Origin of the sequence: Hyphomonas sp. (genome assembly GCF_046313735.1) — a bacterium.
Classification (GTDB): Bacteria; Pseudomonadota; Alphaproteobacteria; order Caulobacterales; family Hyphomonadaceae; genus Hyphomonas.
In genome coordinates this window covers 1-56,608 of the sequence record NZ_JBKBXW010000010.1, presented here as the reverse complement: position 1 = coordinate 56,608, position 56,608 = coordinate 1, and the positions used below count along the sequence as shown (strand labels likewise).

The 56,608-nt window shown below is 65.5% G+C and carries 50 protein-coding genes and 1 tRNA gene (1 of these 51 cut by a window edge); 24 read left to right on the top strand and 27 right to left on the bottom strand.

The window, feature by feature from the left end; all coding sequences use genetic code 11:
* Both ACK4SV_RS06800 and ACK4SV_RS06795 read left to right on the top strand, forming a co-directional pair.
* Window positions 1-1,258 carry the 3' portion of an L-serine ammonia-lyase gene (locus ACK4SV_RS06800; protein ID WP_409917059.1) on the top strand. 119 nt of this gene lie to the left of the window's left edge, so only the last 1,258 of its 1,377 coding nucleotides appear in the window; its start codon lies beyond the left edge, outside the window; the stop codon is at window positions 1,256-1,258.
* Between the two features lie 94 nt (window positions 1,259-1,352).
* A complete protein-coding gene (locus ACK4SV_RS06795; RefSeq protein WP_409917058.1) occupies window positions 1,353-1,700 on the top strand; it encodes a helix-turn-helix domain-containing protein in 348 nt (115 codons plus the stop codon).
* Between the two features lie 4 nt (window positions 1,701-1,704).
* On the opposite strand, the gene ACK4SV_RS06790 is transcribed toward ACK4SV_RS06795, so the two are convergent.
* The 16 genes from ACK4SV_RS06790 to ACK4SV_RS06715 all read right to left on the bottom strand — a co-directional run bounded on the left by ACK4SV_RS06790 (window position 1,705) and on the right by ACK4SV_RS06715 (window position 18,607).
* Complete coding sequence (locus ACK4SV_RS06790) at window positions 1,705-2,190, bottom strand: hypothetical protein (RefSeq protein ID WP_409917057.1); 486 nt, start codon at window positions 2,188-2,190, stop codon at window positions 1,705-1,707.
* Window positions 2,187-2,945, bottom strand: coding sequence for a type II secretion system protein N (gene gspN, locus ACK4SV_RS06785; protein ID WP_409917056.1), 759 nt, complete (start codon window positions 2,943-2,945; stop codon window positions 2,187-2,189). Before gspN ends, ACK4SV_RS06790 begins: the two co-directional genes overlap by 4 nt.
* The gene (gene gspM, locus ACK4SV_RS06780) at window positions 2,942-3,424 is read right to left on the bottom strand and encodes a type II secretion system protein GspM (RefSeq protein ID WP_409917055.1); all 483 of its coding nucleotides are present in this window, start codon (window positions 3,422-3,424) and stop codon (window positions 2,942-2,944) included. The genes gspN and gspM overlap by 4 nt, the downstream gene beginning before the upstream one ends.
* The gene (gspL, locus tag ACK4SV_RS06775) at window positions 3,421-4,527 is read right to left on the bottom strand and encodes a type II secretion system protein GspL (protein ID WP_409917054.1); all 1,107 of its coding nucleotides are present in this window, start codon (window positions 4,525-4,527) and stop codon (window positions 3,421-3,423) included. Before gspL ends, gspM begins: the two co-directional genes overlap by 4 nt.
* Window positions 4,527-5,510: a type II secretion system minor pseudopilin GspK gene (gene gspK, locus ACK4SV_RS06770; RefSeq protein WP_409917053.1), complete on the bottom strand. Its 984-nt coding sequence runs from the start codon at window positions 5,508-5,510 to the stop codon at window positions 4,527-4,529. Before gspK ends, gspL begins: the two co-directional genes overlap by 1 nt.
* On the bottom strand, window positions 5,507-6,130 hold the full coding sequence (gene gspJ, locus ACK4SV_RS06765) for a type II secretion system minor pseudopilin GspJ (protein WP_409917052.1): 624 nt from the start codon (window positions 6,128-6,130) through the stop codon (window positions 5,507-5,509). The genes gspK and gspJ overlap by 4 nt, the downstream gene beginning before the upstream one ends.
* Window positions 6,127-6,498, bottom strand: a complete 372-nt coding sequence (gene gspI, locus ACK4SV_RS06760; RefSeq protein ID WP_409917051.1) for a type II secretion system minor pseudopilin GspI — start codon at window positions 6,496-6,498, stop codon at window positions 6,127-6,129. The genes gspJ and gspI overlap by 4 nt, the downstream gene beginning before the upstream one ends.
* Complete coding sequence (locus ACK4SV_RS06755) at window positions 6,495-7,013, bottom strand: prepilin-type N-terminal cleavage/methylation domain-containing protein (RefSeq protein WP_409917050.1); 519 nt, start codon at window positions 7,011-7,013, stop codon at window positions 6,495-6,497. Before ACK4SV_RS06755 ends, gspI begins: the two co-directional genes overlap by 4 nt.
* Before the next feature lie 6 nt (window positions 7,014-7,019).
* A complete protein-coding gene (gspG, locus tag ACK4SV_RS06750; protein WP_409917049.1) occupies window positions 7,020-7,481 on the bottom strand; it encodes a type II secretion system major pseudopilin GspG in 462 nt (153 codons plus the stop codon).
* Window positions 7,482-7,492: 11 nt separating this feature from the next.
* Window positions 7,493-8,731, bottom strand: coding sequence for a type II secretion system F family protein (locus ACK4SV_RS06745; protein WP_409917048.1), 1,239 nt, complete (start codon window positions 8,729-8,731; stop codon window positions 7,493-7,495).
* Complete coding sequence (locus ACK4SV_RS06740; RefSeq protein ID WP_409917047.1) at window positions 8,691-10,181, bottom strand: GspE/PulE family protein; 1,491 nt, start codon at window positions 10,179-10,181, stop codon at window positions 8,691-8,693. The genes ACK4SV_RS06745 and ACK4SV_RS06740 overlap by 41 nt, the downstream gene beginning before the upstream one ends.
* 7 nt (window positions 10,182-10,188) lie before the next feature.
* On the bottom strand, window positions 10,189-12,153 hold the full coding sequence (gene gspD / locus ACK4SV_RS06735; protein WP_409917046.1) for a type II secretion system secretin GspD: 1,965 nt from the start codon (window positions 12,151-12,153) through the stop codon (window positions 10,189-10,191).
* Complete coding sequence (locus tag ACK4SV_RS06730; RefSeq protein WP_409917045.1) at window positions 12,150-13,031, bottom strand: type II secretion system protein N; 882 nt, start codon at window positions 13,029-13,031, stop codon at window positions 12,150-12,152. Before ACK4SV_RS06730 ends, gspD begins: the two co-directional genes overlap by 4 nt.
* Window positions 13,032-13,264: 233 nt before the next feature.
* Window positions 13,265-15,907: a TonB-dependent receptor domain-containing protein gene (locus ACK4SV_RS06725; RefSeq protein ID WP_409917044.1), complete on the bottom strand. Its 2,643-nt coding sequence runs from the start codon at window positions 15,905-15,907 to the stop codon at window positions 13,265-13,267.
* A gap of 90 nt (window positions 15,908-15,997) precedes the next feature.
* A complete protein-coding gene (locus tag ACK4SV_RS06720) occupies window positions 15,998-17,572 on the bottom strand; it encodes a hypothetical protein (protein WP_409917043.1) in 1,575 nt (524 codons plus the stop codon).
* Between the two features lie 186 nt (window positions 17,573-17,758).
* Entirely contained in the window at window positions 17,759-18,607 is an 849-nt protein-coding gene (locus ACK4SV_RS06715) for a prolyl hydroxylase family protein (protein ID WP_409917042.1), read from the bottom strand.
* 203 nt (window positions 18,608-18,810) lie between these two features.
* Between ACK4SV_RS06715 and ACK4SV_RS06710 the strand changes: the two genes are divergently transcribed.
* A complete protein-coding gene (locus ACK4SV_RS06710; protein ID WP_409917041.1) occupies window positions 18,811-19,530 on the top strand; it encodes a CAP domain-containing protein in 720 nt (239 codons plus the stop codon).
* Window positions 19,531-19,612: 82 nt separating this feature from the next.
* Here the strand turns inward: ACK4SV_RS06710 and ACK4SV_RS06705 are convergent, their stop codons facing one another.
* The 3 genes from ACK4SV_RS06705 to ACK4SV_RS06695 form a co-directional block, all read right to left on the bottom strand.
* Window positions 19,613-19,996, bottom strand: a complete 384-nt coding sequence (locus ACK4SV_RS06705; RefSeq protein WP_409917040.1) for a helix-turn-helix domain-containing protein — start codon at window positions 19,994-19,996, stop codon at window positions 19,613-19,615.
* Between the two features lie 159 nt (window positions 19,997-20,155).
* Window positions 20,156-24,268, bottom strand: a complete 4,113-nt coding sequence (locus ACK4SV_RS06700) for a translocation/assembly module TamB domain-containing protein (protein ID WP_409917039.1) — start codon at window positions 24,266-24,268, stop codon at window positions 20,156-20,158.
* Entirely contained in the window at window positions 24,268-26,085 is a 1,818-nt protein-coding gene (locus ACK4SV_RS06695) for an autotransporter assembly complex protein TamA (RefSeq protein WP_409917038.1), read from the bottom strand. The genes ACK4SV_RS06700 and ACK4SV_RS06695 overlap by 1 nt, the downstream gene beginning before the upstream one ends.
* A gap of 173 nt (window positions 26,086-26,258) precedes the next feature.
* On the opposite strand from ACK4SV_RS06695, the gene ACK4SV_RS06690 reads away from it, so the two are divergent.
* Together ACK4SV_RS06690 and queF are read left to right on the top strand one after the other, a co-directional pair.
* Window positions 26,259-27,281, top strand: a complete 1,023-nt coding sequence (locus ACK4SV_RS06690) for a calcium/sodium antiporter (protein ID WP_409917037.1) — start codon at window positions 26,259-26,261, stop codon at window positions 27,279-27,281.
* Entirely contained in the window at window positions 27,271-27,738 is a 468-nt protein-coding gene (queF, locus tag ACK4SV_RS06685; RefSeq protein ID WP_409917036.1) for a preQ(1) synthase, read from the top strand. The genes ACK4SV_RS06690 and queF overlap by 11 nt, the downstream gene beginning before the upstream one ends.
* Here the strand turns inward: queF and ACK4SV_RS06680 are convergent, their stop codons facing one another.
* The gene (locus tag ACK4SV_RS06680) at window positions 27,739-28,368 is read right to left on the bottom strand and encodes a nitroreductase (RefSeq protein ID WP_409917035.1); all 630 of its coding nucleotides are present in this window, start codon (window positions 28,366-28,368) and stop codon (window positions 27,739-27,741) included.
* A gap of 133 nt (window positions 28,369-28,501) precedes the next feature.
* On the opposite strand from ACK4SV_RS06680, the gene ACK4SV_RS06675 reads away from it, so the two are divergent.
* The 5 genes from ACK4SV_RS06675 to ACK4SV_RS06655 all read left to right on the top strand — a co-directional run bounded on the left by ACK4SV_RS06675 (window position 28,502) and on the right by ACK4SV_RS06655 (window position 34,744).
* Window positions 28,502-29,224, top strand: a complete 723-nt coding sequence (locus ACK4SV_RS06675) for a TetR/AcrR family transcriptional regulator (RefSeq protein WP_409917034.1) — start codon at window positions 28,502-28,504, stop codon at window positions 29,222-29,224.
* Window positions 29,221-30,405: an efflux RND transporter periplasmic adaptor subunit gene (locus tag ACK4SV_RS06670; RefSeq protein ID WP_409917033.1), complete on the top strand. Its 1,185-nt coding sequence runs from the start codon at window positions 29,221-29,223 to the stop codon at window positions 30,403-30,405. The genes ACK4SV_RS06675 and ACK4SV_RS06670 overlap by 4 nt, the downstream gene beginning before the upstream one ends.
* 21 nt (window positions 30,406-30,426) lie before the next feature.
* Window positions 30,427-33,558 carry an efflux RND transporter permease subunit gene (locus ACK4SV_RS06665; protein WP_409917032.1) on the top strand — a complete coding sequence of 1,044 codons (3,132 nt, stop codon included), beginning with the start codon at window positions 30,427-30,429 and terminating at the stop codon, window positions 33,556-33,558.
* A 71-nt stretch (window positions 33,559-33,629) separates the two neighbouring features.
* The gene (gene cysE / locus ACK4SV_RS06660; protein WP_409917031.1) at window positions 33,630-34,442 is read left to right on the top strand and encodes a serine O-acetyltransferase; all 813 of its coding nucleotides are present in this window, start codon (window positions 33,630-33,632) and stop codon (window positions 34,440-34,442) included.
* Window positions 34,443-34,531: 89 nt separating this feature from the next.
* Window positions 34,532-34,744 (top strand): DUF3126 family protein, encoded by a 213-nt coding sequence (locus ACK4SV_RS06655; protein WP_409917030.1) that lies wholly within the window; start codon window positions 34,532-34,534, stop codon window positions 34,742-34,744.
* A 9-nt stretch (window positions 34,745-34,753) separates the two neighbouring features.
* Here the strand turns inward: ACK4SV_RS06655 and ACK4SV_RS06650 are convergent, their stop codons facing one another.
* Genes ACK4SV_RS06650 through ACK4SV_RS06640 form a run of 3 tightly spaced genes read right to left on the bottom strand, consistent with a single transcriptional unit; the run spans window position 34,754 to window position 37,606 of the window.
* On the bottom strand, window positions 34,754-35,692 hold the full coding sequence (locus tag ACK4SV_RS06650; protein ID WP_409917029.1) for an L-threonylcarbamoyladenylate synthase: 939 nt from the start codon (window positions 35,690-35,692) through the stop codon (window positions 34,754-34,756).
* Between the two features lie 33 nt (window positions 35,693-35,725).
* A complete protein-coding gene (locus ACK4SV_RS06645) occupies window positions 35,726-36,910 on the bottom strand; it encodes a cytochrome b/b6 domain-containing protein (protein ID WP_409917028.1) in 1,185 nt (394 codons plus the stop codon).
* A gap of 6 nt (window positions 36,911-36,916) precedes the next feature.
* Window positions 36,917-37,606, bottom strand: coding sequence for a YceI family protein (locus ACK4SV_RS06640; protein WP_409917027.1), 690 nt, complete (start codon window positions 37,604-37,606; stop codon window positions 36,917-36,919).
* 116 nt (window positions 37,607-37,722) lie between these two features.
* On the opposite strand from ACK4SV_RS06640, the gene ACK4SV_RS06635 reads away from it, so the two are divergent.
* From ACK4SV_RS06635 to ACK4SV_RS06580, 12 genes are all read left to right on the top strand, one after another.
* Window positions 37,723-39,489 (top strand): acyl-CoA dehydrogenase, encoded by a 1,767-nt coding sequence (locus ACK4SV_RS06635; protein WP_409917026.1) that lies wholly within the window; start codon window positions 37,723-37,725, stop codon window positions 39,487-39,489.
* Window positions 39,490-39,508: 19 nt separating this feature from the next.
* Complete coding sequence (locus ACK4SV_RS06630) at window positions 39,509-40,579, top strand: pseudouridine synthase (RefSeq protein ID WP_409917025.1); 1,071 nt, start codon at window positions 39,509-39,511, stop codon at window positions 40,577-40,579.
* A 12-nt stretch (window positions 40,580-40,591) separates the two neighbouring features.
* The gene (locus tag ACK4SV_RS06625; protein ID WP_409917024.1) at window positions 40,592-41,698 is read left to right on the top strand and encodes an MBL fold metallo-hydrolase; all 1,107 of its coding nucleotides are present in this window, start codon (window positions 40,592-40,594) and stop codon (window positions 41,696-41,698) included.
* A gap of 110 nt (window positions 41,699-41,808) precedes the next feature.
* Window positions 41,809-42,663, top strand: coding sequence for a signal peptidase I (gene lepB, locus ACK4SV_RS06620; protein WP_409917023.1), 855 nt, complete (start codon window positions 41,809-41,811; stop codon window positions 42,661-42,663).
* Between the two features lie 103 nt (window positions 42,664-42,766).
* The gene (locus ACK4SV_RS06615; protein WP_409917022.1) at window positions 42,767-43,369 is read left to right on the top strand and encodes a histidine phosphatase family protein; all 603 of its coding nucleotides are present in this window, start codon (window positions 42,767-42,769) and stop codon (window positions 43,367-43,369) included.
* 95 nt (window positions 43,370-43,464) lie between these two features.
* A complete protein-coding gene (locus ACK4SV_RS06610) occupies window positions 43,465-43,710 on the top strand; it encodes an exodeoxyribonuclease VII small subunit (RefSeq protein ID WP_409917021.1) in 246 nt (81 codons plus the stop codon).
* A 12-nt stretch (window positions 43,711-43,722) separates the two neighbouring features.
* Entirely contained in the window at window positions 43,723-44,619 is an 897-nt protein-coding gene (locus ACK4SV_RS06605; protein ID WP_409917020.1) for a polyprenyl synthetase family protein, read from the top strand.
* 36 nt (window positions 44,620-44,655) lie between these two features.
* Window positions 44,656-46,578: a 1-deoxy-D-xylulose-5-phosphate synthase gene (gene dxs, locus ACK4SV_RS06600; RefSeq protein ID WP_409917019.1), complete on the top strand. Its 1,923-nt coding sequence runs from the start codon at window positions 44,656-44,658 to the stop codon at window positions 46,576-46,578.
* Between the two features lie 128 nt (window positions 46,579-46,706).
* Window positions 46,707-47,351, top strand: a complete 645-nt coding sequence (locus ACK4SV_RS06595; RefSeq protein ID WP_409917018.1) for a hypothetical protein — start codon at window positions 46,707-46,709, stop codon at window positions 47,349-47,351.
* 174 nt (window positions 47,352-47,525) lie between these two features.
* Entirely contained in the window at window positions 47,526-49,277 is a 1,752-nt protein-coding gene (locus tag ACK4SV_RS06590) for a class I adenylate-forming enzyme family protein (RefSeq protein WP_409917017.1), read from the top strand.
* Window positions 49,278-49,281: 4 nt separating this feature from the next.
* Window positions 49,282-50,304 (top strand): aldo/keto reductase, encoded by a 1,023-nt coding sequence (locus tag ACK4SV_RS06585; RefSeq protein WP_409917016.1) that lies wholly within the window; start codon window positions 49,282-49,284, stop codon window positions 50,302-50,304.
* The gene (locus ACK4SV_RS06580) at window positions 50,294-50,968 is read left to right on the top strand and encodes a DUF938 domain-containing protein (protein WP_409917015.1); all 675 of its coding nucleotides are present in this window, start codon (window positions 50,294-50,296) and stop codon (window positions 50,966-50,968) included. The genes ACK4SV_RS06585 and ACK4SV_RS06580 overlap by 11 nt, the downstream gene beginning before the upstream one ends.
* A 64-nt stretch (window positions 50,969-51,032) precedes the next feature.
* Here the strand turns inward: ACK4SV_RS06580 and metG are convergent, their stop codons facing one another.
* Complete coding sequence (metG, locus tag ACK4SV_RS06575) at window positions 51,033-52,760, bottom strand: methionine--tRNA ligase (RefSeq protein WP_409917014.1); 1,728 nt, start codon at window positions 52,758-52,760, stop codon at window positions 51,033-51,035.
* Between the two features lie 64 nt (window positions 52,761-52,824).
* Window positions 52,825-54,027 carry a DUF418 domain-containing protein gene (locus ACK4SV_RS06570; RefSeq protein ID WP_409917013.1) on the bottom strand — a complete coding sequence of 401 codons (1,203 nt, stop codon included), beginning with the start codon at window positions 54,025-54,027 and terminating at the stop codon, window positions 52,825-52,827.
* A gap of 127 nt (window positions 54,028-54,154) precedes the next feature.
* On the opposite strand from ACK4SV_RS06570, the gene ACK4SV_RS06565 reads away from it, so the two are divergent.
* Window positions 54,155-54,230: transfer RNA gene (locus tag ACK4SV_RS06565), tRNA-Thr, on the top strand.
* Window positions 54,231-54,309: 79 nt separating this feature from the next.
* Here ACK4SV_RS06565 and ACK4SV_RS06560 read toward each other — a convergent pair.
* On the bottom strand, window positions 54,310-55,065 hold the full coding sequence (locus ACK4SV_RS06560) for a hypothetical protein (protein ID WP_409917012.1): 756 nt from the start codon (window positions 55,063-55,065) through the stop codon (window positions 54,310-54,312).
* 6 nt (window positions 55,066-55,071) lie between these two features.
* The gene (locus tag ACK4SV_RS06555) at window positions 55,072-55,734 is read right to left on the bottom strand and encodes a hypothetical protein (RefSeq protein WP_409917011.1); all 663 of its coding nucleotides are present in this window, start codon (window positions 55,732-55,734) and stop codon (window positions 55,072-55,074) included.
* 139 nt (window positions 55,735-55,873) lie between these two features.
* On the opposite strand from ACK4SV_RS06555, the gene ACK4SV_RS06550 reads away from it, so the two are divergent.
* Entirely contained in the window at window positions 55,874-56,602 is a 729-nt protein-coding gene (locus ACK4SV_RS06550) for an endonuclease/exonuclease/phosphatase family protein (RefSeq protein ID WP_409917010.1), read from the top strand.
* The last annotated feature ends 6 nt before the right edge of the window (window positions 56,603-56,608 follow it).

Sequence of the window (56,608 nt, the reverse complement as noted above, 5' to 3'; positions counted from 1 at the left end):
CGCGGTTCAGCGGATAGAGGTTGAGCTTCAGGGCTCGCTCGCCCTGACCGGTGAAGGACATGCCACACCCAAGGCGGTGATCCTCGGCCTGCTGGGACTTGAGCCCGAGACACTCGATCCGGAGGCAGCCGACCGGGCGGTCGCCGAGGTACGGGCGAGCAAACACCTGCCGCTGAAGGATGGCCGTAGCCTCGCTTTTGATCCGCAGTCGGATATCCGCTTCGCCTACGAAATCCTGCCCGACCTGCACCCGAACGGAATGCGCCTGCGCGCCTTCAGCGAGGGCGGCGAGGTGATCGCGGACGAGACATGGTATTCCACGGGCGGCGGCTTCATTGCCTCCCGGCGCCAGCTCGAAAAGCCTGTCACCGGAGACATCGTGCCTGCGGGCCGCGCGGTCCCGCATCCGTTCACGTCGGCCGCCGAGCTGCTCGCCACCTGCGAAGCGCAGGGCATCAGCATCGACGCAGTGATCCTCGCAAACGAAGACGCCATGCGCCCCCGCGCAGAGACAGAAGCCTCTCTGGACCGGATCGCAGGCGTCATGATGGCCTGTATCGACCGGGGACTTGCCCGGACCGGCACCTTGCCGGGCGATCTTAAAGTGCGCCGCCGCGCGCCGGAAATCTGGCAGCGTCTGCAGACCGCGCCGCCCTCGAATGAGCGCGAGCAGCTGTTCGACTGGCTGAACGTCTACGCCATGGCGGTGAATGAGGAGAACGCCGCCGGCGGTCAGGTGGTCACCGCCCCGACAAATGGGGCGGCGGGCATCATCCCGGCTGTGATCCGCCATTACTGCGCAGATACCGCCGACGCCCCAGCGCGTATCCGGCGATTTCTGCTGACCGCCGGCGGCATAGGGCTGCTCTACAAGCAGCGCGCCTCCATTTCCGGGGCGGAGATGGGCTGCCAGGGTGAGGTTGGCGTTGCCTGCTCGATGGCCGCAGGTGGCCTCGCGGCGATCTGGGGCGGCACGCCGCAGCAGGTCGCCAATGCAGCGGAGATCGGCATGGAACACAATCTCGGCCTGACGTGCGATCCCGTGGGCGGTCTTGTCCAGATCCCCTGCATCGAGCGCAATGCCATCGGCGCGGTGAAAGCCGCCAATGCCGCGCGCCTTGCGCTCCATTCGCTGGAGCAGACCAAGGTATCTCTCGACCAGGTAATCGAGACAATGCGCCAGACCGGTCTCGACATGTCCACCAAGTATAAGGAGACCAGCCAGGGCGGGCTCGCGGTCAATGTGATCGAGTGCTGAGCGCGGCTGACACGAAATCTTATCAATTCCGACACGCAAGTGTAGCGGAACGCTTCTAGCCCTGCGTCGCAACTGACACGGGGCTGTCACCAAGATGCATGATCCGAAGCTCGTCTACTCCCTGGAAATCCGGGTGATCGATCTGGAACAGAAGGTCGAGGCGCTCGAAAGCACACTCCGCGAGATTACCTCGGGCCGTGTGAAGGCGACCGATCCCGCCATCGTGCCCCTGCCTCCGGCCCTCCTGAAGCGGATCAGCGAAGGCGAGCATCCTGTGCGCGTCGTGCGCCAGTTCCGCCTGATGACGCAGCGCGAGCTGGGCGAACTCTGCGGCATCCGCCCGAACCACATCTCCGCGATCGAGCGGGGCATGTCCTATGGCCTCAAGACTGCCCGGCGCCTTGCCGAGGCGCTTGCCGTGCCGGTCGACCTGCTGACCTGATCCGTCAGCGGCCCATACAGGCACTGATCCCGCTGACGGGCAGGACTGTTTCCCAGCCATCACGGCCCCGGATGACCACACGGCCGCCCTCGACCCGCTGGCCCTGTTCGAGGGTCTCACCCGGCCGGAAGGTCAGGCTCACCTCCAGCGCAGCGTCCGGCGAAACATAGTCGCTGGCGGTCAGGAACTGGCCGAAAATGTCACCATGCGCATCGACCTGGGTGAGGGTGACGGCCCGGCTCTCATGCCAGAGTTCCGCGCGCCCAGACGCAGCCCGGGTGAAGAACACGAATTTCTGCGGCGGGGTCATGCTCCACAGGAAGAGCCCGCACTCGCCCGGCGCCAGCCTCTGCGCGGGCAGGCCAGCTTCCGGCACATCCTGCAACGGGCTCGCGGCGCGGGCCGCCACAGCCGCAGGCGACTGAGCCGGCGATGACGTACAGGCGGCGACAGCACTGACGGCAAGAATGACTGCAAGAACACGGATCATGGCTGAACCTCGGAAGGAGCGGCTGGGTAGCGGTACACAAAGGCACTGCCATCGGGAACGAAACCCGCAATCGGCAGCGCATACTGGAAATCCTGCGGGATAAAGCCTGAGATGCGTGCCTCCATCGAGCCCGTCCGGCGCAGGCTGAACCTTGCGAGTGTATCGACCCGTGTGCCGGAGGCGCTCTGGGCTTCAAACGGAATACCAAGGTCCGGCCCGAGGCAACCGATCGTGCCCGTCATTTCCGGCCAGCCGGGACCCAGCAGCGCCTGATTGAGGGTCAGGGCATTGCTCGTGCTGCGGCCTTCGGCATGGTGGCACTCGCCATTGCGGAAGCGGATCAGCGGACCGTCAATCCGCGCCTCGCCGCCTGATTGCCGGATCCACAGCGCAAGGCCGTCAATAGCCGCAAAGTCGAACCGGATGGCATAGTCCCGCACCTCGATTGTCCCGCCGGGGAAGACGGCCGCCCGCCCGGTGCCGGAGCCGGCAGGACCTGACCAGCTGAAATCATACTCTGCGCCGAACCGAAGGAGCGTCGCCGGACGCAGCTTCAGCGTGCCATCGCCCAGGAGCTCGGTTCCCGCGCGCAGGCCCCGGATCTGCCCGCCGGCCAGCGTCCCGTCGGCAGCCATCCAGCTCAGGCCCCGCTCTTCTGCGCCCGCAATCTTCAGGATCGTCGCGAGCGGCATGAAATAGACGAGGCCGATCAGAAGCCCCGCCAGCAGGAACAGCACGACCAGAAGAGCTCTCAAGGCGTGGCTCCTGTCACAAACTCGATCACGGCGTTGACGCGGCCATCTTCCGCCGCCGTCAGGCTGGCAGAGGACACCGTGATCCCCTCCGCTGTTTCCAGTCCAAGGGTCCAGGCAAAGACTGCCGATGGGTCGGCGCCGGGCAGGTCAAGCTGCAGCCGCCCGGGGGCGGGCTGGCGCGTGTCTGCCACGATCAGTCCGGCATCCGAGGCACGCGATATCGCGATGCGGCGCAGCGTTTCGGCATCCCGCGCCGGCCGCATGGGCCGGGGGCCGCCGGTTTCCGCAGCCATCGCAGCGATCCGGTCAAGGCGCGCAAGCGTCTGCACGGCGCGCTCCTGTTCCAGTGTGGCCTCTGCCTTGCGCGCCGCCGCCGGCACCAGCAGGAACTGCCACCAGAGAGCGCCTGTCAGCAGCAGGGCTGCCAGAGCAATCAACAGCTTCTCCCGTCCGCTGCGCGTGTCCCACCAGGCAGTCATGTCGGGGTCCCCAGCTTGACCCGCACCAGCAATCCCGCGCTTGAAGCGGGGTCAATCTCGGCGCTGACACGATAGGCCGTCTGTCCAAGAGGCCCGGTCAGCAAGCCGATATCATCATACCGTTCAATCAGGATGTCTGCCTGCAGCTCTCCGGTCGCCTGATCAAATCTCAGCGCCTCCAGCCGCGAACCGGACGTGGCTGCCAGCGCATTGAACAGGGCCGATGCGGCTCCATGGAAATCGGATGTATGCGCTTCACCCGGCGAAGCCAGCAGCTGGCGCGTCGTCTGATCGAGGTCGGCGGGCAGGGGCGCGCCCGGGAAAAGCTCGGTGTATCGGCGCGCTGCATCCTGGCGCAGCGCTTCTGCTGCGGCGCTGCGCTGCGCGGCGTCGGCATATTGCGTGACAGTCCAGAGCACAATCGCGGCGAGGCCCAGCCCGGCAGCCAGGCCCCAGGCACGCAGTCCGGTTTCCGCGTCTCGCTTCACCGCATAGGGGCCCGTCCGGAGGTCCACGAGGTTTGCCTGCCGCGCCCGCCCCGCCAGCCAGAGGAGGCGGCTGGCAGCCCGTTCACCCGGTTCGCCGGCCTCGCCCGGCACGGCGCTGCGAAGAACTTCGGGCAGGCGGTGATCCACCGCCACGATCCGGTCTCCCTGCCGGGTGAGGATGTGTTCGGGAAAGGCAACACTGCTGAGGCCGGCATCCAATAACGCCTGCTCCGGCACCAGCCGCGCCTCCTTGTAGCCGGCATCCCCGAGTTGTGCGACCCAGGCGGCCATCAGGGTGCGGTCCACGGCATAGATGTCGCGCTGCTGGCTGTCCTTCCGCCTTGGGCCGAGCGCGAGGTGCACATCCTCGACCGGCTGGGCGAGCTCATCTTCAATGGCATAGGGCGCCGCGAGCAGCGCTTCGCTGTCACTTCGCGCCGGCAGCGGCGGGCAGAAATGCGCGACGCGGCTCGCCGGGGCAATCGCAGTGACGGCGGCGCGCTTTTCGGTCCGCACGGGCGAGGGCACCGGCTCCAGCAGTCCCGCGCGTTCCCGCAGCACTTCCAGCGGCCCGCCCGGTTCGTCCGGGAGCGCGACAAAGACCTCGTTTGCCATCAGTCTTCTCCCAGACGCCGCCAGATCGTGCGCGGTGCCTGCCCCTCGCTCGCCGAGATGATAAAGTCAAACGGCCAGGTGCCGCCATCGGTCGAGATCAGTCCGCTGGCTGCAAAGACGGTGGTTGAGACCGAGATCGCCGAGCTGGCCTTTGCCCCCGCCGGTAGTGTCCGGATATCGGGAAGTGCCTCAAAATCCTCGACGCTGCGCCAGCCGCCAGTGGGGCGTTGCTCGAGCAGCCGCTCCGCCGTCTGCAGGCGCAGATCCGGCGCATAGAGCGCGCGCAGCAGTGGCGCCTGTTCGGGCTTCAGCGTGTTGAGGTTGAGCGCCGCCTGCGCCGGGCCGGGCAGGGCGCAGACCAGCGGGGCAAGCGCCTCGCGAAGCGCCGGTGTGTAGCCGAGGATGGCGGCCAGCTCTCTCGGGCTTTCGAGCGGCCCGTTCGCTGTCCGGTAGGGCGGATCGAGGGACAGGTAATACTCATCCTCCGCCCCGCGCGCCCGGGGCGTGGAATCCGCATCGATCCAGTCCGCCAGCGTGTCGGCAAGGGCCGAGGCATCGCCCTCCGGTACGCCGATGCCGTCGAGAAGACGGATCATGCCAGTACGCGCCGTCAGCACACCGGCATCACTGGCAGAGGCGAAACTGTTCAGGTTTAAGCAGTTCGCGGCGTCTTCCACGGACAGGCTGATGACGCCGCCCCGGGCCGCGAAAGCGACCGGTTCGCCGAGGCCCGGCGTCAGCACGTTCACCTGACCGGCTGTCGTGCGCATCAGGTCGGCTATGGCGCTGCGGGCGAGCGCTTCGGCGGATAGCGCGGCCCAGCCGGCATCCGCACGCCTTGCGGCCGCGCGGGAGGTGTCTGTCTGCCGCGCGATGGCAGCCGATGCGACAACCGCCGCTGCAGACAGGGCCGCAACGACCAGGAGGACGGACAGCAGGGCTGCGCCTTTTTCATCTGAGCGCTGGCGGCGAGCAGCCTTCATTGGCGCAGCCCCAGGCGGAAGCGCGCCGTCAACTCATCCTCACGGTTGAAGCGGAAGGTCAGTTCCAGCTTGTCGGGCAGGGCGTCCGCGCCGCTGCCGGCATCCGCCATCCAGTCCCCCCGCCAGCTACTGACGCGCCCATACCGGACACTCAGGCCTTCCAGCCCCTCCAGCAACCTCTGCTCCACAACCGGCGTCGCCGGCCCGGGGTCTGGCGACCGCCAGGACCGGCGGATCAGGGCGCCCTGCTCAAACGCATATTCGACCCGTTGCAGGTCGCTGCGGCCGGCGGCGCCGCCCGGATCGGCCCAGCCATTGCGCACGAAACTGAAGAGCCGTCCGCTGGCGGCAGAAGCCCGTCCGTCAAAGGGTGTCAGGGTCTCGGTGCCCATCCCTGTGCGCGCCGTGCGGCCCGTGAACGCTTCCAGATCATGGCGGATCGCCGCCAGCGCCGCCTCGATCTCCCTCGCATCGGCGCCGCGCGCTTCGACCATCTGCGCGCCGCGCAGCGCCTGGATCAGCATTCCCGAGCCGGCGGTGGCGATCACCGCAATCAGGAACAACGAAATCAGCGTTTCCAGCAGGGTCATGCCGGCTTCGGGGCCTGCGGCGCGTTTCATGGCGCACCCTCCGCCACATGCAGGAAGCTGACATGGCCCGCCACGCGGTCACTGCCGGCGGGGCGCACCCGGATATCGACCTGGATAAGGCCATCCCGGCCTGCCGGCACGACGATACGCTCCCAAACATACGTCTGCTGGCGCTGGGTTTCCTCGCCGCTGGACGTCCCGGGGCGCTGCTTTGCAGGGTCCGTCAGCGTGTCCACAGCAATGTTTTCCGCCACTTGCCGCGCCAGGACCCGGTCTCCGAGGTCCCGGCTGATCCGCACCGAATTCGTATTGAGCGAGATCAGCCCGACCGCCGCCGTGCTGAACACGGCAAGCGCAACCAGCGCCTCCAGCAGCGTGAATCCCGCTTCCTGCCTCATCGCCGGGGTCCGTCCACGTGGATGCCCTCAGCCGTCACAGTCAGCGTATGACGGGTGCTGCCCGCGGACAAGGAGAGTTGCGCCTCCCGCGTATGGCCCAGGGGATCGAAGATGATCTGCGGCACGTCCGGGTCCGCCGCCTCGAGGCTGCGCCTTGCCGGCCGTGCCTCGGTCCAGGCGAGCGTCAGCCCGCCGGGAAAGCTGCGCGCCTGACGCGGCACGGCCTGCCAATCCCCGGCCTGCCAGATGACGGGTTCATAGCGATCCGCCGACAGACGAAGGCCGGCCGGCGTCCCGCTGATGCGTGCCCGCTCAGCGGTCACCTCGGCGGTCTGTATGAGGCGCTGGAATTCCACGCGCGCCGGATCGGCTGGCCGCGCCGTCAGCACGATCAGGCTGGAGGCGACCCCGACAATGGCCAGCGCCACGAGCATCTCGATCAGAGAAAACCCGGCCGAGGCCCGCCTGTCCGGGCCTTGCCGATGGCTGAGGCGAGGCGGGCTGGACGCGGCCATGCAGGGTCAGTCCCAGTTGCCGATGTCAGCATCCGGCCCTTCGCCCCCCGGCTTGCCATCCGCACCCATCGAGAACAGGTCATACCGGCCACCCGACCGGGTGCCCGGAATGACATACTGATAGGGATTGCCCCAGGGATCATTCTGCACGCGCCGGATATAGCCGCCCGGGCGATACAGCGTCAGGTCAACCCCCGGCGGCGGGGAGGAGAGCGCGGCAAGGCCCTGTTCCTGTGTCGGATAGGTGTAGAGGTCGAGGCTGTATTGTTCGAGCGCGTTCTCGAGATTGGCGATGTCGGCGCGCGCCTTGGTGATCCGCGACCGGTCGCCGACCGGCGCAACGTTGATGATGATCAGCGTCGCCAGGAGGCCCATGATGAACACAACCACCATCAGCTCGACCAGCGAGAAGCCCGCTTCGCCCTTGCGGCTGCGGGCGCGTTCTTCTTGAGGGGAAATTGCGTGCATGGTTGCCTCCTTCAGCCGAGGGCGAGGGTGTTGAGCTGCATGATCGGCAGCATGATGGACAGGACGATTGTGCCGACGATGCCGCCGAGCAGGATGATGATGACCGGCTCGAGCAGGCCGAGCGCGACATTGGTCGAGGTTTCGAATTCGGATTCGAGGAAGTCTGCCGCCCGGTTCATCATGGCCGGCACATCGCGCGCAGCCTCGCCGCTGGCGACCATATGCGTCATCAGGGGCGGGAACACGCCGGTTGCTTTCATGGCGCCGGACAGGGTGCCCCCGCGTTGCACCGATTCCATGATCGAACCGGCCGCATCGCGGAAGACGAGATTGCCCATCGCGTTGCGGGCCCCGGCGAGGCTTTCAAGGACCGTTGCTCCGGAGGCGGACAGTGTTGCATGGATGCGCGCAAAGCGCGCCGCCGAAATCTTCCGGCTGAGTTCGCCAATGTAAGGCAGGCGCAGCATCAGCGCGTCCCATTTCCGGCGCAGCGCCTCGGCCTTAAGGGCGCGGTGGAGGATGAGGCCGCTTAGGGCGGCCGCACCCAGGAACCAGAGGCCCCAGTCGCGGAAGAAGTTCGACAGCGCGATCACCCCCTGCGTCAGCGGCGGCAGTTCCGAAGCGCCCAGCATGGCAAACTGCTCGACCAGTTTCGGCACGACCCAGACCATCAGGGCACTGACCATCAGCAGCGCCGTGACGCCCAGGATCGCCGGATAGATCATCGCCGAGCGCACCATCGTCTTCAGCCGGTAGCTGCGCTCCAGATGGCCCGCGAGCTGGTCCAGCACCGCGCCGATGCGCCCCGATGCCTCGCCCGCGGCGACCACGGAACGGTAAAGCGGCGGGAAGGCTTTTGGCGCGCCGCGCAGCGCTTCGGCAAAACTCGTGCCCTCCATGACGCGCGAGCGTACACCGAGCAGCAATGCACGCTGGCCGGACTTGCCGCCATCCCCGGCCGCCGCCGTCAGCGCCTGTTCCACAGTCATGCCGGAGAGGAGCAGCACCGAGAGCTGCCGCGTCAGCAGCGTGCGTTCCTTTTCCTTGAGCTTGACGGCCTTGCCGAAGCCGCCGGCGGCCTCACCGCGTGTCTCGGACAGCGAGACCGGCGTCAGCTGGCGTGCACGAAGCTCCCGCCGCGCGGCGCGGGCCGTATCTGCGGAGATGACGCCGCTCGTGCGCCGTCCGTCCGCTGTCAGGGCCTTGTATTCAAACGCTGCCACCGAACCAAGCCTCCCGGCGGCAGACATAGAGCAGTTCCTCGGCGCTCGACTCTCCGCTCAGCACATGCCGCAATCCGTTCTGGAACAGCATATCATAGCGGGCAAAGGCCACGCGCTCAATTTCTTCCTCGGTTGCGCCCTCATGGATCATCCGGCGGATGCCGCCGTCCACAACGAGCAGTTCATAGACGCCGAGACGGCCATCATAGCCGGTATGGTTACAGGACGGGCAGCCCTTCGCCTGGTAGAGTAGCGGCGCGCTGTCCGGCGCGAGGCCGAGGCGCTCCAGCAGGGCAGGCGTAGGCGTGTAGGCCTCCTTGCAGTGCGGGCAGAGCTGGCGCAGCAGCCGCTGGGCGAGGATTGCGCGCAGCGTCGAGGCGAGCAGGAAACTCTCCACCCCCATATCGCGCAGGCGCGTGATGGCACCCGCCGAGCTGTTGGTGTGGATCGTCGACAGGGCGAGGCGGCCCGTCAGCGCGAATTCGAGCGCCACCTCGGCCGTCTCCACATCGCGGATCTCGCCGACCATGACGATATTGGGGTCATTCCGCAGGATCGAGCGCAGCGTGGCTGCAAAGGTCAGGCCGACCTTGTGATCCATCGGCGTCTGGCTGATGCCGTCGAGGCCGTATTCGACGGGGTCTTCCAGCGTCATGATATTGACGCGGCCCGTATTCAGAACGGCCAGCGCCGAATAGAGCGTCGTCGTCTTGCCGGAGCCCGTCGGGCCGGTCACAAGGATCACGCCGTTCGGCTCGCTCAGCGCGCTGCGGAACCGGCCGAGCGTATCCGTGTCCATGCCGAGGCTTTCGAGCCCCAAAAGCGCCTGGCGCGTATCGAGCAGGCGCAGCGCCACCCGCTCGCCATACCGCGTCGGCAGCGTCGCGACCCGCACATCCAGCGCCCGCCCGCCCAGCGACAGCGAAATACGCCCATCCTGCGGCATCCGCTTCTCGGCAATGTCCAGGCGGCTCATCACCTTGATGCGCGAGACGAGCGGCGCGGCCACCCGGCGCGAGGCGGAGAGCACTTCCTGCAGCTCCCCGTCAATCCGGTAACGGACGGTCAGCTTGTCCTCGAACGGATCAATATGGATGTCGGAGGCGCGGCGGCGGATCGCGTCCTGCAGCAGGCCGTTGATCAGGGTAATGATCGGTGCATCGCCATCGCCCGCCAGCAGGTCTTCCGTCTGCGGAAGGCCGTCGAACAGGGTTTCGAGGTCATCGGCGCGGCCGGCTGCGGCCTCGGCTGCGCGCCCGTCAATGCCCGACTGGCCGAAACTTTCAGACAGCTGGCGTTCAAACTTCCCGCTGGTCATCGCTTCGAGTTCTGCCGGTATGCCGGTCACCCGTGCCGCTTCCAGAACGGCCAGTGGATCTGCGCCTTCGCGCACAGCAAAGGTCAGGGCGGCGCGCCCCGGAATGACGGCCACGCCCTTGTCCCGTGCAAAGGCATAGGTGACCTGGGAGCGGGACATGAGCCGGTTATCTCTGCGGGGGAGCCGGCGGCATGGCCGGGCCGGTCGTGCCGAGGACTTCGCGAACATACCGGTCAATCGAGGCATCGCCGGGAACGCCGCGCATCAGTTCCTCACCCTGCACATAGAGATATTTCTGCGCAGTGGCGGCCTGAGCATCTTCCCGGCTGCGCACGATTGTCGGGCGCAGGAACACCATCAGGTTCGTCCGTGTAGAGCCTTTTCCCTCTGAACGGAAAAGCCGGCCGACACCCGGAATATCCCCGAGGATCGGAACTTTCGAGGTCCGGGTCGTATCCGTCTGTTCGATCAGGCCGCCGAGGACAATGATCTCACCATCATCGGCCAGCACGCTGGCCTTGATCTCCCGCTTGTCGAGGATCAGGTCCGGCGTCACGGTCCCGATGGAGCCGAACACGCTGGAGACCTCCTGACGGATATCGAGGCGTACGGTGTTGTTCTCGCCGATCCGCGGTGTGACCTCCAACTGGATACCGACATCCTGCCGCTCGACCGTGCGGAAGGGATTGGAGTTTGCATCGCCCAGCACCTGGCCGGTCGTGACAGGTATTTCCTGGCCCACGATCAGCGCGGAAGTCGAATTGTTCAGCGTCATGCCGAACGGCGTCGATAGGATGCGCGAGGCCGTGTCGTTCTGGACCGCATTCAGGATTGCGCCGAACAGCGTGTCCCCGGATGTACCGCCCACGCCCAGCGTCAGGCCGGAGGAGTTCGTCAGTGAGCTGACGGCAGCATCCCTGAACGGGTTGACGGAAGACGGGTTGGAAAAGCCGTCCGTGACCAGCGCTCCGGCGAGCGCCAGGAGGTTCGGCGCGGCCCGCGAGAAGTTCGTCGAAGCGAAGGGGATGGCATTGTTGCCGGTGCCCGACAGCAGGAATTGCAGGCCCAGTTCCCGCGCCGCGTCATCCGACATCTCGACGATGATTGCCTCGACCATCACCTGCGGGCGGCGCACATCCAGCGCCGTGACGACCTTTTCCATCGCAAGGATGGTCTCAGGGCTCGCGCTGATGATCAGCGAGTTGGTGGCATCATGATGCGCAATCGTCTGGGAGAGCGCGGACGTATCCGAAGCCGCGCGCTGCGCGGCCATGCTGGCGCCGACGCGCTCGAGGATCGGCACGACTTCAGCGGCATTGGCATAATTCAGGGTAATGACCTTCACATGGTCACGCTGCGGGTTCGTCTGGTCGAGATCCTGCGCGACCCGCTTTGCCCGCGCGACCGTGGCAGCATCGCCCCGGAGGATCACCGAATTGCTAGTCATCGACGCGACCGCCGAGAACCGCCCTTGCGCAGATTGCGACGCCTGCGCCTCCGCGCCGTTGAGGCGCGTCAGAACCGTTTCCATCTCTGTCGCCGGAATATTCCGTAGCGCGACGGTTTCAACGACCGTCTGGTCACGGTCGAGCGTCTCGATTACCCTCCGCACCCGGTCGATGTTCGAAGCATAGTCGACGATGACAAGTGTGTTCGTGCTCGAATTGGCCACGACCTGCCCCTGATGGTCGAGGATCGGCTTGACCATCTGGGCGACTTCCATCGCATTCGCCCGTTCGAGCTTGATGATTTCGGTCAGGAAGGCATTGGCGCCGCTGCCGCTCATCGGCGCCTCGCTCGAGGCGAGGTTGCGCGGCAGGATGCGGTAGGTATCGCGCCCCGCCGGGACAGCAACAAAACCCTGGATACGCAGGGTCGTCAGGAAGACCTGGAACAGCTCCTGCGTCGTCATCGGGGTCTGGGAGACGACCGAAACCCGCGCACGGCGCACATCCGGATGGGTGATGAAGGTGTAGCCGGTGAGGACCGAGATATCCTCGATCAGCGTGTTCAGCTCGACATCATCAAGTTTCAGGACGTGCCGGTCGCCATTCGCCGGGGTGGTCTGGGCAGCTGCCAGCTGCGTCGAGGTAATGGCAGCAGCCGCCGCCAGCAGGAAACGCGCGTTCATTGGGCGAGGCCTGTATCCGTCGTCAGACGTACACGGACGATCATGCCATGGCGCACGACATCCAGCGCCACATCATTTCCGGCCCCGATGGCGCTCTGGATCATGTCGGGCCGCATACCTTCAAGGCTCTGCCCGTTGACGCGCAGGACGAGATCGCCGGGCTCAAGGCCCGCCTGTTCGAAATGCCCCTGGCCGCGCGGATTGACCCGGTAGCCCGAGACCTGCCCATTGCGCGTCTCCGGCTGGAAGGCGAGGTCGCTCATCAGCAGCGCAGGCGTGACCGCCGGGCTGCGAGCTCCGGCTGGCGCCGGAGCAGGGCCGGCTGGCCGGACACTGCCGGCTTGGGGCAAAGGCGTCCTGCCATCCGGCGCCGACAGGGCGCGGGCGCCGGCCTGCGGGCGCGTCAATTCTTCCAGCCGCCCGTTCACACGCAGGAAAACCCGGTCTGCGGTCACGGCTTCCAGCGTCGCGCCGCTGACCACCAGTTGTCCCGGTTCAAAGCGCTTATGGCTGCCATCGGGCAGCAGGATGATCGCAGAGCCGCCCTGTTCATCGCTCGAAGCCGAGCGCAAGCCGGTGAGCTTGAGGTTCAGGCTCGTGGGCGGGGCAGACAGTTCCTCCGCTGCCGGCGGCGCGCGGAAAGGGTTGGATGTCAGCAGGATATTGCCAGCCGGGGCCGCCGCAGACTGTGTAGCCATATGCGGCGTGTTTGCCCGCGGCATATCTGCAATCACGGCGCCGCTTTCCGGACCGGCGGCGATCCAGGCAAGTCTCGCGAGCATCAGGCCGGCGGCCAGCGCAAGCGCCCCTTCCGCCGCAGATCGCCCGGCTTGGCTCAACGTGCCGGGGAGGGCGATGTCCAGACCAGCAAGCCTCATCGGGTGCGCCTTTTTACCAAGTTTCTTCCATGCTTAAGCATATGAATGCGACAGTTACGAGACGTTCAGCGCCCGCCCGGAGGGTATTCCGCCAGTTCAGTTGGAGCGTGTCCCGGCTGCAACGGTTTGGCAAGGCCCTACCCGTGAAAGGCGAAAGGCACGGGCGCGCCAGAATAGCCCGCCCGTGCCGTATTGACCTACAAATTCAGGGAACCTGCAAGGATCGGCCTTTATCAGAAGTTGGCGCTGAGGCCGATTGAGAAGGTCGTTCCCAAATCGTACCGGTTGACGTCGATCGACCCGCCAAAGCCCGACTGGGTTTCGCTGAACTCGTTTCCGAGAAGATTCTGGGCCTTGAAGTCAAAGCCGAAATCCCGGCCACCGAGCGTGAACCCCTTCTTGTAGACAATGTCCACACCTGTTCCCGGTTCATCGATGAAGTCCGGCAGGTTGCCGGGGGCCCGGCCTGTGGTCCGCTCGCTCGCATAGTTGATGAGCAGGGTCGCCTGAGACCGGTTGGTCTCGTCCTGCCAGCCAAGCTGCAGGTTAGCCAGATGCTGGGACTGGCCGGTCAGCCGTTCGCCATCGATGAAGAAGTCCGTCGCATTCCGCGGCTGGCCCCGTGCCTGCAGCGGGAAAACCTGATCGCCTTCACTGACCCGTATTTTGGAGTCCGAGTAGGTGTAGTTCGCCTGCACGAACAGGTCCTTCGTATCGAAGAACGAGCCGGCGCTTGCGAAGGGGGTTTCGAAGACCTTCTTGAACTCGACTTCAGCGCCCCAGAGGTCCGCCTTCGGGGCATTCAGGAAGGTCTGGAACACCGACGCGCTCTGGGTGGTCACGACCGCTTCCACCGGACGGTCGATCTGTTTGTAGAACACACCGAGGGTGAAGGCCTGTCCCCGGTCGAAATAGCGCTCATACCGGGCATCAAGGTTCAGGAACTCCGTATCCGTCAGGTACGGGTTTCCGATGAAAGTCCGGTTGCTGTCCGGATCGAAGAATTGCTGTTCGGCCAACTCCCGGAACTGGGGACGCCCGATGCTCTTCGAAGCACCAAGACGCAGCTGCTGGTCTTCCGCGAAGTTCCAGGTCAGCGTTGCCGCCGGCAGGAAGTATTGCTCTTCCTTCTCGGGCGGCGCCTCCGGCACACCCTCGCTCGAGATGATGTTCAGCGGCACGACCCGCTGCGTCGCATCCTCGAAACGAACCCCGAAGGCAGCCCGAACGAGCGGCATGATCTCGGCATCGACCTTGCCATACACGCCCAGCACTTCCAGCTCCGCATTATGCGCCGAAGCCCCGCCCGAAGGTGTCACTTCGCGCAGCATGAACTGGTCAGGATTGATGTTGAAATTGGCAAACAGGAAGTCCGGCCGCTGCTGGAAGACCAGGAAGTTCAGCGACGGGTCGCCGCTGTTGTTGATGAAGCCGAAGATCCGGGTCTGTGCAGACCGCTCGCTCTTCTGGGCTTCGATACCGGCGGAGTATTCGATGTCGCGCAGGGCCGAGAGTGGCTGCACATATTTCACATCGACCGCGCCGCCATAGACCTTCTCGTCCAGATAGCTGAAGCTGATGCTGTTGTCGGAATTGCCGCCCGGATAGGTATAGCGCCCGACCAGCGGGTTGAAGCCAAACCGAGTGTTCATTTCATACGGCGCATCACGCTTCGTCTGCGACAGGGCCGTGCGCCAGTCGAGGGTCCACGGACCGCGGAAATGGCGGCCGTTGAGCTGGGTGCTCATCAGCTCACGCTCATACCAGCCCGTCCGCTCGTCGCGCACATCGGCAGCCCGCAGGCCGTCGAAACCTTCGCGTGCGAAGGTCAGCTTGGTGGTGCGGCGGACATAGAGGTTCGTCCAGTCGATTCGGTCATCGCCAAAGTCGAGACCGAGGCCGAACAGGCCATCCCAGCCAATCTTGTGATCGGTCTGGACGTAGTCATAGAAGCTCTCTGGAGCAACAACGCCACCCTCGAGCACGCCGTCTTCGGACCGGCCATTCCGGGTCTGCCAGCCATTGCTGTAGCCCAGCACGGCGATCACGCCGAGGTCGAACCCGCCGAAGTCGAACTTGCGCCCGCCGGAGATCGAGGCACTGCCATCAGCGGGGATACTGTCATTGCGCTGGAGCAGGCGCAGCGGGGCATTGGTGAAGGCCTGGCCCATATGCACCAGTTCTTCATCCGTGAAGGTGGGCGACTGGATGCGCTGTCCCGTGGTCATCGCCCGGCGGACCGGAGCAGGGAGCTTGCGCGCGCCATTGTCGAAGCCGAGACCATCCGTCTGCGAACCATAATGCGTCAGGCCGGACTGGCCGGTCGTCTCGGTATTGTAGCTGCCGCCGACGCTGACCGTCAGGAAGTTTTCATTCGGCACGTTGAGCGTGCGCAGGTCGATGATCCCGCCGCCGAACTCACCCGGATATTCGACCGAATAGGTCTTCTGGACAAGGACGTTCTCAAGGATCTTCGTCGGGAACAGGTCGAGCGGAACAACCCGCTGCAGTGGCTCGGGGCTCGGCAGCGGCGAACCATTGAGGCGCGCAGCAGAATAGCGCTCGCCAAGGCCGCGCACATAAACAAACTTGCCCTGCGCGATGCTGAGGCCGGTCACGCGCGCCAGGGCGGCGGCCGCGTCGGAATCGCCCTGACGGGCCAGGTCTTCCGGCCCGAGGAAGGCAGCAACTTCAGAAGTGCTGCGCAGCACTTCCGGGATGAAGCGGCCGAGCACGACAACTTCGTTCAGCGTCAGGCCGGCGTCAGCGGTTTCAGCCTCGCTATCAGCCGGCTCCTGGGAATAGGCGAGAGAGGGGGCCAGCAAGGCTGTGGAAGCCACAAGCAGTGCCCGCAATGACAGAGAGGGGAAGGTCATGGATCTGGGTCCCGAAAGGATGCGTCGTCTCGATATGGCAGATCGGGGAGGCGGCCACCGGCTGCCTCCCCGCAATTGTCAGCCGGCGGATCAGCAGGCCGGTGTGGTCGGCAGGCCGCAGGTCCAGCCCTGGTACCAGGTGTCGTTCGCATCCCGGACGGCGCCGATATAATCGACGGGCGTCAGATAGCTGGCGATCGAAGCCGGCAGGGCGTTCGGGGAAGCGCTTTGCGGCAGGGCAAGGATGTTCGTCGCCGGCACTGCGTTCTCATTGGCGCCGTTGATGAAACCGTTGATCAGCGTCGAGGTGCCAGCCTTGACATTGTTCGAGCCGGCCACATCCAGGATTGAGTCAACCTGAGCATTGGTCACGCCGCCCGAGCCGAGCACAGCCCCGCCATCGCAGGACATGAAGACCGAGCGGAACACCGGACCATTGCCCCCGAAATTGTTCGGGTTGTTCAGCGTGTCCGCGTTGGCCACCTGGAGACACTGGACCCCATTGTTTGCTGTGACCACCGAGTTGAACACCTGGCCGACATGGCCGGTATTGTGCACGATGCCAGCCCGGCGCTGGCCAGCAGCAGTCAGTGTGGTGCGCTGAACGATCGTCCAGTTGGCATAGACCGGGCGGGTTGCCAGCAGGTTGTTCGTGGTGGTTGACGGCCGGTTGCTGGTTTCGAAGCCGTAATCGCCACCAGCGGTGCGCTGATAGGCGATGCCGAACTGGGCAGCGCCGCGCCAGCCGGAGTCGGTGTCGAACTGGTCGTCATCGCTGCCGGTGATGACGATGTATTTGAGGTTCACGTTACCGCCGAAGATCTCGATACCATCGTCCGAGCTGTTGTGGACCTGGACGTATTCGAACGTCGTCCCGTGACCCACGCCGGCGAGGGTGATGCCGTTCAATTCGTTGTTCGGGGCGATTTCGAAGCCAGAATACATCACGCGGAGGTACTGGATCCGGCCGCTGTTGTCCGCCGGAGAGATACCGCCGTAGAATGCGTTGGAGCCTTCCACCTGCGCTTCGCAGGCGATGTTCGGAAGCGAGGTCACGCCGGCCGGGCAGCCATCGCGCGTCGGGGCGCGGCCGTTGATCACAAGACCGCCCCACTGGCCGATCGAGTTCTCGTTCGTCGTGCCGGCGACGCTCTGGCGGCTGGTCATGATGATCGGCTTCTCGGGCGTGCCTTCCGCAAAGATCAGCGAGCCGCGATTGACGAGCAGGTAGTCGAGGCCGGCGCTGCCGAAGATCGTCACGCCCGGTTCGATGGTCAGGATGCCTTGCGCACCGCCAGGAAGGGGCGAAGTTGCGTCGGGGCCAAGGTCGATGCCGACGCGGGTCTGGCCCGAAACGGAGTAGATCGTGCCCTCACGCTCCGGAACGACGAGCGCGCCGGTGATCGTCTGCGGCAGCTGGCAGATGCGGCGATTGGAAATGGTGCCGACGTTTGCGAAGCCAGCAGGGCAATCAGCAGCCGGACCACCTGTCGGCGGGGCCGGCGGACCCGGCGGGGGCGGCGCCGGAGGAGCCGGCGGCGGGGCAGGCGGCGGAACGAAGGCACCAACGCCCGGTGAAGCAACGCCGTCGGCGCCGGTGCAAGCGCCCAGCAGTGCAACTGCTGCACAGCCCAACAGCACCGCGCGGAATTTGTTCGAGGTCATGAAAGTCTCCGTCGTGAACCCTGAGCGGGCGCGCGGACGGCCCCTGCCGTCCCGCTCGCCAGACGATGACATCCGCCTGCCCGCGGATCGGAGCCTTAGGGGCGATTTGCAACACTTGCAGGAAGGTTGCGTGACAGTTCGATGAACAGTTAACTCTGGTTCAGACTCCGTAGCGAAATAGTCACACTACAGATTATTGGAGTATTCCAGGGGGAACATGTCACCCCATCCACGTTCACGGAACCATTTCGTGATGACATACTTAACGCCCTTGCGGACCTTCATGCCGTGATGGATCGTGTACGGATTAACGCTTCCGTCCGGGTTCAGATTGTTCCAGATCACAGCCTTGCCCTTTTCGGGCATGATGGTCTTCTCAAGCCGGCGGAAGCGCGTGCCGCCGCCTTCTTCGACATCATTGAGATAGATCATGAAGGTCCAGGTGCGCTGGCCCGTATATTGGCAATGGACCTGATAATCGCGCGTGCCGGGTGTGAAATAGTCATAGTGCGCCTTGTATTCCTGATCGACATCATAGCGCTGGGTCTGCGTCGCATCGGAATATGACCAGTGAATTCCGATGGCCTCCGCAATCAGCTCGTCCAGCTGCATGACGAGGTTATGGCCAAGGCATCCGATATCCGAGGATCTGGATGTCCGGATCTTCGGATCTGCAAAGGCATCGGTCGTATCAGACTTGCGCAGGCGTTCATCCGTCAGGGCAATCAGCGCGTCGCAGGTCTCCGGCGCCAGGAAACCGGGCCAAACATAGAGCTGCGCCTTGTTCACCGGCACCCGGCGCAGGGCAGGGTGGGTCAGGGCGCGCCGCGTGACCGGCGCATTCGCCAGTGCCAGATGGTCCACATCCGACACCGGCCGGCGGCCCCCATAGGCTTCCTGCATCAGGGCACGGATGCCGTCTTCGGCAAATCCATGCTGCAGCAATTGCCGGCGAACCTCATGCGGCTCGACCCCTGCGCGCAGGCGCACCCAGGTGAAAGTCATCCATTCGTCATTCACGGCAGGCATCTTCATCACACCTCTTCCTTCGCTGAAGGGCGTAGGCAACAGATGTGACAACCGGATGACGCCCCGTGTGCGCGGAGGCAGCCTTCCAAGGCTCAATGAAAGAGCCAAAAATATGTATCTACTCGACACATATTTGTCATGATGCTATTGTGACAGTTATGTTAACCAAAGCATCCAAGATAATGGCACTCCTGGCATTGGCGGTTGCGATGCCTTCTGTGTCTCTCGCCCAATCCTGTCCGGATACGCAGGCGCAGGCCGCCGAAACCCGGCCTGAACCCTCTGTCTCAGCGCTCGAGACCGCGTTGACCACGAGGATCGACTCAGCCCGCGCTCACGAGGGACTGTCATCCCTCGAGTCGCATCCTGTGCTGGCGGAGATTGCCGCGCGCCACGCCCGGGACATGGCAGAGCGCGCCTACGCCGCCGACGTCACACCTGAAGGCGATTCGCTGCTGGATCTCGTCCGCCAGGAAGACCGGCAATCCCTATACAGTGCATTCGGCGCCAATATCCTGATCGCCGGGGCAGGGGCATCGGCGGACCAGCTTCACGCGGCCATGATGCAATCGGCTGACAATGCTGCCAATGTTCGCCGGGCGGGCTTCAGCCATTCCGGCATCGGCTCGGTCGAACAGGATGGCCGCATCTATGTGGTCCAGCTTTTCGCCCGGGTTGACGGCGCGCTGACCGAACCCCTGCCGGTTCAGGCTGGCTCTGCACCAGCCCTCCGCACAGCGCTGACCGGCGCCCGGATGGTCCCGGTCAGCTGGTCGGTCAATGCTCCCGACGGCGCGCTCCTGCTGCGGGGCAGCGGAGATCGGCTGCGCGATGGCCGGGGCAAGGCGGTGGAAGGCTATCTCAATCTCGACGTCGCCGTCGGCCAGGACGTCTACACCCTTCGCGGGCCCTTTGTCCGGCTCGATTGAGCCCGGATCCGGGCGCTGAGAATCGAAAAGGCCGGCGCAGTGCACCGGCCTTTTTTGAGTCGCACCCCGGACGGGACAATCCTCAGTCGGTCGACAGCGCCCGCAGCACCTTCGCCATGGCTTCCAGCTTCGGCACGGAATTGGTGCGGTCGATCAGCGCATGGCAGCGTGCCCGCGCTTCGCTCACCGGATCGCGCTTATCGTTGCCGCCGGCTTCCGATGACTGGAACAGCTCCGAAATCGGCACCCTCAGGGCACGCGCGACATTCGACAGCATCCCGGCGCTGAGGCGGTTGGTGCCTGTCTCATACTTCTGCAGTTGCTGATGGCTGATGCCCAGTTCCTGGCCGAGTTCCGAAAGGGTCAGGTTCTGCGCCACACGAAGTTCGCGGATTTTCTCACCGACCAGCTGATCAACCCTGGTGGGCGAGCGGGAACCGGCTGCCCTGATTTCGTCTTGTACCATATCTACACCTTTAGGTTTTCAGCATCGTGCAAAACACATCCTGTGTAAGCAACCTTGGGGGTTATCAAGTTTCTGAAACACAAGGCCGGCGTGGTTTTACAGTTGCGTGCTTGCATCAGGCGCTGCCAGCACGCGCGCCGATAGAAAATCCCTATAGTATCAATAGTCTCTCTTCCAGCGGATGGAGAGCCGTGTCTCGCCGGTCGAGCGCGCTTCCGAGGTCACCGACAGCTGCGGACGCGGCTGCCATTCAACCTCCACTGAATTTCCGGCCGCTCCGGCGCTCGTCACCTCGAGATAGACGTCCGGAGCAAGGTACTGCCCGACGCCGATTTCCGTCTGCCCGTCCTCATCCATCCCGACGCGAAGCCGGTCGAGGCCCAGCCCGGCCTGCAGTCCCCCCAGCGGATCGAGAATCGGGCGCTGCCCGCTGAGCCGGGCAATCGACCCGGCAAGCTCTGCAGCCTCCAGCGGCGAAAGGTCCATCACCGAGCGCCCGAACAACATTCGCGAGAGGATCTCATCCGGCGGAAGGTCCGGCCGGCTCGACAGGTCGATTCGCGGCTGTGCGGGCGGCCCGCTCAGGTCCACCCGCGCGGTGAACCCGTTCACCTGCCGCTCGGCGCTGATCGCAATGCGCGCGGTATCCAGCGGCCCGTCAAATGTCAGCTGTCCAGAATCGAACACGAAGGGCCTGCGCGCGAGTTCGAGTTCCCCGCGCACAAGCGTCGCCCGTCCGTTCAACAGCGGCGCTGCGGGGCTGCCCGTCACGGCAAGCTGCACGCCCCATTCGCTGTCGAGGCCACGTCCGCTGATAAAGATCCGCCGGTCGGACGCGACGCTCAGATCGAACCGGATGGGCTTTTCGAGGACCGGGACTGCTTCCTCCTCGGTTATGTCCTCTTTCCACCGAACATTCAGGGTACGGACGGAAGGGCCGGGCAGGTTGTCGAGCGAGAAGGCTGCTTCGTCGATAGTCAGCGCGCCGGTCACAAGCCGGGCATCGGCTGTATCGCGCAGCGCCGCATTGCCCGACAGCCGGACCCGGTCACGGTTGCGGTCATAAACGAGCAGCCGGCTCAGCCGCAGGTCAATGCGCTCCTCGGTAGCGCCGCCCATACGGCCGCTTGCGGTCAGGCTGCCCCCCTCGGCGCCCGCACCATTGGCATCAACCGATAGCGCGCCATTCCGCAGCGCCGCATCCATCGTGATCCGGTTCAGGTTCAGCCCCATTGCGCCGTATTCGTAGACGCCGTCGCGCAGGCTGGCTGTGCCGTCGATATTCGGGGCATCAAGCGAGCCGTTGAGCGTGAAGCGCGACTCCAGGCGCCCGCCAATATCGTGCCCATAGGCCAGCGTGATCAGCCGGATGGCCGCAAGGTCGCCCGCAAACTGCCCGTTGCCCTGCAAGGGAGCCTCGCGGTTCAGCGCCACAAGGATGTCCTCCCTGGCGGTGACAGGCAGCACCGCCGTGAACGTGCCTCCGAGCGTCGGCCCATAGCCCGCGCTCCCGCCGAGCCGCAGCGCCGCCGCGTCGAGCGTTCCGTTCACGTCCAGGCTGATGGCACCATCGAGGCCGGTCACCGGGCTGCTGGTGCGGATATCGAAACGGCCCGAAGGGTTCGTTCCGAAAGGCCGGAACCGGCCCTCGCCATTGATCCGCGCAGACGACACCGGCACCCGGTAGAGGGAGAGCAGGGGGCCTGCGTCCACATTATCGAGCCCGAAAGTGAATTCCGGCTCACGCTGCACAAGGCCAAGCCGCGCGGTCAGCCCGCCGCCCAGCACGCCGACATCGGCATTGAACTCGGGCACATCGCCAAGCCGCCAGACCGCATCCCGGCGGGTCTCGATGGCTTGTCCGAACACCCGGCCGGAGAGCCGGAGCGTTCCTTCCGGAACATCCCCGTCAAGCCGCGCGGTGCCCGACAGGCGCACATCTGCCAGCCGGTCGCGGCTGCCATCTTCGATCCTGGCCGCATAGGTGTAGCCGCCATTGACGGTGCGGACATTCCCGCTGATCCGGCCGATCCGGGTACCGCCCGCCAGCACCGTATCGCGGACATCCGCGTCAAGGCGTACACTGATCGCCTCGCCGGGGATCTGGCGCACGGCAGCCTCAACGGAAAGGCTGCTCGCGCTCGACCCGGCATAGTTCAGGTCTTCGCCGGTCAGGCGCGCATCCAGGGTCAGGCCGCCCGCATCGCGGATATCCGCCTCTCCGGCGATCCTCAGCCCGGCAAAAAAACCGGCAATATCGGAAATTCCCGTTGCGCCCTCGCGCCGGTCCAGAATTGCAGAAATCTCGACCCGCTCGCCCTCATAGCGCCCGCCGACGCGCACCGGCCCCGTAATGGTGTCGCCGCGCTGCTCCAGCCGCGCCGACACGCGGACATTGCTGACCACATCCGAGCCGTACTGCAGAGCGCCGTCGCTGCTCGAAGCCGTAATCAGAAGAGCGTCGCCCGGACGGCTCAGCTGCGCTGTGATCTCACCGAGTGAGACGCTGGCGCCGGAGGTCTCAAGGTTCGCGGTCTGCGTCGCGGTCAGGTCCAGCGCAAGGCCGCTCTGCCCGGCAAGCTGGCCGGTGACAGACGCTTCCGCTCCCGGAAGACGCAACCGCAGGCCACTGGTCGTCACCTCGCCGCCGGCGATGCGCACACTGCCCGCCAGCTGACCATTGCCGGCGATCACCGGCTCCAGCGCGTCCGGCCCCGACACGCCGCGCAGGTTCAGCGCCACGGAGGCCGCGAGGGCATTGAATGAGCCTTCCAGCGAAACAAGTCCTTCAGCCGCGCCGCCAAATCCGGGCACAAAAGCCGCAATCGACTGGCGCGCCCGGCCCGACAGCGACAGCCTCTGCTCAGCCACCGCGACCCGGCCATTCAGGGTGAGCGAGCCGGTCTGATGTTCGAGCCTGGCTGTATCGAGGATGACTTCACTGGTTCCTGTCTCGAAACGCCCGCGCATCACCAACCGAGGCGTCCGTCCAAGGGCCGCATCCACCTGCTCGCCGAGCGCAAACGGCCCGAAGAGGTCCAGCTCCCCTTCAAAGGGCAGGCTGCCATCCCGGTAGCTGACCGAGACCTGCCCGGCCGCGGCCTCGAAGGGAAGCGGCGAGGTCTCCGCAGGGATCAGCCGCAGGAGGCCCGCATAATCCGTCCCGGCCCGCGTATGGCTGAGCTGGCCATCCAGGTGCAAGCCGGCCCCGTCCGTCCAGAAAGGCTCCAGCGAGGCAAGGTCCAGCCAGACCGAAGCCGGGCCCACCAGTTCGCGCCGCTCGGTATCGGCGGTGCCCGACAACCGGACCTCGCCTTCCTCGACAAGCGCAACGAACTCGAACGGCACATTCCGCGCATTCAGGTCAGCCATCAGGGCCGCTTCGGCTTCATCCCCCAGGAACGCCGCGATGTTGGCGGGGAGGGGCAGGCCGGCCGCGTTGAGGCGTGCGGCGGTGTTCAGCACACCTTCCTCGATCTTGCCGGACAGGGAGAGCATGTCCTGCCGGTCAACCAGGAAACGGGCCTCTGCCACGCCGTTGCGCAGATCCCCGCCGCCGCTGGCTTCCAGCCGCCCCGCAGAGCCTTCCGGCAGCTCCAGCAGGTGCGAGAAGAACCCGCCCGCCGGCGCATCCGCAATCACCGTCACATCAAACCGCCGCGAGGCAGTCATCACGACCAGCAGGTCCACCCGGTCCCCGCGCCCTTCAATAGGGCGCAGCCGCAGCGCCGCGTCCAGCGAGCCGTTATGCGCCTGCACGAACCGCGCGCTGATCTCCGAGGAAGATCGCGGCCCGGCAACATCATCGGCGAGCACCAGTTCGCCCACCGAAAGCGAAGTCAGCTGGATCTGCCAGCTGCCCCCACCAGAGGAAGGCTCCGGCCGGTCCTCGCGCACCGGGCGGGAGAGGACATCAATCCGACGCGCCCTTATTTCCGAAACCTGCACAGACCGCGTCAGCAGGCCCATCGGCGACCAGGTCAGCCGCAAATCCTGCGCCTCGATCCAGGCGCCGTCTTCCTGTTCGATGGAGAGTTTGGCGATAGCCATGGAGGACAGGGGATCGCCCGTCAGCGCGTAGATCCGGATGCGTCCGTACCCCGCGATATCCGTGCCGTTGATGCGGGAGACGATGAAGTCCCGCCCGCTATCGGTCGTGATCCATACCCGCACCGCAGCGGCAAGCCCCGCAAGGCCCGCGACGGCGACCAGTGCGCCCGTCAGCCAGGGATGCCGCCGCAGCCAGCTGCGGGGAGGGGCAGGCGTCTCCATCAGAAGGCCTGCCCGATCGAGACATAGATCTGCACCGGCGCGTCTCCTTCCCGGCGCTGCAGGGGCGCAGCGATATCGAACCGGATTGGCCCGAAGCCCGGATAATAACGCACACCAAGGCCAATGGCTGCCTTGCTCTCTGCAAAGACATTGCCGGCATCATCGCTGGCTGCACCCGCGTCAACGAACGCGGCATAGCCAAACCGCTCTGACCGGCGCCAGCGCAGCTCTGCCGAAGTGGAGAACAGTCCCCGCCCGCCGATCAGCACGCCGGTGGGATCGCGCGGTGACAGGCTCTGGTATTCATACCCGCGCACGGTGCCGCCGCCGCCAGCAAAGAACAACCGGTCCGCCGGCACCGCCGAGGAGCCCGAGAAGGCACCATATTCAGCGCGCACGGCCAGCACCAGCCCGTCGGCAATTTCCCGGTAGGTCGAGGCCGAGACCTGCATCCGCGTATAGCCCGGCGTGCCGCTGCCGAGCGAGATGCCGCTCTCGACGCCTGCAAAACCGCGAATGCCCGATTGCGGGTCCAGCGCATTGTCCACATCGGTGTAGGTGGCAGATACCGGCACAGCAAAGGTCAGCTGGTCGCGCTCGCCGAGGAAGAGGCGTGTGCGCTGGTCGGTCGTGCGCGTTGCATCCACTGCTGCGCCAACGGAAACCAGAAGCTGCCTGGAAAAAGGCTGCGCCAGCGCGGCGCCGACCTTCAGGCCCAGCAAGTCGAAGGCCTGGGTCTCAATCTCGCGGACCCCGGCCTCCGCCGTCAGGGTCCGTCCGAACCGGCCGATATTTGGCCGTTCATATTCCGTCACCAGTTCGCGCCGCAGCGTCGCGGCTGTCGCCCTCACCGAGACCTTGTCGCCGCGCCCGGTGATGTTGCGCCGTTCCCAGAAGGCATCCGCACCGATGCCTTCGGTCGTGGAGGCCGACACACCCGCCCCGAATGTCCGCGCCTTCGCCTCAGCGAGCGTTACCGTCACATCATGCAGCCCGTTCGCGTCCGGTTCAGCCGCAATCTCGACACCGATCCCTTCATAGAGACCCGTGGACCTGAGCCGCGATCGCAGCCGGTCAATCGTGCGCGGGGAATAAAGGTCGCCGGGCCGCCAGGTTCGGAGCACCCGGACGGTGCGCTGCTCGCGCTCGGTCTCGGGCCCGGAAGCAATCAGTTCGCCCAGCCGCACCTGCGGGCCCGGCACAAGCATATAGGTGATCTCGACATCGGCGTCGGTCCGCGAGGCCAGCGCGTCGATCCCCGGGCTCGTCGCAAAGGCATACCCGTTGCGCAGCAAGATCGCGACCAGTTCCGATTCGATTCGCTCGATCTCGCTCGCCCGCACCGGGCTGCCGGCAGGCAGCGAGGCGGCAGCCTGCCTCAGCCCGCGCTGTGTCTCGGCATCCACCGCGTCAATGCCGGCGATTTCAGCCGATGCAATCCGGAACATCGGTCCCGTCTCGACTCGCAGCAGCGGCGGCCGGTCAAGGCTCGTGATGTCTTCCGGAACCGCTTCGGCGGCCAGATACCCCTCGGAGGCGAGAAACTCCTCGACCGTTCGCGCCGCCGTCTGGGCCCGGTTGCGCAGTTCCAGCACGCTGCGCGGGGCCGGATCGTCGCGGTTCAAAAGGGCCGAGGCGCGAGGCGCCAGCTGCGGCGGCATTCCGCTCAACCTGTAGGCCCCATTTGATGTGCTGACTTCGCCGGAATCCGAAGGGCCACCGCCAAACGAGGCACACGCCGTCAGCGCGCCAAGGGCGCAGGCGCTGGCCATCGGCCTCAGCCGGATCAGGGCGGGGTTCAGCGGGCCCGGTTTCATCTCTCTGTCATTTCAGCATTCTGCTGCCTCGATGCTCTGCAAGAAGTGGCCCAGTTATCCTAAACGAAGCATGAAAGGCCTGCTGTTAGCCGCTTCTGGAGGGCTGCTGGCACGGATTGTAACCGGGGTGCTCAGCCGCCTATAAAGGCGCGGCAAAGCGGGAAAACCACAAAATGATGTATCTGATGATTGCCGGCGGGTTGCTGCTGCTCTTCGCTGGCGGGGAGGCGCTTGTCCGCGGTTCGGTCAGTGTCGCGCGACGCCTCGGCATCTCCGAACTGGTGATCGGCCTCACCCTGGTCGGCTTCGGGACCTCGGTGCCGGAACTCGTCACGAGCCTCGAGGCAGTCTCCAAGGGCGCGGTCGGCATCTCGGTCGGCAATGTCATCGGCTCCAACGTCGCCAACATCCTGCTCGTACTCGGCGTTGCGGCGATTCTCTCACCGATCCTCGTCCAGCCCCGGGCCATCGCCCGGGATGGCAGCTTCATGATCGCGGTCACCGTATTGTTCTGTGCGCTCCTGTGGTTCGACCAGTTCTCCCGCCCGGTCGGCATTGCGCTGGTCGTCCTGCTGGCAGCCTACCTGGCCTTTTCCATAATTGCAGACCGCAGGCGGGATGACCCGGCCGCCGAGATGCACGAGCATGAAGGCGAAACGGTCGAAGCCAATTACGGGCTTTTCCTCGGGCTCACGATTGCACTGGCCGGGCTGATCGGCGTGGTCGCGGGCGCGAACTTCCTGGTCACCGGTTCGGTCTCGCTTGCGCGATCCTTCGGCATCAGCGAGACCGTGATCGGCCTCACCATTGTCGCCATCGGCACCAGCCTGCCGGAACTTGCCACCTCCATCGTGGCCGCCCTGCGCCGCAAGGCGGATGTCGCAATCGGGAACATCATCGGCTCGAACATCTTCAACATCCTCGGCATCATCGGGGTCACGGCTATGGTCTACCCCTTCAGCGTGCGCGGGAGCCCGGCCGCTGAAGGCTTGGCGCGCGGCGAACCGGTCAGCCTTGTCTCGATGACCGACATCAGCACACTCATCCTCTCCGTGCTGCTGCTGGTCCTGTTCGCCTTCACGGGCCGCCGCCTCTCGCGCTGGGAGGGCGGCATTCTCCTCGGCGCCTACGTCCTGTACATGGGGCTGATCTTCGGTCTCGTCCCCGCACCGGGAGGATTTGCGTATGGCGGATAACCCGATCTATCAGGGCCTCGGCCAGCTTGGACAGGCAAGCGCCATCCCGGCAAGCCCGGAGGAAGCGCAGCTCGAGCGCGTGCCCAATCCGCACCCCGATACGCTCTACCTCACCCGCTTCGTCGCCCCGGAATTCACGTCGCTCTGCCCGGTCACCGGCCAGCCCGACTTTGCCCATCTGGTCATCGACTATGCCCCCGCCGCCTGGCTCGTGGAGAGCAAGAGCCTGAAACTCTACCTCACCAGCTTCCGCAATCACGGCGCCTTCCATGAAGATTGCACCGTCAGCATCGGCAAGCGAATCCATGCCTTCACCGAGGCCAGCTGGCTGCGGATCTCCGGCTACTGGTATCCGCGCGGCGGCATCCCGATTGACGTGTTCTGGCAATCCGGCCCTGTCCCCGAAGGGCTCTACGTGCCGGAGACCGGCGTCGCGTCCTATCGCGGGCGCGGCTGATCAGGGCTCCGGCGGCGCCCAGCGGCGCACGAGGGGCGCCATGTCGGCGCGGATCCGTTCCTGCGGCGAAGCCATCGCCGTTCCGAGATAGATGAAGCCGGCAATCCGCTCATCCGTTGCGAGGCCCAGCGCGTCGGCCACATCCGGATCATAGGCAATCCATTCGGTCAGCCAGACACCGCCCCAGCCGCAGGCATTCGCTGCCAGCAGCAGGTTGTAACAGACCGCCCCCGCTGAGAGTTCCTGCTCCCAGGCCGGCGTCCGTCCCGTCTCGCGCGGAGAGGAGACAACCGCTACCACCACCGGCGCCCGCGTCAGCAGCCCGGCCGCATCCGCCGCCTCGGCCTCGCGCCCCCGCGCTTTCAGGATCGCGGCAAAAGCCTCTCCTGCCTGCGCGCGGGCGGCCCCTTCAAACACGATGAACCGCCAGGGAGTGAGCTTGCGATGATCCGGCACCCGGGCCGCGATCGACAAGAGTTCATCCAGCGCGTCCGGCGAAGGCCCCGGCGCGCCGAGGAACTGCTTGTTGGCGGATTTCCGCAGGGCGAGGAACTGGCGGACACCATAATCCGGCCGGCTGGCCAGAAGGGGCGTCCCGGCGGGCGGGGCGGGGGGAAAGAGCTTGTTCACGCCTGCCGGGTTATCCTTCCTGCGCGGGGCTGCAAAGGTAAATTTGGCGGCCGGCCTTGCCTTCGCCGCCCCGCAGGACTAATTTCCGTGAACACCGTTCACTTTTTGAACGGCGGTTGGAGCCAGCGTTCCCGTGTCAGAGATTCTCCCGGATGACAGCCCGGCCGAGCGCCGGCGCCAGAAGGTCCGCACCGCGATCCTTGACGCGGCCGAACGGGTCTTCGCAAAGGAGGGCGAGGCCGGACTGTCGATCCGCCGCCTCGCCGAGGAAATCGACTATTCCCCGGCTGCGATCTACAAATACTTCGGCTCCAAGGAAGAACTGGTCGATGAGCTGAAGGAGTCCTTCTTCGAGTGCCTGCTGAGCGACATCGACGAAGCGGCCTACACCACGCTGCCTTTCCGGGAGCGCGCCTGCCACACCTTCGGCAAATATATCGAAACCGCGATCACCCGGCCCCACCACTACATGGCCGCCTTCTCCTACACCCTCGCCTTCGAGGGGATCGACCTCGCCAGCCATTTCGGCGACATGGACCCGGAAGTCTTCCGCGCCAGCCATAAAGGCAGGGCGTTCCATGTGATCGCCGGCCTGATCGAGGAGGGACAGGCCACCGGCATGTTCCGCGCCGACATAGACCCCTTCCTAGCGGCCAAATCGCTCTGGGCCTCGATGCACGGTGTCGCCATGCTGCTGATCCAGCTGCCGGGATTCCCCTCCGCGCTTCCGACGCCGCATCCGGATCTCACCCGGCCGGATTTCATCCGTCTGCATACAGAGCTCATGTTCGCGGGCCTGTGCGTGCCATCCTCCCAGAAACAAAGCCATTTACCCAGATCCGGGCCAGACCAATGACTGATCCTGCCTACACTGACGCAGCCGCCAGCCCGCCCCGCAAGTCCGGATGGTTCAGGGCACTCATATTCCTTGTCCTGCTCGGCTCAGCGGGCGCGCTGCTCCTGTCCGGCGCCCTGTTGCTGCGCAGCCCGACCGGACCGGTCGTCGCCGAGCGCGCGCCGGAACCCCTGCGCGCCGATGTGATGCAGATTGCCTATGTCGACATGATCGAGGTGGACGAGCTATACAGCGGCCTCGCCGAAGCTCGCCGCACCAGCCGTCTTGGCTTCCAGACTGGCGGACGGATCGAAACCATCAGTGTCCGGATCGGTGACAAGGTCGAGCCCGGCGCCACGCTTGCCCGTCTCGACACGCGCAGCCTGAATGCCCAGCTTGCCTCTGCCAATGCGGTCGTCGAAGAAGCCCGCGCCGCGCACCGCCTCGCCCTCGATACCGCCCAGCGCCAACGCACCCTGATGGCGCAGGGCCATGTCTCGCAGCAGCGCGTCGATGAAGCCTCTGCCCAGGCCGACACCGCCGCCGCGCGCATCGACTCGGCCCGCGCCCAGGCCGATACCCTCCGGGTACAGATCGACCTTGCCCGCATCACCGCGCCCTTCGCCGGCACGGTCACGGCCCGCTTTGCCGATGAAGGCGCCATTGCAGGCTCCGGCCAGACCATTCTGGAACTTGTCGAGACCGGCGACCTTGAAGCCCGCATCGGCGTCCCGGCCCGGGCAACCGTCAACCTGAAGCCCGGCGAAACCTACCTGCTGGCCAGCGACATCGGCGAAGTCCCCGCCCGCCTGCGCAGCCTCACCGGCGTCGTCGATCTTGCCCAGCGCACGGTCGGGGCCGTCTTCGACATTGACGAAGCGAGCGGCGTGCCCGCAGGCTCGATCGTCCGCCTGCGCATGCCCCGGAAGATGGACGAGCGCGGCTTCTGGGTGCCCTTGAAAGCCATGACCAGCGCCAATCGCGGCCTGTGGACGGTCTATGTCGCGGTCGAGGAAGGCGGCACATGGCGCGCCCGCCCGCGCCTTGTTGAAAGCGTCTATCCGGCCGGCGACCGCGTCTTCGTGCGCGGCCCGGTCGAGCCCGGCGAGCGGATCATCATTGACGGCCTCCACCGGATCGTTCCGGGCGCCGAAATCATCCCGCATGAGGACAAGAGCGCCTCTGCCGGGAATGGCGGCTGACCCGGCGCAGCGGAGACCCACGTGCAGACCCTCTTCTTCCGCATCCCCCGGCTGACGATCCTCGCCATCCTCGTGATCTTCCTCGGCGGGGCAGGGGCGCTGATGACCCTTGGCCGGCAGGAAGACCCGACCCTTGTGGAGCGTTTCGGCAGCATCGTCGTGACGCTCCCGGGCGCCGATGCAGAGCGGATGGAAGCCCTGATTGCCGAGCCCCTCGAGGCGGCGCTCATGGAGCTGCCGGAAGTCAGCGAAGTGCAGACCACCGCGCGCAACGGGGTTGTGCAGGCGATCATCGACATTGATGCCGGCCTCTCCGCGGCTGAGGTCGATGACGCCTGGACGCTGGTGCGCCAGAAGGTCGAGCAGGCACGGCAGGCCTTTTCCCCCGGAACCTCCCAGCCGGACGTGACCCGCCAATATGTCGGCGCCGCAACGCTGGTCGTCGCCCTTACATGGGAAGGGCGCGAACCGCCGCCCCGCGCCGTCATCCGCCGCATGGCGCTAGACCTGCAGGACCGGTTTCAGCGCCTTCCCGCGACAGAACTCACCCAGACCTTCGGGATGCCGCAAGAAGAAATCCGCGTCATCGCCGATCCCGAAGCGCTCTCGGCAGCGGGCCTCTCGCTTTCCCAGGCCGCGCGTCTGCTGGAAGCGGCTGATTCCAAGAATCCCGCCGGGCGGCTTCGCACCGATGGCGGCACTGTCGGCATCGAAGTCGAAGGCGAATTCACCGGCACGCGGCGCATCCGCAATGTGCCTCTGCTCCAGCGCCCGGATGGGTCCGCCGTCCGCGTCGGCGACATTGCCGTTGTCGAGAAGGGCTTCCTCGATCCCCCGGTGACCGGCGCCCTTCGCAACAACAACCCTTCCGTCCTCGTGGCGGCGTACATCTCGCCGATGCAGCGCGTGGATCAATGGGCCGGGCGCGCGCGGGACATCGTCGAAGACTTCCGCGCCGATGCGCCGCCGGGGCTGAACATCGAGATTGTCTTCGACCAGAGCAGCTACACCACCTCGCGCCTCGACGGCCTCGCCGGCAATCTCGCCATGTCCGCCCTGATCGTCTTCGCGGTCCTGTTCTTCCTGATGGGCTGGCGCGCCGCCATCGTCGTCGGCATGGCGATGCCGCTGACCATCGGGCTTGTGCTGATCCTGTTCAATGTCTTCGGCCATCCGCTGCACCAGATGTCGGTCACCGGCCTCGTCATCTCGCTCGGCCTCCTGATCGACAACGCCATCGTCGTCACCGATGAGTTCGACCAGGCCCGGGCGCGCGGGATGAGCCGGCATGACGCCATCGACAAGAGCCTGCGCCACCTGTTCGCGCCGCTTGCCGCCTCGACGCTGACGACAGCGCTCGCCTTCGCGCCCATCGCGATGCTGCCGGGTCCCGCCGGCGAGTTCATCGGCATGATCGGCATTTCGGTGATCTACTCCATCGTCTCGTCCTTCGTGCTGGCCATCACCATCGTGCCTGCCATGGCCGGCTGGTTCGACCGCACGCGCGGCTGGGAGCGGGGCGAAGCCCGCCGCCCGCGCCGCTGGTGGCGCGATGGCATGTCCTTCGGCATCGTCACCGATGGCTACCGCGCCACCATCGAGGCGACCCTGCGCTTCCCGCCGCTCGGCATCCTCATCGCGGTCGCGCCCGCCATCGCCGGGCTCTACCTTGTCGGCACGCTGCCCCAGCAATTCTTCCCGCCGACCGAGCGCGACCAGTTCCAGATCGTCATGAACCTGCCGAGCGAGGCAGACCTTTCCGAAACCGAGGCGACTGCCCGCCGCGCCACAGACCTGCTGAACACCTTTCCCGGCGTCCGTTCGGTCAACTGGGTCCTCGGCGCGCCATCGCCTCGCGTCTATTACAACGCCATCAACGAAACGCGCGGCGTCGAGGGTTTCGCCTCCGGCTGGGTGCAACTCGACTCCACCCGGCGCACCCGCGAGATCGTCGCCGAGGTCCAGGCGCGCCTGCGCTCGGAATTCCCCTCGGCGCGCATCCTCGCGCTACCCTTCGAGCAGGGCCCGCCCGCAGACGCTCCCATCGAACTCATCCTGCGCGGCCCGGACCTTGAAACCCTGAACCGCCTCGGCAAGGAAGTCCGCGCGCTGCTGGGCGAGACGCCCGGCGTCACCTACACCGTCGCCTCACTCCAGCTCGGCGCGCCGGTCCTGCGCCTGAAAGCCGATGAAGCCGCCACCGCCATCGCAGGCTCCCGCCTGACAGAACTCGCCGCCAGTCTCAGCTCGGAGCTCGAAGGCGTGCCCGCCGGCTCTGTCCTCGAAGGCACTGAAGAACTCCCCGTACGCTTCATCGCCTCCGATGCCCGCCGCCGCTCGCTTGCAGACCTCCAGTCAAAAACGGTTGGCGGCAGCGCCGGCGTCTCCGGCACACCCATCGCCGCGCTCGGCGACATGGAACTCCTGCCCAAGACCGCCATCATCTCCCGGCGCGACGGCGTGCGCACCAACCAGATCCTCGCCTTCCTCGAACCCTTCACGCTGCCCGCGCCGAGCCTTGCCCAGTTCCAGGAAAGACTCGCCGCAAGCGATTTCTCTCTCCCGCCCGGTTACGACCTCCTGATCGGCGGCGAGGCGGAGAATTCCGGCGAAGCGGTCGGCAACCTTGCGGCGGTCGGCATCCCGCTGATGCTGGTGATGGCCGGCGCCATCATGCTGGTCTTCAATTCCTTCCGCATGATGTTCCTGATCCTCGCCTCGGGCCTCATTTCTGTCTTCTACGCCTTCTTCGGCGTCTGGCTGTTCAACCTGCCTTTCGGCTTCAATGCCATCGTCGGCAGCCTCGGCCTGTTCGGCATCGCCATCAACGGCTCCATCGTTGTCCTCTCCCTCCTGAGGGCGAGCCCGGCGGCGATGGCGGATGATGTGATCGCCCAGCGCGATATCGTCGTGGACGCGACCCGGCACATCGTCGCCACCACCCTCACCACGATGGGCGGCTTCGTGCCGATCCTGCTGTCAGGCGACGCCTTCTGGCTCCCGCTCGCCGCCGGGATTGCCGGCGGAGTCGGCGGCTCGGCCCTCGTGGCGCTCTACTTTACGCCGGCCATCTTCCGCATCATGACGCTGAAGCCCGTCCGCCGCATCTTCGGATACAGGCCCCAGCCACCCGCAGCTATCCCAGCGGAATGAGGCACCCCGGATTGAAACCCGGCGCCGTCAGTGCCATTTCCAAACCAACCCTGATACAGGAGCCGCCCGGCATGATCGACAATCCCGATATCGGCACCCCGGCGCCGCCCTGGAAACGCCTGCGCTTCGAAGCCCAGGCCGCTGCCGCAGAAGAGCCGGCCCTTGCCAGCTATCTCAGCGCCGCAATCCTGTCGCACAGGACACTCGGCGAGGCGCTCTCATTCCACCTCGCCGAAAAACTCTCCGCCCCGGCCATGGGCCCGCAACAGGTGCGCCAGGTGCTCACCGGCGTCTACGCCGCCGCGCCGGAGCTGATCGGGATGGCGGAAGCCGACATGCAGGCCGTGCTGGAGCGCGATCCCGCCTGCCGGGGCATGTTGCAGCCTTTCCTGTTCTTCAAGGGCTTCCTCGCCCTGCAGACCTACCGCGTCGCCCACCAGCTCTGGCGCCAGGGCCGCGAGACTCTGGCCTTCCATTTCCAGAGCCGCTCCTCCGAGCTTTTTGATGTCGACATCCACCCCGCCGCCCGGATCGGGCGCGGCGTGATGCTCGACCATGCCTCCGCGATCACCATCGGCGAGACGGCGGTGGTCGGTGATGGCTGCTCGCTGCTGCACGGCGTCACCCTCGGCGGCACCGGCAAGGAAGTCGGCGACCGTCACCCCAAGATCGGGCGCGGCGTGCTGCTGTCGGTCGGAGCCAAGATCCTCGGCAACATCACCATCGGCGACGAAGCCAAGGTCGCTGCCGGCAGTGTCGTCCTGAAGGATGTGCCGGCCTATTGCACGGTGGCCGGTGTCCCCGCGAAGATCGTCGGCGGCCCGGTCTGCTGCCAGCCTGCGGCCACCATGGACCAGGCCATTCCGGACGCTGCGACCGACTGAACCACAGCTCTCTACCGCGCGCCAATTGCACTCCCGTCCGAACGGGCTAGGGTCCGGCGCGACGCAAAACAAAAGAAGGACGTGCCGTCATGGAGCGCGAAGAAACCCTGCGCCTTGAAGCCTATCTCAAGGAAAAACTGCATCCCGGCCTGCGCCTTCTGGCGCGTGAAAAGACGGGCGATTCGGTCGAGGTCTATCTCGGCGCCGAATTCCTCGCGGTCGTCTACAAGGATGAAGACGAGGGCGAAACCTCCTACCAGTTCGTGATGACGGTCCTGAAGGAAGACATCACCGGCGGCTGAGCCCGTGCTTTAGCTGTCGCGGTGCGCGGCGCGGGCGAGCCGGTCATTGATCGCCTCGCCCAGCCCCTCCGCCGGCACCGGCGCAACCGCAATCCGGTCAAACTGCGTGTCCATCGCCCGCAGCATCGCAAACAGGTTTGCCGCCGCCTCCGCAAGGTCTCCGGCGGGCGAGAGGTTCATGTCCGCCGCGCCCGGGCCGAAGCCGAGAAAGCCTTCACCGGCCTCCGGCGCAGGCACATTCAGGCGCAACCTCGCCTTTGGCGCATAATGCGATTTCAGCATCCCCGGCGCGGAAATCCCGCCGCCTGACTCGCGCGCCAGCTTCCCGCCGATAACCGCCTCGATGGCGCCGGCAGGCACCGCGCCGCTCCGCAGCAACGTCACAATCTCGCCGTGCACTGCCACGATCGTCGACTCGATCCCGACCGGGCAGGGGCCCGCATCGAGGATCAACCCCACCTTGCCTGCCAGGTCTGCTGCCACATGCGCCGCCAGTGTCGGGCTCACATGGCCGGACCGGTTCGCGGACGGCGCCACAACCGGCCCACCAAAAGCCAGGATAAGCGCCCGCGCCCATTCATGCGCCGGACAGCGCAGCGCCACCGTCTCCAGCCCCGCCCGTGCCAGATCACACACCGTACCCGCAGGCGCCACCGGAAGCACAATCGTCAGCGGCCCCGGCCAGAACGCCGCCATCAGCCGCCCTGCCAGCGGCGAGACAACCGCCTCGCGCCGCGCCATCTCCACATCGCGCACATGCGCAATCAGCGGATTGAACCTTGGCCGGCCCTTCGACTCATAGAGCCGCGCGACAGCTTCCGGGTTCGAAGCATCCGCCGCCAGCCCATAGACTGTCTCGGTCGGCATCGCGACCAGCCCGCCCGCTCTCAGGATACCGGCGGCCTGTTCGATCAAGGCAAGGTCGGGGGAAGGAGCGGGCTCAGCCATGCCCGCCCTTAGCATTGCCGGCAGGCCGGTCAATCAGCGCAGCCGCTTCGCCCGGCCTGAAATCGCAATGGCGATCTCGTCCGACACCCATTTGCCGTCCGGGTCCGATGCCATGCCGAGGTTGAGGTCCCGCCGCCGGAACGAAGTTTCACCCGACAGGATGCCCTCATCTCCGTCCATGACCAGCGTGAATTCCAGCCGCTCGCTGGCCGTCTCGCCCTTCAGGGTCAGCGTCGCCGTTGCCCGGTAGCGATCCTCGCCGCGCGCCTCGAAATCGGACAGCACGACGCTCGCCTGCGGATGAGCGGCGATGTTGAACCACTCAGCCTCCCGCAGCGTCGAATCATAGAGCCTCATGCCCGTAGCCGCGCTGCCCGTGTCGACATTCACCGTCACGGACGCATTGGCGAGGTCATCCGGATCAAACATCACATCCGCTGTCCAGCGCCGGAACGTGCCGCTGAAGGCGTTGCCATCATTGTCGCCCGAGAAGCGGATCTCGGAGGCGTCATAATCCACCGCCCAGTTGCCCCCGCCGCCCGATGCCAGCTCGGCCGCAGCCGTCCGGCCCGGTCCCAGCATCGCGGAGCCTGCAATCAGCGCAAACAGCAGCGCGCTGCCGCCAAAGGCGATGGCCGCACTGCGCGCCGCGTTGCCGCTGCGCTGCGCCGGCAGCCCGCCGCCCGGCACCATCCGGCGCAGCACGCCGTCTTCGACGCCCATCTCATGCTTCACCGCGCCCGCCACATGTAAGCCCAGTAGCACGAGGATCACCCAGGCGCCCTTGGAGTGCATATTCTCGACCAACTCATACAGGTCCTCGCTGCGCAGCCCCGCCGTGAAGGGCAGGTGCGGCCAGTCGATGAACCCGAACAGCACGGTCGACACCTGGAAGGGCGAGACCGACACCATCAGCCACCCGCCCAGCGGGATCCCCAGCATCAGTGCATAGAAGCCGAACTGCACCGCATGAGACGCCCGGCGCTCCCAGAGATTGATGTCAGCGGGCAGGGCTGGCGGCGGGTTCATCAGCCGCCAGCCAAGGCGCGCCAGCGTCAGGAACAGGATCGTGATCCCGATGGACTTGTGCAGCTGATAGCGCGCCTCGCTGTCATCCATGTTCCAGCCAAGCCAGATCATGAAAAGCAGCAGGGCCGCCATCGCCCAGTGAAGGGCAATGGCGACCCCTGAATAGCGCTCGGCGCGTGCCTCGCTCATTTAGGCTTAGCCTGCCGACTCGCGGAACTCGGCTTCGATGATAATCTCGACCTCATCGCCGATCGGGCCTTGCAGGTGCCCCATCCCGAAATCGGACCGCTTCAGCGTGCCCCGGGCCGAGAAGCCGATGACATCGGTGTTCGGCGCCCACTGGAACTGGGCCACGCCGTTATATTTCACATCCAGCGTCACTGGCACGGTTGCGCCGCGGAAGCTGAGATTGCCGGTCACCTTGCCGGTCGAGGCGGTTTCCGGGCTGATCCCGGTGGTGGTGAAGGTGATCTGCGGGAATTCGGCGCCGTTGAACCAGTTGGGGTTCTCGGCGAGGTCCTCGTTCCAGGACTGGAAGCCGGTGTTCGGATGGGTGCCCACATAATCGCCAGGATAATCGGTCTCGACCGAAAGGGGGTTGATCGTCGCCGTCAGGCTGGTCGCCGCCGGGTCATCGGGGTTGAAGTTCAGCGTTGCCGAGAAATCGGTGAAGCGGCCGGTATATTTGGACAGGCCGAAATGGCTCACCCGCCAGATAAGCGAGGCATGGCTGAGGTCGAGGTCATAAGTGCCGGCCCGGCCAAACTCTACGGGCTCTTCAACCGCAGCCGGTGCAGCGGCGTCAGGTGCCGCGCCTGGCGCGGTGGCGGTCTCGGAACAGGCAGCAAGCGCCAGTGCGCTGACAGCAATCAACAAGGTACGCATGGAATCAGTCCCTTCTGTATGGTGCAGCGCACAAGGTAGTGCACTCTTCCGCTCCGTGCACCACTTCATTAACGTGGGCCGGACATATCACCTATCCGCAAACCGAAAGGATGCCCATGGCCTACGACGCGCCCGTCAGCGAACTTGTCTTCGCGCTGGAGGCCCATGCAGGAATTTCAAAGCTCGAGGGGCTGGCAGATTTCGCTGCCTATGATCCCGACCTTGTCGTCCCGATCCTCGAGGAAGCCGCAAAGCTCGCCCGCGATGTCCTCGCGCCCCTGAACCCGGTCGGCGACCGGCACGGGGCGGTGCTCACCGATGACGGCGTTGTCGCCCCGCCGGGCTTTGCCGATGCCTATACCGCTTTCCGGGAAGGCGGCTGGATGGGTCTTTCCGTGCCAGAGGAATGGGGCGGGCAGGGGCTGCCGAAAGTCCTCGCCCTGGCGGTCATGGAAATGTTCCACGGCGCCAACATGGCCTTCGGCCTCTGCCCGATGCTGAGCTTCGGCGCCATCGAGGCGCTCCTCGCTCATGGCACACCGGAGCAGCAGGCCGCCTACCTGCCGAAGCTCGTCTCCGGCGAATGGACCGGCACGATGAACCTCACAGAGCCGCAGGCCGGCAGCGATGTCGGCGCGCTCAAGACCAGGGCCGTACCCTTGGACGATGGCAGCTACGCCATCAGCGGCCAGAAGATCTACATCACCTGGGGCGATCACGAGATGGCGGAGAACATCATCCATCTCGTCCTCGCCCGCCTGCCGGATGCCCCGGCCGGCTCGCGCGGCATCTCGCTCTTCCTTGTGCCGAAATTCATTCCGCAGGCGGACGGAACACCGGGCGCGCGCAACGGCGTTCGCTGCATCGGCCTCGAGAAGAAGATGGGCATCCATGGCAGCCCGACCTGCGTGATGGAATACACAGACGCCAAAGGCTGGCTGATCGGCGAGGTCAACAAGGGGCTCGCCTGCATGTTCACGATGATGAACTCCGCCCGCCTGAATGTCGGCCTCGAAGGCGTTGCGGTGGGCGAAGCGGCTTACCAGACCGCCTTCGCCTATGCCCAGGAACGCAAGCAGGGCCGCGTCGAGAGCGTCACCGGCCCGGCGCCGATCCTCCACCATGCCGATGTGCGCCGTACCCTGACGACCATGCGCGCCCGCGTCGCAGCCGCCCGCGCCATTTGCTATGCCTGCGCTGTCGCAGCTGACCTCTCCCATGCCGCACCGGACGCCGAAACCCGCGCCGCGGCGCGCGTGCGCGAAGACCTGCTGACCCCCATCGCCAAGGCGTGGAGCACGGATATGGGCGTCGATGTCGCCAGTCTCGGCGTGCAGGTGCATGGCGGCATGGGCTTCATGAACGAAACCCTCGCCGCCCAGCTTTACCGCGACGCCCGCATCGCGCCCATCTATGAAGGCACCAACGGCATCCAGGCCATCGACCTTGTCGGCCGCAAGCTCGCCGGCACGAAAGGCGCGTCCATGCGCGCCATGATCACCGAGATCGAGGAAACCGTGCGCGAGGCGCGCGCCACCAATGATCCGCAACTTGTCCAGATCGCCGACCGGCTGAAAGCCGCCGCTGCCGCGCTGACCGAGGCGAGCGACTGGATGGTCCGCACCCTGCCGGATGAGCCGGAGAAAGCCCTCGCCGGCGCGACCGAATATCTCGCCCTCTCCGGCGATGTCATCGGCGGGCATTTCCTCGCAAGGGGCGCCATCGCCGCCCGCGCGCTTGACCCCGCCCAGCGGGCCCGCCAGCTTGCCCTTGCCGGATACTTCGCCGAAACCGCGCTCGCCGCCGCGCCGGGCCGTGTGCCGGCCATCACCGAAGGCGGCGCACGTTTCATCGAGGGCAGCGAAGCCCTCTTCGGCGTCTGAGACTGTCGGGGCAGGGACGATGAGCTGGAGCAAGACCTATCCCGGCGACGAGCCAATGCGGATCAACAAATGGCTCGCGCTGGAAGGCGTCTGCTCGCGCCGTGAGGCGGATGCGCTGCTGGAAAAAGGCCTGGTGGAACTCGACGGGGTTGCTGTCACCACACCGGGCGAACGCATTAGCAAGGGCCAGACGCTGACGCTGACCAGCGGCGCCTCCCGCCGCCTCGATAATCAGCTCTCTGTCATTCTCAACAAGCCGGTCGGTCTGGTCTCCGGAACGCCCGAGCCCGGTGAGACGCCTGCTATCCGTCTGGTCACGGAGGAAAACCTCAAGGGCAAGGCCCACGCCATTCCGGGCCGCTCGAACCGAATGGCGCCGCTCGGCCGTCTCGACAAGGATTCCCGCGGCCTCCTGATTCTGTCCGAGGACGGAGTGCTCGCCAAGGCGATCATCGGTCCCTTGAGCGAGATGGACAAGGAATACATCGTCCGCGTGAAGGGCGACATCGACGCCGGCAAGATCGAGCGCCTGCGCCATGGGCTCGAACTCGATGGCCGCAAGCTCCGGCCCGCAAAGGTCGAGCGGATGGGCGGCCAGCTTCTCCGCTTCACCCTGAAAGAGGGCCGCAACCGCCAGATCCGGCGGATGTGCGATCTCGTCGATCTGCGCGTGCAGGACCTCCAGCGTATCCGCATTGGCCCCATCGCGCTCGAAAGCCTTCCCGAAGGCAAATGGCGGCCCCTGAGCGCGAAAGAACGCGCCGCGCTGCTCGCCGCCGGGAAGGGGGGCGTTTCAGAAGACGCTGAAGAGGCACCAACCCAACGCTCGCCCCGCCCGCCGCGTCCAGCCCGCCCGGACGGCCCTCGGCCCTCAAGGCCGGCATCCGGCAAGCCGGGTTCAGACAAGCCCCGGCCACCTCGGCCAGGCGCAAAGCCAGCCGGAAAGGCGAGTGCAAAGCCCACCGGAAAACCCGGCCCAAAGGGCAAGCCTCCCCCGCCTGCTGCCCCGTCCGGCGGGCCGAATCCCCTCAAGGGCGCAAAATTCAGGCGCACCAAGCTGCCGCCGCGCCCGCGCACCTCGATCAAATGATCCTTCCCCAGCGTGACGGCTCGACGGGAGGGCTCCTGCGCCTATCCTGCGCCGATGGATGGCTTTCAGACTGAACCGGTTCACCATAAGGGCCTCGTCTTCCCCCTCGGTGAGATGGTACCCGAACTCGGCGAAACGATCCGGCTCGCCCCCGGCATAGAGTGGGCGCGGATGCCGCTGCCGTTCGCGCTGAAATTCATCAATGTCTGGATCCTCGATGACGGCGATGGCTGGACCATCGTGGATACCGGCCTGCCACTTCCCGAAACCAAGGACGCGTGGAAGCGCATCCTCGATTCGCGCGTCACGCCGGAAAAGCCGCTCCGCCGCGTGATGGTCACCCATATGCACCCGGACCATGTCGGCTCGGCTGGCTGGCTCTGCCACAAATACGGCGCTGAGCTCTGGATGAGCCGGCTCGAATACACCTCCTGCCGGATGCTGATTGCGGATACGGGCCGCGAGGCCCCGCAGGCCGGGATTGATTTCTACCGCCGCGCCGCCTGGGGCGAGGACGCCATCGAGAACTACCGCAAGCGCTTCGGCGGCTTCGGCCGGGGTGTCAGCCGGATGCCTGATTCCTTCCGCCGCCTTTCTGATGGCGAGACCTTCCGGATGGCCGGCACGGACTGGCGCGTCATCATGGGGAATGGCCATTCGCCCGAACATGCCTGCCTGTTCAGCCCGGCGCTCAACCTGATGATTTCGGGCGACCAGCTCCTGCCGCGTATCTCCTCCAATGTCTCGGTCCATCCGACAGAGCCAGCAGCCAACCCGCTCGATGACTGGCTGCGCAGCTGCGAGAAGCTCCTCGCCGCCGTGCCGGAAGATTGTTTCATCCTCCCTGCCCATAACGAGCCTTTCACCGGCGCCCATGTACGCCTGAAGCGGCTGATCGAGGGCCATGAAACCTCCCTGACGCGCCTGCGCCAGAAGATGGCTGCAGGCCCAGTGAAAGTGCCGGAGACCTTCACCTCCATCTTCGGCCGCGCCATCGCGCCCGACGAGATGGGCATGGCCACCGGCGAGGCGCTCGCCCACATCAATTACCTGATCCACCGGGGCGAGGTGACCGCCCGCCCCGCTTCCACGGGCGTCACCCTTTACGAACTGGCCTGACCCGGGGGCTGGCACAGGCGGGCCAATAGCAGTCCGCCGGGCCTTTTCGCCTTCGCAGGAGCCGGTTTTTTCGTTTAAGACAGCCCGGTCAGACCGCAATCGAGGTTGGAATGTCACAAGACGAAGCGGCGTTGAGCGAGGCGAAGGCGCCCGCAACCTTCTGGGACAAGGTCCGCCAGGAGCTGCGCGAATGGGGCGCCACGCTGGCCATCGTCGTGCCGGCCTTCCTCCTGTTCACCGGCCTCTTTTACGAGCAGCGGGTGATTCCGTCCGAAAGCATGGTGCCGAGCCTCGAGGTCAGCGACCGGGTGGCCGTCGCCAAGTTCGCCTATGGCTATGGCCGTTTCTCCCTTCCGCTCAGCATCGGGCGCTATCTGCCGCTGGGCGAGGGCCGTTTCTTCCCGCGCACGCCAAAGCATGGCGAAGTCGTCGTGTTCGAACATCCCCATACCGGCAAGGTGATGATCAAGCGCGTCATCGGCCTGCCGGGCGACCGGGTACAGATCCTGAACGAGCAGCTGGTCCTGAACGGCCAGCCTGTCGAAGCCAAATTCCTGCGGATGGTGGATTATCTCCCGCACGGCTCGAACATGTCCGACCGCGCTTATGAATGGGAAGAAACCGTCGGGGATATCTCCTGGATCACCCGGCGCGGGGCAGGCGGCCACCCGGTGGATGACACGCTCCTGTTCATCGTGCCCGAAGGCCACATGTTCATGATGGGCGACAACCGCAACAACTCGCTCGACAGCCGCGAACTCTCCGGCCACTGCCCGCCGGTGGACGGCGTGGTCTCCACAGCAGACTGCACGCTGCGCCAGCCCATCGACGAAAACCGTGTCTCGGTCGGCTTCGTGCCGCTCGATCACCTGATCGGCCGGGCCGACACCGTGCTCATGTCCTTCTATCGCTGCCGCATCCTGAATGACGAGCCGTGCAAGAAGCGGCTCTGGCGCGGGCTCTGAAACGGGCCGAAACCATTGCTTGCCCACCGGGTCCAAGCCCGTTAGTGCGGGTCACGGGCAGGGGCGCGGGGCCGCTGCCATGAGCCACCTCCCAGGAACCGCGATGCCCGAACAGACATCGTCAGCACCGGCGCGCGGGCCGATCATCATTTCCCGCCATGGCCGCCCGGCGCTCGACCGGGCCGCAGGCCCGCGGCTGGACTGGCCGGGCTACGTTGACTGGTGGAGCCGCTACGAAGCCGGCGCGCTGGCCGAAGGCCAGCAGGCGCCCGACAGCCTCAAGCAGATCGTCCAGGACGCGAGCATCGTCTTCGCGTCCGGCCGCCTGCGCGCGCAGCAGACCGCCGCCTTCGCCGCCCCGCACCTGCCGGCAATCCATGACCCTCTCTTCAACGAGGCCCCGCTGCCCCCGCCGCAGATCGGCGGCATGAAAGCCCTGCCCAAGACCTGGAATGTCCTTGCCCGTTCTGCCTGGCTGGCCGGTCATGCGATGGACGGCGAATCGATTGGCGAGGCCCGCCAGCGCGCTGCCGCCGCCGCCCAGAAGCTGCACGAAGCCTCCGAAGCCGGAAAGATCTACCTGGCCGCCCATGGCTGGTTCAACCGGATGCTGCGCCCGGAACTGCGCCGCATCGGCTGGGCCTGCGTGCAGGATGGCGGTGACCGCTACTGGAGCTACCGGGTTTACAAATTCCGGGGCCGCTGAGACGCGCGCTGCAAGCTGCTCCCGGCCCGATTCCGGTTGTACCCGCTCATCCCCGGCACTAGACAGGGGAATAAACCGGGCAGAACGGACCAGAAATGGCAGACACCAAGACCAAACCCGTCGACAAGATGAGCTTCGAGGAGGCCCTCGCCGAACTCGAAGGCATCGTCCGCCAGCTTGAAGCCGGCGAGGTCGAACTCGAGAAATCCATCGCCATCTATGAGCGCGGCGCCGCCCTGAAGGCGCATTGCGAAACCCGGCTCAAATCTGCCGAACTCAAGGTCGAACAGATCGTGCAGGGCGCCTCCGGCCCGGCTACAGAACCGGCCGCTTTTGACTAGGGCCCGGCGCGCATGGGGGCTGTAACTAATTTCGAGCAGCGGCTGAAGGAAGTGGCCGACCGGGTGACGGTGGCGCTCGACCAGCTGATCCCGCCCGCCAGCGGCCCCGAGGCGAACCTGATGCGCGCGATGCGCCATGCCGCCCTCGCCAATGGCAAGCGGATGCGGCCCTTCTTCGTGCTGGAAACCGGCGCGATGTTCGGCGCCTCCGAAAAGAGCCTCCTGCGCACTGCTGCGGCGCTCGAATGCGTGCACTGCTACTCCCTCGTCCATGATGACCTTCCCTGTATGGACGACGACGATTTCCGGCGCGGCCAGCCGACCGTCCACAAGGCCTTCGACGAGGCGACTGCCGTGCTGGCAGGCGACGCGCTCCTGACCCTCGCCTTCAAGATCCTCGCCTCCTCGGAGACGCACGAAGACCCCGCCATCCGCGTTCACCTGATCGAGCGCCTGGCCGATGCGGCCGGCGCGCGCGGGATGGTCGGCGGCCAGATGATCGACATGCTGGAAGAGGAAAGCCCACGCGACCTCAACACGATCACCCGGATGCAGCGCCTGAAGACCGGCGCGCTGATCTCTTATGCGATGGAATCAGCCGCCATCATCGGCCACGCCCGCGAGGCGGAGCGCAATGCGCTCGCCGGCTTCGCCAATGATCTCGGCCTTGCCTACCAGATCGCCGATGACATCCTCGACGCCGAGGGCGACGAATCCATCGTCGGCAAAGCCGTCGCCAAGGACAAGGGCGCCGGAAAGGCGAATTTCGTGACACTTCTGGGCGTAGACGGCGCCCGGCAGAGGGTGCGGCTCCTCGCCGCTCAGGCCAAGGAACATCTGGCGATTTTTCGTGACAAGGCCGACATACTCCTGCATTCCGTAGAGTACGTTCTGAACCGGCCCCGTTAGAACCGGCGGATACGTCCGAGGAAATGCCTTGAAGTCATGACAGATATCCGTCCGAACCGCCTGCTCGATTCCATCAATGATCCCTCCGGCCTGAAGGACCTGTCCCGGCAGGATCTGAAGCAACTTGCGCAGGAAGTGCGCGAGGAAGTCATTGATATCGTCTCGGTCACCGGCGGCCATCTCGGCTCAGGCCTCGGCGTGGTCGAGCTTACCGTCGCCATCCATGCCGTGTTCGATGCCCCGGCTGACAAGCTGATCTGGGATGTCGGCCACCAGTGCTATCCCCACAAGATTCTCACCGGCCGCAAGGACCGGATGCGCACCCTTCGCCAGGGCGGCGGTCTCTCCGGCTTCACCAAGCGTTCGGAAAGCGAATACGACCCCTTTGGCGCTGCCCATGCCTCCACCTCGATCTCCGCCGGCCTGGGCTTTGCCAAGGCGCGCGATCTCACCGGCGGCGACAACCATATCATCTGCGTCATCGGTGATGGCTCGATGTCCGCCGGCATGGCCTATGAGGCGATGAACAATGCCGGGGCCGACCGCACCCGGATGATCGTCATTCTGAACGACAATGACATGTCCATCGCCCCGCCGGTCGGCGCGATGAGCCATTACTTCTCCCGCCTCGTTTCCTCGCGGCCCTATCGGGGGCTGCGCCGCATCGCGAAGAAAGTCGTCGGCCCGATGGGCCTCGAATCACCCGCCCGCCGTGCCGAGGAATACCTGCGCGGCTTCGCCATGGGCGGCACGATGTTCGAGGAGATGGGCTTCTACTATGTCGGCCCGGTCGACGGGCACGATCTCGATACGCTGCTGCCGATCCTCGAGAACATCAAGGCGATGCAGGACGGCCCGATCCTCCTGCATGTCGTGACGCAGAAGGGCAAAGGCTACACACCGGCCGAGAACTCCGCCGACAAGTATCACGGCGTCTCGAAATTCTCCGTCGTCACAGGCGAGCAGGCCAAGGGCGCCGCCGGCCCGCCGGCCTATCAGAAGGTCTTCGGCCAGACGCTCGCGAAGCTCGGCGAAACCGATGACCGTATCTGCGCCATCACCGCCGCCATGCCGTCCGGTACCAGCACCGACATCTTCGGCAAGCGCTTCCCGGAGCGACATTTCGATGTCGGCATCGCCGAGCAGCACGCCGTCACCTTCGCCGCCGGCCTTGCCGCAGATGGCATGAAGCCCTTTTGCGCGATCTATTCGACCTTCCTGCAGCGCGGTTATGATCAGGTGGTGCATGATGTCGCCATCCAGCGGCTGCCCGTCCGCTTTGCGATTGACCGCGCCGGTCTCGTCGGCGCCGATGGCGCGACCCATGCCGGCAGCTTTGACATCGGCTATCTCGGCGCACTGCCGGGTATGATCTGCATGGCCGCCGGTGATGAGGCAGACCTTGCCCGCATGGTGAAGACCGCCCTCGAAATCGACGACCGGCCGAGCGCCTTCCGCTATCCGCGCGGGGAGGGGATCGGCGTTGAGATTCCGGACGTGCTGACCGCGCTCGAGATCGGTAAGGGCCGCATCCTGCGCGAGGGCACCTCCATCGCGGTGCTCTCCTATGGCACGCGCCTCGCCGAAACGCTGAAGGCCGCCGACATGCTTGCCGCCCAGGGCCTCAGCGCCACGGTGGCGGACGCCCGCTTCGCCAAGCCGCTCGATACAACCCTAATCGCCCGCCTCGCGCGCGAGCATGAAGTGCTCATTACTATCGAGGAAGGCGCGAAGGGCGGGTTCGGCAGTTTCGTGCTCGAAGAACTGGCCAATAGCGGCGCGCTCGACAGAGGCCTGAAGGTCCGCGTGATGACCCTGCCGGACATTTTCCAGGACCAGGACACGCCGGCCGCGATGTATGATTTTGCCGGCCTCACCGCCCGCCACATCGCCGCCCGGGCCATCGAGGCCCTCGGGCGCGGCGACCTTGCGGCCATCGAGCGTCTCGCCACAGCCTGACGGGCCAAACCCCGCCACGATTGCCCCCAGATCATCTCAATTATGCCCTGTGCGCGCGCGGTTCTGCGCGATATGGAGAATCTGAAATGTGCCGGGGACGTCTCGGCTTACGCCAAGGAGCCTGACAGATGATGCGTATTCTGACTGCCGCCGCCGTCTCGGCGCTGATGATCACCGCCTGCGCCAGCCAGCCGGAAACGCCGCCGGTGGCCCCGCCGCCCGTGACCGAACTGCCCTCCACCTTCGCGCTGGGCATCGAGACCACGGAAACCCTGACCGCTGCCGGCAACGTTCCTGCAGCGATCCACCGGCTGATGCAGCTGGCCGGCGATCCCAACCTCAGCGCCGCCGAAAAGGCTGAAGTGCTCTACCGCCTCGGGGAACTCAGCGAAGGCCCCGGCGGGTATGACCTCTCCGCCGCTGCCGGCTATTATGACGAAGTGATCCGCGATTTCCCCGGCACCCCCTGGGCCCGGCGCGCCGCCGAAAAGCTGCCTGCAACGCAGGTCCGCATCGAAACCCTCAACGCTGCCCTCGCTTCGCCGGACACGACCCGGATGGAACGGTTCGAGGCCCTGATGGCGCTCGGCCGGCATGAGGACGCGATTGACCTGTTCACCGCCCACGCCCTGCAGCCGGGCAACGAGCCGCTGCTGGCGATGTACCAGATTGGCTATCTGTGTGACGAGCCGAACGTCACCGGCCCGACCTATCGGGTGACAGACCGGGACGGCACGGTACGGTCTGTGCGCGTCTGCGAATTCGGAAAATAGGTCCGGCGCGCCAGCGCCGGGAAGCAACACACCCCTTCGGCCCGTGCCGGAGGGGTGTTTTTCTGGAGGCGCTGCCGGAATTTCGCGTTCCGGCGCGCGCTTGCCGCTGCGGCCCCCTTCAATCGCGGCGCGGAGCGTGGTTGTCTGGAAAAAACAGCCGGATGAGGAAACGCCATGTCATCAGATACCTTGCCGCCGGGCTGGCCGGCTATGTCCATAGACGCCGCCAATGCAGCCCTCGCCGGGCCGGGCTCTCCGGTCGAGCTGGAGGATGCCGTGATCCATGGCATCCCAATGAAGGTCTACAAGAGCGCGCCCCCGACCATCCCATTCATCCTGGAGGCCGCCGCCACGCAGTTCCCGGAGCGCACCTATCTCGTCTACCAGAATGAACGCGTCACTTTCGGCGCCCTGCACCTCGCCGTGCGGCGGCTCGCCGCCGAGCTGCGCGACAGGTACGGCATCCGCAAGGGTGACCGCGTGGCCATCATTATGCGCAACTATCCGCAATGGCCGCTCGGCTTCTATGCCGCCCTCAGCCTTGGCGCGATTGCCACGCCGATGAATTCCTGGTGGACGGGCGAGGAGCTGGAATACGGCCTCTCCTTTGCAGGCGTGAAGCTCGCCATCGCCGATGGCCAGATCTATGAGCGCATCCGCGCCAATCTGGAGCGCCTGCCGGACCTCCAGCACATTCTCATCGCCCGCGACAGCGCCGACCAGATCGCCGATCCGCGCGTCTCATCGCTCGGCGCCATCGTGGGGGACGCCAACAGCTGGGCAGACCTCCCGGATGCCGGCCCGCCGGGTGTCGAGCTGGCTCCAGATGACGACGCCACGATCATGTATACCTCCGGCACAACCGGGAAGCCGAAAGGCGCCCTCGCCACCCACCGCGCTGTCATCTCGAACATGTTCAATTCGATGACCTGCCAGGCGCGGATGTACCTGCGCAAGGGCGAGGCCGTGCCCGCGCCAGACCCCGACGCGATGCGCGCCACCCTTCTGTCGGTGCCGTTCTTCCACGCCACCGGCGCATTCGCGATCCTCATTCCGTCAGCCCTGCGCGGCGACAAGATCGTCTCGATGTATAAATGGGATGCGGGCGACGCCCTCCCCATCATCGAGGCGGAGAAGATCACCTCCATCGGCGGCGTGCCGGCGATTGCCTGGCAACTGCTGGAACATCCCGACCGGGACAAGTACGATCTCTCCTCCATCGCGGTTGTGTCCTATGGCGGCGCGCCCTCGGCGCCGGAGCTGGTCGCAACCATCAAGAAGCGCTTCCCCGAAGCCGCCCCCGGCAATGGCTGGGGCATGACGGAAACCTGCGCGACCGCCACGCTGAACATCGGCGAGGATTATGTGAACCGCCCCTCCAGCGCCGGAGCGCCGCCACTGGCCGTCGAGATCAAGGTCTGCGATCCCGAGGGCAGGGAGCTGCCCCGCGGCGACGTCGGCGAACTCTGGTGCAAGGCCCCGTCGAACTGCCGGCTTTACTGGAACCGGCCCGACGCAACCGCCGAGACATTCCGCAATGGCTGGGTCGTCACCGGCGACCTTGCCCGCATCGATGAGGAAGGCTTCCTCTATCTCGTCGACCGGGCCAAGGACATGCTGATCCGCGGCGGCGAGAACATCTACTGTATCGAGGTCGAGAACGCGCTTTACGACCACCCCGCCGTCATGGACGCCGCCGTGGTCGGCATCCCGCACAAGGTGCTGGGCGAGGAAGTCGGCGCCGTCGTGCAGCTGAAACCCGGCAAGGCCGCGACAGAAGCCGAGCTGCGTGCGCATGTCGCCAGCCAGCTTGCAGCCTTCAAGGTGCCGGTCGAGATCCAGTTCCAGGCCGATCCGCTGCCGCGCAATGCCAATGGCAAGATCATGAAGGCGGAGCTGCGCCAGCGCTTCCGCGATCGGGTGTAACGCGATGACCCTCCGTACACGCCGTATCGGGGACCGGGACGTCTACCCCATCGGCCTCGGCTGCATGAACATCACCCATGCCTATGGCCCGCCCATAGAAGAGGGGGATGCGAAACACCTGCTCCAGCGTGCGCTGGATATCGGCTGCAACTTCCTCGACACCGCCACGATCTACGGCCTCGGCCGCAGCGAGGAGTTGATCGGCGAGGCCCTCGGCCATCGCCGTCAGGACTACTTCCTCGCGAGCAAGTGTGTGCTCGGCTTCAGGGACGGGCAGCGCTATCTTGATGGAAGCCCCGAAGCCATCAAGGCCGCCTGCGAGGCAAGCCTGCAGCGCCTGCACACCGATGTGATTGACCTCTACTACCTTCACCGTCCGGACCCGAAGGTGCCGGTGGAAGACTCCGCCGGCGCGCTGGCCGATCTTGTCCGGGACGGGAAGATCCGCTTCATCGGCCTGTCGGAGATGGGCGAGGAGCAGCTGCGCCGCGCCCACAGCGTGCACCCGGTCGCGGCGCTGCAATCGGAATACTCCCTCTGGGTCCGCAATCCGGAAATCGCGGTGCTGGACGCCTGCGCACAGCTCGGCACGGCGCTCGTGGCCTTCTCACCCGTCGGGCGCGGCTTCCTGGCAGATCCGCCCGCAGACCCGGCGAGCTTCCATCCATCCGACCTGCGCCGAATGATGTTCCCGCGTTTCTCGGAGGCGTATTATCCCGCCAATCTCCCGCTGCTCGATGCGGCGCGCGAAGTCGCCAACGAAGCGGGCTGCACCGTCGCCCAGCTTGCCCTCGCCTGGACATTGGCGAAGGGCGAGCATGTCATCCCGATCCCGGGCACGACTAAGCTCAGCCACCTTGAGGAAAACCACCACGCCGCGACGGTCCAGCTGACGCCGGAGCAGGTTGCGCGCCTCGACGCGCATTTCGCGCCGGAACGCGCCGCCGGCCCGCGCTACAACGCCATGGGGCAGGCGACGGTGACGACCGAGATGTACGAGTTCGAGAAAGCCGCGCATGGCGGATAGGCCGCCCGTCGCGCTGGAAGATCGGGGCGAGAGCGGCGATGGCCGGCGCTATTCGCCGTCTGCCGCGCGCAACCGCGAACCGATCCTCCGTGTGCTGAAGCCCCGCCTGCCGCAACCGGCGCGCCTCCTAGAAATCGCGTCCGGCACCGGCGAGCATGGCGCCTTCCTCAGCGCTGAAATGGAAGGCATCGACTGGACCTATTCCGACATTGACGAAGACAGTCTCGCCAGCCAGCGCGCCTGGCAGGCGATGGACAAGACAGGCCGCCTGCGCGGGCCGCTCACGCTTGATGCGTCTGCGGACGAATGGGGCGAAGCAGAACTTGCCGGAGAGTGGGACGCAATTTTCAGCGCCAACATGATCCACATCGCGCCTTTGGCCGCCGCAGAAGGCCTGATCGCTGGAGCAGGGCGGCTCTTGCGGCCCGGCGGCCTCTTGATCCTCTACGGCCCCTTTGCGCGGGGCGGCGAGATCGCCCCCTCGAATGCAGCATTCGACCAGAGCCTCAAGGCCCGCAATCCCTCATGGGGCGTCCGCGACCTCGACAGCGAACTCCGGCCCATCGCCCACAAGGCAGGGCTGGAGCTTCACGACCTTGTCGACATGCCCGCGAACAACCTCACCGTCTTCTTCCGAAAGACAGTTCAGGAACCGGACGACTGATCTTCTGCGCCCTGATCGGCACCGGCGCGTATTCGCACCGGCCCGTCCGTACGCGGCAGGTGCGTCAGGCTTTCCCGCCGCCGAACCGCTCGGTCCATTCGGCGACCTGTGCATCCTCGATCTTCTGGAACAGGACCTCCGGCGGGGTGATCGCATGGCCATGGGGCAGGGCATCGAGCAGGCCCTTGTCCTGCCAGTCCGGCCATGTGCGGTTGCCTTCGGGAATGCCGAGCGCATCGAGCACTTTCTTCGCCGCCTCCGGAATGATCGGCTGGGCAATGATCGCAAAGATCGCGGCAAGGTTCAGCCCCGCGCGCACGCCGACCGCTGCGCCGTCCACATCGGACTTGTACTTCACCCAGGGCTCCGCCTTGGTGAGGTATTCGTTCCCCGCCGCCCAGATCGCGCGCGTTTCGGCCGCCGCCTTGCGGAACTCCATCGCCTCATAATGCGCGCTCAGCGCCTTCAGCCGTTCGGCAAGTTCGCGCTCCATCCACGCTTCCGCCTCGCCGGGCGTGCCGGCCTCCGGCACTTTCCCATCGAATTTCGAAGCGCAATATTTGGTAATCCGGTTGACGAAATTGCCAAGCACATTCGCAAGGTCGGAATTCACCGCCGCCTGGAACCCTTCCCAGGTGAAGGCCGCGTCAGAGCCTTCCGGCGCATTGGCGATGAGATACCAACGCCAGTAATCCGCAGGCAGAAGATCCAGCGCCTGATCCATGAACACGCCGCGCTTCTGACTGGTAGAGAACTTGCCCCCATACCAGGTCACCCAGTTGAAGGCCTTCAGCTTGTCCACCGTCTTCCACGGCTCGCCCGAACCGAGCAACGTCACCGGGAAGCTCACCGTATGGAAGGCCACGTTGTCCTTGCCCATGAACTGAACGTATTCGGTCTCGTCCGCGCCCTTGTCGCGCTTCCACAAGACCTCCCAGTCCTTGCCAGTTGCCTCGGCCCATTCCTGCGTGGCGGAGATGTAGCCGATCGGCGCATCGAACCAGACATAGAACACCTTGTTCTCGAATCCGGGGCGCGGATTTCCGTCCGTATCCGTCACTTTCACGCCCCAGCTGAGGTCGCGCGTGATCGAACGGGCGATCAGGCCTTCGTCCAGCCATTTGTTGGCAATCGACACCGCCAGCTGCGGCCAGTTTGCGCCTTTCTCGTTCACCCAGGCGCGGATCGTGTCCTGCATCCCGGTCTGTTTGAGATAGAGGTGCACGGTGTCGCGCACCTCGATGTTCCGGCTGCCGGAAACGGCGGAGTAGGGGTTCTTGAGGTCCGTCGGGTCGAGCAGGCGGCCGCAGCTGTCACACTGGTCGCCGCGCGCCTTCTCATAGCCGCAATGCGGGCAGGTGCCCTCCACATAGCGGTCGGGCAGGAAGCGGCCATCATCGACAGAGTAAACCTGTTTGGACGTGCGTTCCTCGATCAGACCCTTCTGCTCCAGCATCTGCGCAAAATGCTGCGTCAGCGCGTGGTTCGCGGGCCGCGAGGTGCGCCCGAACCAGTCATAGGAGAGGTTGAAGCCTTCGCCGGCCCTGCGCTGGATCTCATACTGCTCGTCGCAATATTGCTGCACGCTCTGCCCGGCGGCCTGCGCGGCGAGCTCGGCCGGCGTGCCATGCTCATCGGTCGCGCAGATATAGGTCACATCATGACCCTTCAGGCGCATCACCCGCGCATACACATCCGCCGGCAGCATCGATCCGGCGAGGTTACCGAGATGTTTGACGCCGTTGATATAGGGCAGGGCGGACGTGATCAGGATGCGCCGGGGCTGGGTCATAGGGACTTTCAGGGCTGCAGTTGCGAACTGCGCCTTTTAACGCCCCCGGAGGTAAAGGAAAGCTCTAGGCGCGGCCCCAATAGGTCACACGGCGCAGCAGCACCTCCATCGGCCCCCGCGCGGCAAAGCTGCGCCAAAGCCCTGTAAATACGAGGGAGGCGAGGGCGACCAACGCGGCCGTGCCGATGGCCTGACCGGCGGTCATCTGGCCATACTGGCCGAGGCCATAGGCGGTGAAGATCAGCGAGAAGATCACCGATTGCAGCAGGTAAGCGGTCAGCGAGGCCGATCCCGCCCGGGCGAGGAAACGCCGGATGGGGCCCGGCTCACCTGTGGAAATCGACGCGATCAGTCCCGCATAGCCCAGCGAGGAAAAGGCCGAGAACGCCATGACAACCCCGGAGCCCAGCATGAACTGGCTGCCCGTCGAGGACGGCGCCTGCATCAGCATCCACCCGCCTGCAAAGCTGCCCACGAGCCCGATCGGCAGGAACACACGCCGTGACAGGCGCCAGATCGGCGCATCCGGATTGTCGATCACACCATTCTTGACGGCCGCAAGCCCGAAACAGAAGAAACCGAACGTGGCGATCCCTTGCGTCAACAGAACGGTGGGCAGGAACATGGGCAGTTGGCTGGCCCGCCAGGCCGCCGCATCCGCAAAACTCCCAGCCCCCAGCGCCGCCAGCGCGGCTTCGGTCATCGGGCTGTAATCGAATACCATCTGCTCCGGCGCGTAGGTCTCGCCAAGCAGCATCAGGCCGCCAAGTGAGAGCATCAATGCCGTGTTGACCGCAATGAGGATGATGCCCACGCGTACCAGCGTCTTCGGGCTCGTGCCGCGCATCGCAAACAGGATGCAGCCGAGCAGGCCATAGGTCAGCAGGATGTCGCCGATCCAGAAGAAGATGAAGTGCAGGATACCCAGCCCGATCAGCGCGCCCATCCGCCGGAAATAACGGGGCGCAAACTGTGCGCCCGCCCGCTCCGCCGCGTAGAGCTGGTAGGCGAGGCCCGCCCCGAACATCGTCGAGAACAGGGGATAGGACTTCATCAGGAACAGGCCGGTCATGCCCAGGAAGGCCGCCTGGTCGAGCGGCTGGTCGAGCCCGCCATCAACGAAACCGGTGGTCATCGGCTGCGAGAACAGCATCACATTGACCGCTGCAATGCCGAACAGGGCAAAAGCGCGGATCAGGTCCGGCATCAGCGCGCGGCCAGTGGAAGCGCCTGTAGAAACGCCCGTGGAAACAGATGTCTCAGCCATGATGTCTCCCCCGGATTTTATCGTAAATCGATGAATACCTCATCCGGGACACACCGGCAAGCGAAGGTTTCCCGGCTGGCGCTTGCGGCTTGCGCCTCCCGGCCCTTTCCGCTAACGCCAGCTTCGTGCCGGCTTAGCTCAGCTGGTAGAGCATCTGATTTGTAATCAGAGGGTCGCGGGTTCGAGTCCTGCAGCCGGCACCATTAAAAACAAGGCCTTGGCGGGTTCTTTGGTCATCTTATAGCCGCTCGGTCCAGAAAATCGTGCCATATTCGTGCCAAATCACTTCACAGCAGCGCGAAGTCGTCGCGCTGTCGCCCGCTCAAGCATCCCCAGGAGCTTCTCATACTGCCGTGTCAGCCGCTCATCGAGTTGCATCAGCCGGTCCATCCGGTGCGGGTCGAGGCTCTCGCCCCAGGCCTGAAGACGCACGGTGGGGCCAGCCTGAGCACCCGCACGATGTTTGCGGAAAAAGGGCAGCACTTCGATGGACAGAAACCGCAGCAGGCTTTCGCGGTCCTGGTTGTACTTCTCCTCGGTCTCGCAGGTTTCCAAAAACCATTCGGCAGTTTCTTCCGGCAGGCATGCGAACGCCTGTGCAAAGCAATCCGCGCCATCAGCTTCGAGCAGGCTTTCGGCGGTCTCCGCTTGCTCCACCATGCCGGCCCACATCTGCTCGGTTTCGGCGTCGTCTTCGTCTTCATTCTTGATGGCCCCGGCTGAAGAAATCTCCGGCCGCGTGCCCCCTGAAACTGCAAGTGCTCGCCGAGACAGGCTATCGCGGCATTCTCCGCTGGTGCGGTTATCCAGGCTCGCCATGTGGAGGGCCCGCTCGCCGAGTACCAGGCGCCGCCGGCGCCAGTCACACCAGACCAGCTGTTCGAGGACATGCCGCGCCGCCGGGCATCCCGGAGGGTAGGCGATGAAGTACTCTTCCCTCAGCTGGCCGAACGCTTCGGCATCCTCCCAGGGCAGCAGCGCTGTTTCATAGGGCGACGGCGGCAGGGTATTCGGGATCAAGACAGCCTGTTCGCTCATATTCGTCTACCTCCAGAAATCGCCGCGGTTCTGTGATCCGCTGATCCGGGCTGAGTGGTTCCCAGTGCGCCGCTGCATCCGGTTCAGCAGCACAAGCATGTCGTCATACACCTCCGCTTCAGCCGCATGGATCTGCTCGCTGATCCGCTCGAACGTCTTCCGGTGCATGCCTTTCGGTTTTGGTCCGATGCAGTCGCCGAGACCGATCTCCGCGCCCAGCTTACGGCGAAGCTTCTGGTTCTTGCGTGTAGCGCGGTTGCCCGGCCGTTCCTGCGTCGAGGCGTGCACCAGGTTGTGACACGTCCGGCAAAGGTAGCGCACGCCCCCGCCATACAGCCGCTTCACGGTGCAGGCACAGCGCGGGCAGAGGAAATAGGTCTCGCATCCTCCGAAGTGGCGTTCGTGGTGGCGCAGTGCGACGCGTTCCTCGTGCTGCTGCCAGGGACCGTCGCCGCGCTTCCAGGAATAGACCAGCGTGATAGCGTCCTCGCCGCCGATTGCTTTCAACGAGGGGCCAGGAGCGCCATCGCTTCCCTTCCAGTAGAGGTGCGAGATATTGCCCGTCCGGCACAATCCCCGTCGCTTCAGGTCCGATGCATCCAGCCGGTACTGGCCTTCGACAATGCGTCGCCCCTTGCTGTTGTGACCGCCTGATCCAAGCCCGCCCATGCCATCTGCCTCCGGAGTTTGCCCAGATCGGTTGGCAAGTTGCGGCTAATGTCAAATACGGTTCCGGGGGTGTTCGTGGACGTTCGGTGGGAGTAGGACAAAATCGCTGCACAAGAACGAGGCCAGTAAATTGAGGATCGTGAACTGGAATATCGCGCGGCATGCTCCCTCATCATGGCAGGCCCGGTCCTTGCTCGCAGAAATCCAGCAGCTCAATCCCGACCTCGTATGCCTGACCGAAGCGTGGAACGCATCTGCGGCGCCGCTCGGGGGCTATGCCATCTCAGCGCCCGGCGTTGCCTGGAGCGACGAGCATCCAGATGAACGCAAAGTGGTGCTGTGGTCGCAGAACAGCTGGGGCGGCATCGAGCTTATTGAACAACTTGAGACGACCGGCAGCGCCATTACAGGGACCACACTGTTTGCAGGCAAGCTGGTACGGATCGTCGGTGTGTGCATCCCGTACAACTTCGCAAGTCCCGTCAGCCAGGAAACGCGCGCAAAGCCGTGGACCCAGCACGAGCGCTTCCTGGAAGACCTCGCACCACTGCTCCGGCGATGGCGGGATCAAGGACCTGTCATCGTGCTCGGCGACTTCAACCAATTCATCCCGCGGGTCTGGGGCCCGAAGCGCTCGTATGAACTTCTGGAGGCGGCCTTTGCAGGATACAGGATCGTGACTGCGGGGGAGATCGAGAGCGTTGGCGCCAGGGCCATCGACCATGTTGCTGGAGCCGGAGACGTCCAGGTGATAAAAGTGTACGGTCTTCCCGCCGAGTTGGCCGACGGCCGGAAGCGATCAGACCACTTCGGCGTTGTAGTCGATTTCGACGTGATGAAGTCGGCACAAAACTCGGTCCAGACCTGACTTGAG

What these genes read in the sequence shown, in the direction of transcription:
- gspD (WP_409917046.1), bottom strand. Translation starts at nt 12,153, where the DNA reads ATGAACGCGCGTTTCCTGCTGGCGGCGGCTGCTGCCATTACCTCGACG.
- ACK4SV_RS06730 (WP_409917045.1), bottom strand. Translation starts at nt 13,031, where the DNA reads ATGAGGCTTGCTGGTCTGGACATCGCCCTCCCCGGCACGTTGAGCCAA.
- ACK4SV_RS06610 (WP_409917021.1), top strand. Translation starts at nt 43,465, where the DNA reads ATGGCAGACACCAAGACCAAACCCGTCGACAAGATGAGCTTCGAGGAG.
- ACK4SV_RS06695 (WP_409917038.1), bottom strand. Translation starts at nt 26,085, where the DNA reads ATGAAACCGGGCCCGCTGAACCCCGCCCTGATCCGGCTGAGGCCGATG.
- ACK4SV_RS06635 (WP_409917026.1), top strand. Translation starts at nt 37,723, where the DNA reads ATGGCCTACGACGCGCCCGTCAGCGAACTTGTCTTCGCGCTGGAGGCC.
- gspK (WP_409917053.1), bottom strand. Translation starts at nt 5,510, where the DNA reads ATGAAGGCTGCTCGCCGCCAGCGCTCAGATGAAAAAGGCGCAGCCCTG.
- ACK4SV_RS06650 (WP_409917029.1), bottom strand. Translation starts at nt 35,692, where the DNA reads ATGGCTGAGCCCGCTCCTTCCCCCGACCTTGCCTTGATCGAACAGGCC.
- cysE (WP_409917031.1), top strand. Translation starts at nt 33,630, where the DNA reads ATGATCGACAATCCCGATATCGGCACCCCGGCGCCGCCCTGGAAACGC.
- ACK4SV_RS06790 (WP_409917057.1), bottom strand. Translation starts at nt 2,190, where the DNA reads ATGATCCGTGTTCTTGCAGTCATTCTTGCCGTCAGTGCTGTCGCCGCC.
- ACK4SV_RS06555 (WP_409917011.1), bottom strand. Translation starts at nt 55,734, where the DNA reads ATGGGCGGGCTTGGATCAGGCGGTCACAACAGCAAGGGGCGACGCATT.
- ACK4SV_RS06595 (WP_409917018.1), top strand. Translation starts at nt 46,707, where the DNA reads ATGATGCGTATTCTGACTGCCGCCGCCGTCTCGGCGCTGATGATCACC.
- ACK4SV_RS06755 (WP_409917050.1), bottom strand. Translation starts at nt 7,013, where the DNA reads ATGGCCGCGTCCAGCCCGCCTCGCCTCAGCCATCGGCAAGGCCCGGAC.
- ACK4SV_RS06745 (WP_409917048.1), bottom strand. Translation starts at nt 8,731, where the DNA reads ATGTCTGCCGCCGGGAGGCTTGGTTCGGTGGCAGCGTTTGAATACAAG.
- ACK4SV_RS06705 (WP_409917040.1), bottom strand. Translation starts at nt 19,996, where the DNA reads ATGGTACAAGACGAAATCAGGGCAGCCGGTTCCCGCTCGCCCACCAGG.
- ACK4SV_RS06645 (WP_409917028.1), bottom strand. Translation starts at nt 36,910, where the DNA reads ATGAGCGAGGCACGCGCCGAGCGCTATTCAGGGGTCGCCATTGCCCTT.
- ACK4SV_RS06655 (WP_409917030.1), top strand. Translation starts at nt 34,532, where the DNA reads ATGGAGCGCGAAGAAACCCTGCGCCTTGAAGCCTATCTCAAGGAAAAA.
- lepB (WP_409917023.1), top strand. Translation starts at nt 41,809, where the DNA reads ATGTCACAAGACGAAGCGGCGTTGAGCGAGGCGAAGGCGCCCGCAACC.
- ACK4SV_RS06710 (WP_409917041.1), top strand. Translation starts at nt 18,811, where the DNA reads ATGCCTTCTGTGTCTCTCGCCCAATCCTGTCCGGATACGCAGGCGCAG.
- ACK4SV_RS06715 (WP_409917042.1), bottom strand. Translation starts at nt 18,607, where the DNA reads ATGAAGATGCCTGCCGTGAATGACGAATGGATGACTTTCACCTGGGTG.
- gspM (WP_409917055.1), bottom strand. Translation starts at nt 3,424, where the DNA reads ATGACTGCCTGGTGGGACACGCGCAGCGGACGGGAGAAGCTGTTGATT.
- ACK4SV_RS06640 (WP_409917027.1), bottom strand. Translation starts at nt 37,606, where the DNA reads ATGCGTACCTTGTTGATTGCTGTCAGCGCACTGGCGCTTGCTGCCTGT.
- ACK4SV_RS06590 (WP_409917017.1), top strand. Translation starts at nt 47,526, where the DNA reads ATGTCATCAGATACCTTGCCGCCGGGCTGGCCGGCTATGTCCATAGAC.
- ACK4SV_RS06725 (WP_409917044.1), bottom strand. Translation starts at nt 15,907, where the DNA reads ATGACCTTCCCCTCTCTGTCATTGCGGGCACTGCTTGTGGCTTCCACA.
- ACK4SV_RS06670 (WP_409917033.1), top strand. Translation starts at nt 29,221, where the DNA reads ATGACTGATCCTGCCTACACTGACGCAGCCGCCAGCCCGCCCCGCAAG.
- metG (WP_409917014.1), bottom strand. Translation starts at nt 52,760, where the DNA reads ATGACCCAGCCCCGGCGCATCCTGATCACGTCCGCCCTGCCCTATATC.
- gspG (WP_409917049.1), bottom strand. Translation starts at nt 7,481, where the DNA reads ATGCACGCAATTTCCCCTCAAGAAGAACGCGCCCGCAGCCGCAAGGGC.
- ACK4SV_RS06795 (WP_409917058.1), top strand. Translation starts at nt 1,353, where the DNA reads ATGCATGATCCGAAGCTCGTCTACTCCCTGGAAATCCGGGTGATCGAT.
- ACK4SV_RS06720 (WP_409917043.1), bottom strand. Translation starts at nt 17,572, where the DNA reads ATGACCTCGAACAAATTCCGCGCGGTGCTGTTGGGCTGTGCAGCAGTT.
- queF (WP_409917036.1), top strand. Translation starts at nt 27,271, where the DNA reads ATGGCGGATAACCCGATCTATCAGGGCCTCGGCCAGCTTGGACAGGCA.
- gspL (WP_409917054.1), bottom strand. Translation starts at nt 4,527, where the DNA reads ATGGCAAACGAGGTCTTTGTCGCGCTCCCGGACGAACCGGGCGGGCCG.
- ACK4SV_RS06615 (WP_409917022.1), top strand. Translation starts at nt 42,767, where the DNA reads ATGCCCGAACAGACATCGTCAGCACCGGCGCGCGGGCCGATCATCATT.
- gspJ (WP_409917052.1), bottom strand. Translation starts at nt 6,130, where the DNA reads ATGAAACGCGCCGCAGGCCCCGAAGCCGGCATGACCCTGCTGGAAACG.
- ACK4SV_RS06560 (WP_409917012.1), bottom strand. Translation starts at nt 55,065, where the DNA reads ATGAGCGAACAGGCTGTCTTGATCCCGAATACCCTGCCGCCGTCGCCC.
- ACK4SV_RS06700 (WP_409917039.1), bottom strand. Translation starts at nt 24,268, where the DNA reads ATGGAGACGCCTGCCCCTCCCCGCAGCTGGCTGCGGCGGCATCCCTGG.
- ACK4SV_RS06570 (WP_409917013.1), bottom strand. Translation starts at nt 54,027, where the DNA reads ATGGCTGAGACATCTGTTTCCACGGGCGTTTCTACAGGCGCTTCCACT.
- ACK4SV_RS06585 (WP_409917016.1), top strand. Translation starts at nt 49,282, where the DNA reads ATGACCCTCCGTACACGCCGTATCGGGGACCGGGACGTCTACCCCATC.
- ACK4SV_RS06630 (WP_409917025.1), top strand. Translation starts at nt 39,509, where the DNA reads ATGAGCTGGAGCAAGACCTATCCCGGCGACGAGCCAATGCGGATCAAC.
- ACK4SV_RS06690 (WP_409917037.1), top strand. Translation starts at nt 26,259, where the DNA reads ATGATGTATCTGATGATTGCCGGCGGGTTGCTGCTGCTCTTCGCTGGC.
- ACK4SV_RS06580 (WP_409917015.1), top strand. Translation starts at nt 50,294, where the DNA reads ATGGCGGATAGGCCGCCCGTCGCGCTGGAAGATCGGGGCGAGAGCGGC.
- ACK4SV_RS06740 (WP_409917047.1), bottom strand. Translation starts at nt 10,181, where the DNA reads ATGTCCCGCTCCCAGGTCACCTATGCCTTTGCACGGGACAAGGGCGTG.
- ACK4SV_RS06605 (WP_409917020.1), top strand. Translation starts at nt 43,723, where the DNA reads ATGGGGGCTGTAACTAATTTCGAGCAGCGGCTGAAGGAAGTGGCCGAC.
- dxs (WP_409917019.1), top strand. Translation starts at nt 44,656, where the DNA reads ATGACAGATATCCGTCCGAACCGCCTGCTCGATTCCATCAATGATCCC.
- gspI (WP_409917051.1), bottom strand. Translation starts at nt 6,498, where the DNA reads ATGAGGCAGGAAGCGGGATTCACGCTGCTGGAGGCGCTGGTTGCGCTT.